The 57,671-nt window shown below is 62.5% G+C and carries 40 protein-coding genes and 2 pseudogenes (2 of these 42 running past the window's edge); 27 read left to right on the top strand and 15 right to left on the bottom strand.

What is annotated here, in order from left to right; translation table 11 throughout:
• Positions 1–318 carry the 5' end (the start) of a Na+/H+ antiporter NhaC family protein gene (locus R2B70_RS12245; protein WP_318161598.1) on the bottom strand. The gene continues 1,029 nt to the left of window position 1, outside the view, so only the first 318 of its 1,347 coding nucleotides appear in the window; its start codon is at positions 316–318; its stop codon lies beyond the left edge, outside the window.
• 320 nt (positions 319–638) lie between these two features.
• Here R2B70_RS12245 and dapB point away from each other — a divergent pair, with 320 nt between their 5' ends.
• The 4 genes from dapB (at position 639) to leuA (ending at position 8,626) form a co-directional block, all read left to right on the top strand.
• Positions 639–1,451, top strand: coding sequence for a 4-hydroxy-tetrahydrodipicolinate reductase (gene dapB, locus R2B70_RS12240; protein WP_216990533.1), 813 nt, complete (start codon positions 639–641; stop codon positions 1,449–1,451).
• Between the two features lie 657 nt (positions 1,452–2,108).
• Positions 2,109–3,245, top strand: a complete 1,137-nt coding sequence (gene carA, locus R2B70_RS12235; RefSeq protein WP_042078154.1) for a glutamine-hydrolyzing carbamoyl-phosphate synthase small subunit — start codon at positions 2,109–2,111, stop codon at positions 3,243–3,245.
• Between the two features lie 16 nt (positions 3,246–3,261).
• Positions 3,262–6,486, top strand: a complete 3,225-nt coding sequence (gene carB, locus R2B70_RS12230) for a carbamoyl-phosphate synthase large subunit (RefSeq protein ID WP_318161597.1) — start codon at positions 3,262–3,264, stop codon at positions 6,484–6,486.
• Positions 6,487–6,967: 481 nt separating this feature from the next.
• Positions 6,968–8,626: a 2-isopropylmalate synthase gene (gene leuA, locus R2B70_RS12225; protein WP_318161596.1), complete on the top strand. Its 1,659-nt coding sequence runs from the start codon at positions 6,968–6,970 to the stop codon at positions 8,624–8,626.
• A gap of 60 nt (positions 8,627–8,686) precedes the next feature.
• Here the strand turns inward: leuA and R2B70_RS12220 are convergent, their stop codons facing one another.
• Positions 8,687–9,709, bottom strand: coding sequence for a sterol desaturase family protein (locus R2B70_RS12220; RefSeq protein WP_318161595.1), 1,023 nt, complete (start codon positions 9,707–9,709; stop codon positions 8,687–8,689).
• A gap of 374 nt (positions 9,710–10,083) precedes the next feature.
• Here R2B70_RS12220 and R2B70_RS12215 point away from each other — a divergent pair, with 374 nt between their 5' ends.
• Positions 10,084–11,190 carry a DUF1615 domain-containing protein gene (locus R2B70_RS12215; RefSeq protein ID WP_318163349.1) on the top strand — a complete coding sequence of 369 codons (1,107 nt, stop codon included), beginning with the start codon at positions 10,084–10,086 and terminating at the stop codon, positions 11,188–11,190.
• A 41-nt stretch (positions 11,191–11,231) separates the two neighbouring features.
• On the opposite strand, the gene R2B70_RS12210 is transcribed toward R2B70_RS12215, so the two are convergent.
• The 3 genes from R2B70_RS12210 to R2B70_RS12200 form a co-directional block, all read right to left on the bottom strand.
• On the bottom strand, positions 11,232–12,134 hold the full coding sequence (locus R2B70_RS12210) for a nuclease-related domain-containing protein (protein ID WP_318161594.1): 903 nt from the start codon (positions 12,132–12,134) through the stop codon (positions 11,232–11,234).
• Positions 12,135–12,230: 96 nt separating this feature from the next.
• Positions 12,231–12,785 carry a DUF4256 domain-containing protein gene (locus tag R2B70_RS12205; protein ID WP_042078159.1) on the bottom strand — a complete coding sequence of 185 codons (555 nt, stop codon included), beginning with the start codon at positions 12,783–12,785 and terminating at the stop codon, positions 12,231–12,233.
• A 102-nt stretch (positions 12,786–12,887) separates the two neighbouring features.
• A complete protein-coding gene (locus tag R2B70_RS12200) occupies positions 12,888–13,808 on the bottom strand; it encodes a hypothetical protein (RefSeq protein WP_318163348.1) in 921 nt (306 codons plus the stop codon).
• Between the two features lie 364 nt (positions 13,809–14,172).
• On the opposite strand from R2B70_RS12200, the gene R2B70_RS12195 reads away from it, so the two are divergent.
• From R2B70_RS12195 to R2B70_RS12175, 5 genes are all read left to right on the top strand, one after another.
• Positions 14,173–14,823, top strand: a complete 651-nt coding sequence (locus R2B70_RS12195) for a DedA family protein (protein WP_042078161.1) — start codon at positions 14,173–14,175, stop codon at positions 14,821–14,823.
• Positions 14,824–15,066: 243 nt separating this feature from the next.
• A complete protein-coding gene (locus R2B70_RS12190) occupies positions 15,067–16,362 on the top strand; it encodes a DEAD/DEAH box helicase (RefSeq protein ID WP_209792868.1) in 1,296 nt (431 codons plus the stop codon).
• A gap of 77 nt (positions 16,363–16,439) precedes the next feature.
• Positions 16,440–17,078: a DUF2913 family protein gene (locus R2B70_RS12185; protein ID WP_318161593.1), complete on the top strand. Its 639-nt coding sequence runs from the start codon at positions 16,440–16,442 to the stop codon at positions 17,076–17,078.
• A 285-nt stretch (positions 17,079–17,363) separates the two neighbouring features.
• A complete protein-coding gene (locus tag R2B70_RS12180; RefSeq protein ID WP_042078582.1) occupies positions 17,364–18,401 on the top strand; it encodes a M35 family metallo-endopeptidase in 1,038 nt (345 codons plus the stop codon).
• A gap of 47 nt (positions 18,402–18,448) precedes the next feature.
• Complete coding sequence (locus R2B70_RS12175; protein ID WP_042078580.1) at positions 18,449–18,883, top strand: hypothetical protein; 435 nt, start codon at positions 18,449–18,451, stop codon at positions 18,881–18,883.
• Here R2B70_RS12175 and R2B70_RS12170 read toward each other — a convergent pair.
• A pseudogene (locus tag R2B70_RS12170) lies at positions 18,880–19,395 on the bottom strand (questin oxidase family protein); the annotation flags it as partial. The gene R2B70_RS12175 and the pseudogene R2B70_RS12170 overlap by 4 nt on opposite strands.
• Before the next feature lie 160 nt (positions 19,396–19,555).
• On the opposite strand from R2B70_RS12170, the gene R2B70_RS12165 reads away from it, so the two are divergent.
• The 4 genes from R2B70_RS12165 (at position 19,556) to R2B70_RS12150 (ending at position 22,796) form a co-directional block, all read left to right on the top strand.
• Positions 19,556–20,134, top strand: coding sequence for an O-methyltransferase (locus tag R2B70_RS12165; RefSeq protein WP_042078579.1), 579 nt, complete (start codon positions 19,556–19,558; stop codon positions 20,132–20,134).
• 415 nt (positions 20,135–20,549) lie between these two features.
• The gene (locus tag R2B70_RS12160) at positions 20,550–21,323 is read left to right on the top strand and encodes an amino acid ABC transporter substrate-binding protein (protein ID WP_042078577.1); all 774 of its coding nucleotides are present in this window, start codon (positions 20,550–20,552) and stop codon (positions 21,321–21,323) included.
• Between the two features lie 58 nt (positions 21,324–21,381).
• Complete coding sequence (locus R2B70_RS12155) at positions 21,382–22,038, top strand: amino acid ABC transporter permease (RefSeq protein WP_209428977.1); 657 nt, start codon at positions 21,382–21,384, stop codon at positions 22,036–22,038.
• The gene (locus R2B70_RS12150) at positions 22,035–22,796 is read left to right on the top strand and encodes an amino acid ABC transporter ATP-binding protein (protein ID WP_318161591.1); all 762 of its coding nucleotides are present in this window, start codon (positions 22,035–22,037) and stop codon (positions 22,794–22,796) included. The genes R2B70_RS12155 and R2B70_RS12150 overlap by 4 nt, the downstream gene beginning before the upstream one ends.
• 84 nt (positions 22,797–22,880) lie before the next feature.
• Here R2B70_RS12150 and R2B70_RS12145 read toward each other — a convergent pair whose 3' ends face one another.
• Both R2B70_RS12145 and gltB read right to left on the bottom strand, forming a co-directional pair.
• Complete coding sequence (locus tag R2B70_RS12145; RefSeq protein ID WP_318161590.1) at positions 22,881–24,296, bottom strand: FAD-dependent oxidoreductase; 1,416 nt, start codon at positions 24,294–24,296, stop codon at positions 22,881–22,883.
• 12 nt (positions 24,297–24,308) lie between these two features.
• A complete protein-coding gene (gltB, locus tag R2B70_RS12140; protein WP_318161589.1) occupies positions 24,309–28,766 on the bottom strand; it encodes a glutamate synthase large subunit in 4,458 nt (1,485 codons plus the stop codon).
• Between the two features lie 612 nt (positions 28,767–29,378).
• On the opposite strand from gltB, the gene R2B70_RS12135 reads away from it, so the two are divergent.
• The 9 genes from R2B70_RS12135 (at position 29,379) to R2B70_RS12095 (ending at position 48,245) form a co-directional block, all read left to right on the top strand.
• A complete protein-coding gene (locus R2B70_RS12135) occupies positions 29,379–30,323 on the top strand; it encodes a TIGR01212 family radical SAM protein (RefSeq protein ID WP_318161588.1) in 945 nt (314 codons plus the stop codon).
• Positions 30,324–30,689: 366 nt separating this feature from the next.
• The gene (locus R2B70_RS12130) at positions 30,690–32,834 is read left to right on the top strand and encodes a type I secretion system permease/ATPase (RefSeq protein WP_042078568.1); all 2,145 of its coding nucleotides are present in this window, start codon (positions 30,690–30,692) and stop codon (positions 32,832–32,834) included.
• Positions 32,827–34,242, top strand: a complete 1,416-nt coding sequence (locus tag R2B70_RS12125) for an HlyD family type I secretion periplasmic adaptor subunit (RefSeq protein WP_209792847.1) — start codon at positions 32,827–32,829, stop codon at positions 34,240–34,242. Before R2B70_RS12130 ends, R2B70_RS12125 begins: the two co-directional genes overlap by 8 nt.
• A 35-nt stretch (positions 34,243–34,277) precedes the next feature.
• Positions 34,278–35,609: a TolC family outer membrane protein gene (locus R2B70_RS12120; protein WP_279975587.1), complete on the top strand. Its 1,332-nt coding sequence runs from the start codon at positions 34,278–34,280 to the stop codon at positions 35,607–35,609.
• A gap of 126 nt (positions 35,610–35,735) precedes the next feature.
• The gene (locus R2B70_RS12115; RefSeq protein ID WP_408854803.1) at positions 35,736–36,476 is read left to right on the top strand and encodes a transglutaminase-like cysteine peptidase; all 741 of its coding nucleotides are present in this window, start codon (positions 35,736–35,738) and stop codon (positions 36,474–36,476) included.
• Between the two features lie 3 nt (positions 36,477–36,479).
• Positions 36,480–38,405 (top strand): EAL domain-containing protein, encoded by a 1,926-nt coding sequence (locus tag R2B70_RS12110; RefSeq protein ID WP_318161587.1) that lies wholly within the window; start codon positions 36,480–36,482, stop codon positions 38,403–38,405.
• Positions 38,406–38,672: 267 nt separating this feature from the next.
• Entirely contained in the window at positions 38,673–46,850 is an 8,178-nt protein-coding gene (locus R2B70_RS12105) for a retention module-containing protein (protein ID WP_318161586.1), read from the top strand.
• Positions 46,851–46,933: 83 nt separating this feature from the next.
• A complete protein-coding gene (locus R2B70_RS12100) occupies positions 46,934–47,491 on the top strand; it encodes a hypothetical protein (RefSeq protein ID WP_318161585.1) in 558 nt (185 codons plus the stop codon).
• A gap of 55 nt (positions 47,492–47,546) precedes the next feature.
• Positions 47,547–48,245 (top strand): SIMPL domain-containing protein, encoded by a 699-nt coding sequence (locus R2B70_RS12095; RefSeq protein ID WP_318161584.1) that lies wholly within the window; start codon positions 47,547–47,549, stop codon positions 48,243–48,245.
• Positions 48,246–48,456: 211 nt separating this feature from the next.
• Here R2B70_RS12095 and R2B70_RS12090 read toward each other — a convergent pair whose 3' ends face one another.
• On the bottom strand, positions 48,457–49,833 hold the full coding sequence (locus tag R2B70_RS12090; protein WP_318161583.1) for an amino acid permease: 1,377 nt from the start codon (positions 49,831–49,833) through the stop codon (positions 48,457–48,459).
• Positions 49,834–49,858: 25 nt separating this feature from the next.
• Positions 49,859–50,143, bottom strand: a complete 285-nt coding sequence (locus R2B70_RS12085; protein ID WP_318161582.1) for a hypothetical protein — start codon at positions 50,141–50,143, stop codon at positions 49,859–49,861.
• A gap of 47 nt (positions 50,144–50,190) precedes the next feature.
• Between R2B70_RS12085 and R2B70_RS12080 the strand changes: the two genes are divergently transcribed.
• Positions 50,191–50,484, top strand: coding sequence for a hypothetical protein (locus R2B70_RS12080; RefSeq protein ID WP_318161581.1), 294 nt, complete (start codon positions 50,191–50,193; stop codon positions 50,482–50,484).
• 120 nt (positions 50,485–50,604) lie between these two features.
• Here the strand turns inward: R2B70_RS12080 and R2B70_RS12075 are convergent, their stop codons facing one another.
• Positions 50,605–51,417 carry a pyruvate, water dikinase regulatory protein gene (locus tag R2B70_RS12075; protein WP_209792829.1) on the bottom strand — a complete coding sequence of 271 codons (813 nt, stop codon included), beginning with the start codon at positions 51,415–51,417 and terminating at the stop codon, positions 50,605–50,607.
• Between the two features lie 307 nt (positions 51,418–51,724).
• On the opposite strand from R2B70_RS12075, the gene ppsA reads away from it, so the two are divergent.
• Together ppsA and modF are read left to right on the top strand one after the other, a co-directional pair.
• On the top strand, positions 51,725–54,097 hold the full coding sequence (gene ppsA, locus R2B70_RS12070; RefSeq protein ID WP_219142162.1) for a phosphoenolpyruvate synthase: 2,373 nt from the start codon (positions 51,725–51,727) through the stop codon (positions 54,095–54,097).
• A 119-nt stretch (positions 54,098–54,216) separates the two neighbouring features.
• The gene (gene modF / locus R2B70_RS12065; protein WP_318161580.1) at positions 54,217–55,671 is read left to right on the top strand and encodes a molybdate ABC transporter ATP-binding protein ModF; all 1,455 of its coding nucleotides are present in this window, start codon (positions 54,217–54,219) and stop codon (positions 55,669–55,671) included.
• A gap of 18 nt (positions 55,672–55,689) precedes the next feature.
• On the opposite strand, the gene R2B70_RS12060 is transcribed toward modF, so the two are convergent.
• The 4 genes and pseudogenes from R2B70_RS12060 to R2B70_RS12045 all read right to left on the bottom strand — a co-directional run bounded on the left by R2B70_RS12060 (position 55,690) and on the right by R2B70_RS12045 (position 56,890).
• Positions 55,690–55,881: a hypothetical protein gene (locus R2B70_RS12060; RefSeq protein WP_245195882.1), complete on the bottom strand. Its 192-nt coding sequence runs from the start codon at positions 55,879–55,881 to the stop codon at positions 55,690–55,692.
• A 5-nt stretch (positions 55,882–55,886) separates the two neighbouring features.
• Complete coding sequence (locus tag R2B70_RS12055; protein WP_318161579.1) at positions 55,887–56,426, bottom strand: hydrolase; 540 nt, start codon at positions 56,424–56,426, stop codon at positions 55,887–55,889.
• A 77-nt stretch (positions 56,427–56,503) separates the two neighbouring features.
• Positions 56,504–56,698: pseudogene (locus R2B70_RS12050) on the bottom strand (hypothetical protein); the annotation flags it as partial.
• 21 nt (positions 56,699–56,719) lie between these two features.
• A complete protein-coding gene (locus R2B70_RS12045) occupies positions 56,720–56,890 on the bottom strand; it encodes a hypothetical protein (RefSeq protein ID WP_318161578.1) in 171 nt (56 codons plus the stop codon).
• Positions 56,891–57,243: 353 nt separating this feature from the next.
• Between R2B70_RS12045 and R2B70_RS12040 the strand changes: the two genes are divergently transcribed.
• Positions 57,244–57,671: the 5' portion of a MetQ/NlpA family ABC transporter substrate-binding protein gene (locus tag R2B70_RS12040; RefSeq protein ID WP_209792812.1), read on the top strand. It continues 394 nt past the right edge of the window; 428 of the gene's 822 nt are visible here — the first part of the coding sequence; its start codon is at positions 57,244–57,246; the stop codon falls past the right edge of the window.

Genomic DNA, 57,671 nt, shown 5'->3' with positions numbered 1-57,671 from the left:
GAGCGCGACCGTGGCATCCACCCCGCCGGTGGCCTTGGCCACGGTGGCGAAGGCCCCCGCCAGCAGATAGATGAGGCACATGGCCATGATGTTGCTCTCGCCGACCCCCTTGAAGAAGGTTTCCAGGTTCTTGTTGAACCCCTCGCGCCCCAGCACCAGGGCCAGCATGACGGCGGGCAGGGCGGCGACGGGGGCGGGCAGCTGGTAGAAGGCGAACTCGACCCCCTGCAGGGTCAGCCAGGTACCGGTACCGATGAAGAGAGCAAGAAAGACCAGAAGGGGCAGCAGGGCTCTGGCACTGGGGGGAGTCTGGATCATGTGTTCCTCGAAGCTTGAACAATGACCTCCTGTCGCGGCCTGTGTGGAACCGGGCGGGTTCGGGCACAGGGCGGGCATCCTGCCGTTATGGGGCGCCACAGTAGTGAGTCGGGGAGGTTCGGTCAAGATAGACGTCCGGATGGACAACTCTTTTTCTCTGATGATTCCGCCATATGGATTAAATCTGTCGAATATTCTGTTTTTAATGTGTTTGTCTGTTTATTTGTCGGAGCTTGATCGGCGGCCACGGCGGGCTTTTCAAAGGGGGCGCGGGCTGGTAAAACGGTCTCTTTCCATAATAAAGAGATGAGAGGGTGGAGATGGACAATCCGATCCGTGTGGCCGTGATGGGCTGTAATGGTCGTATGGGCAAGGTGCTGCTGGAGGCCATCGCCAACGCCGAGGGCGTGGTGGTGGGCGCGGCGCTGGAACGACCCGGCTCTGCCGTGATGGGTCTGGATGCGGGTGAACTCAACGGGCTGGGCCGGCTGGGGGTCGCCATCAGCGACAGCCTGGAGAAGGTGAAGGACGATTTCGATCTCATCATCGACTTCACCCGTCCCGAGGTGACCCTGGCGAACCTGGCCTTCGCCCTGGCCCATGGCAAGCGGATGGTGATCGGCACCACAGGTTTCGACGACGCGGGCAAGGCGGCCCTTCGCGAGGCGGGCAAGGAGATCGGCATCGTCTTCGCGTCCAACTACTCGGTGGGGGTCAACCTGGTGTTCAAGCTGCTGGAGCAGGCCGCCAGGGTGATGGGGGACTACACCGACATCGAGATCATCGAGGGGCACCACAGACACAAGGTGGATGCGCCCTCCGGCACCGCCCTCTCCATGGGGGAAGTGGTGGCCAGGACGCTTGGACGTGACTTGAAAGAGTGCGCCGTCTATGGCCGCGAGGGGATCACCGGCGAGCGGGACCGCAACACCATCGGCTTCGCCACCATCCGCGCCGGGGATCTGGTGGGGGAGCATACCGTCATGTTCGCCGACATCGGCGAGCGGGTGGAGATCAGCCACAAGGCCTCCAGCCGTCTGACCTTTGCCAACGGTGCGGTGCGGGCCGGCAAGTGGCTCGGCCAGCAGGGCGCCGGCCTCTACGACATGCAGGACGTGCTCGGCCTCAAATAGGCCATACCGGGCGGACGCGCCGCCCCGTCCTGGTTGCCAGACCCCGGTTCGCCGGGGTTTTTCTTCTCTTTTTTGTAGAAATAACCCTTAAGCATCACTTTTTAAGTGAACCAGCCTAAATTCCTCCATTCTTACAATCCGGCCAAACTCCCGCGACATAAATGTCATCAAAGGGTAACGGCAGTGGGTCTCAATGTTCCCCGTCAGCGCTCTCTTTTCCTCTTCCAGAAAGAGACTAAAAATTCAAATCAAGAAAAACGTTTTCCATTCGCCGACATCATTTTTCTATCGCCAAACGACACTTTTTTTATTGTGTTTTTTGTTTTTCAATTTCACATCCTTATGTTTTTTAAGGGTTAAAAATCAATTTTTGTGTTTTGTGTGGCGTGGGGTGGTGGTTTTGTTCGGGGTTTTTGCTTTTCTTTTGAGGGAGGGGGTTGCAAAGCCTTAAAGTGCATAGATAATGGGTAATGTTGCTTGTTTATTGAATTTAGATGCATTTCGAACGCGAAAAGACGTTGAAATGAGATCGTTTTTAAGTAGAATGCGCCCAATTTGCCAGAAATCTGCCGGGTTTGAACCCTGTTTCAAACAGCGTCCGGACCCGCAACACCCAGGTAAATTGCTGAATTTAAAGCTAAATAACTGGAGGTTGTCTTGAATCACACTGCATTGCTAGTGCTGGAAGATGGAACTGTGTTCAAAGGCGTGTCGATAGGCGCCGAGGGATGTTCCGTTGGTGAAGTGGTTTTCAATACGTCGATGACGGGCTATCAGGAAATCCTCACAGATCCCTCTTATTCCCGTCAGATCGTTACCCTCACTTACCCCCATATAGGCAACACCGGCACCAACAGCGAAGATGAAGAGTCCAGTCAGGTCCATGCTCAGGGCCTCATCATCCGGGACCTTCCGATACTGGCCTCCAACTTCCGCAATCAGCAATCCCTCTCCGATTACCTCAAGTCTCACAACATCGTTGGCATCGCCGACATCGATACCCGCAAGCTGACCCGCATCCTGCGCGAGAAAGGCGCCCAGGCCGGTTGCATCCTGGCCGGCAAGCAGCTCGATGAAGCCCATGCCCTCGAACAGGCCCGCGCCTTCCCCGGCCTCAAGGGGATGGACCTCGCGAAAGAAGTGACCGTGAGCGAATCCTACAGCTGGACCGAAGGTAGCTGGCAGCTCGGCAAGGGGCACGTCACCCCGGCAGAGGGCGACTTCAAGTACCACGTGGTGGCCTACGATTTCGGCGTCAAGCGCAACATACTGCGCATGCTGGTGGACCGCGGCTGCCGCCTGACCGTGGTGCCGGCCAAGACCCCGGCCGCCGAGGTGCTGGCGATGAACCCGGATGGCATCTTCCTCTCCAACGGCCCCGGTGACCCCGAGCCGTGCGACTACGCCATCGACGCCATCAAGGCTTTCCTGGCCACCAACACCCCGGTGTTCGGAATCTGCCTGGGCCACCAGTTGCTGGGCCTCGCCTCCGGCGCCAAGACCGTCAAGATGAAGTTCGGCCACCACGGTGCCAACCACCCGGTGAAGAGCCTGGACGACAACACCGTGATGATCACCGCCCAGAACCACGGCTTCGCGGTGGACGAGAACAGCCTGCCGGATTGCCTGCGCGCGACTCACGTCTCCCTGTTCGATGGCTCCCTGCAAGGCATCCATCGCACCGACCGTCCGGCCTTCAGCTTCCAGGGTCACCCGGAGGCGAGCCCGGGCCCGCACGACTGTGCCGGTCTGTTCGACCACTTTATTGAATTGATCAAGCAGTATCGCGCTTAAGAGGAAAAGAGAAGCCATGCCAAAACGTAACGACCTACAGAGCATCCTGATCCTCGGCGCCGGCCCCATCGTCATCGGTCAGGCCTGCGAATTCGACTACTCCGGCGCCCAGGCGTGCAAGGCCCTGAAAGAAGAGGGCTACCGCGTCATCCTGGTGAACTCCAACCCGGCCACCATCATGACCGACCCGGAGATGGCCGACGCCACCTACATCGAGCCCATCACCTGGGAAGTGGTGCGCGAGATCATCAAGAAAGAGCGCCCGGACGCCATCCTGCCCACCATGGGCGGCCAGACTGCCCTCAACTGCGCCCTGGCGCTGGAGCAGCACGGCGTGCTGGCGGAGTTCGGTGTGGAGATGATCGGCGCCACCGCCGACGCCATCGACAAGGCCGAAGACCGCTCCCGCTTTGACAAGGCCATGCGCAGCATCGGCCTGGAGTGCCCGCGCGCCGGCATCGCCCACAACATGGAAGAGGCCTGGAAGGTCCAGGCCGAAGTGGGCTTCCCCTGCATCATCCGCCCCTCCTTCACCATGGGCGGCTCTGGCGGCGGCATCGCTTACAACCCGGAAGAGTTCGTGGAGATCTGCGAGCGCGGTCTGGATCTGTCGCCGACCAAGGAGCTGCTCATCGACGAGTCGCTGATCGGCTGGAAAGAGTACGAGATGGAGGTGGTGCGGGATCGCAACGACAACTGCATCATCGTCTGCGCCATCGAGAACTTCGACCCCATGGGCATCCACACCGGTGACTCCATCACGGTCGCGCCGGCCCAGACGCTGACCGACAAGGAGTACCAGATCATGCGCAACGCCTCCATGGCGGTGCTGCGCGAGATCGGTGTCGAGACCGGCGGCTCCAACGTCCAGTTCGGCATCAACCCCAAAGACGGTCGCATGGTCATCATCGAGATGAACCCGCGGGTGTCCCGCTCCTCTGCGCTGGCTTCCAAGGCGACCGGTTTCCCCATCGCCAAGATCGCCGCCAAGCTCGCCATCGGTTACACCCTGGACGAGCTGATGAACGACATCACCGGCGGTCGCACCCCGGCCTCCTTCGAGCCGGCCATCGACTACGTGGTCACCAAGGTACCGCGCTTCAACTTCGAGAAGTTCGCCGGCGCCAACGACCGTCTGACCACCCAGATGAAGTCCGTGGGCGAAGTGATGGCCATCGGCCGCAACTTCCAGGAGTCCCTGCACAAGGCGCTGCGCGGCCTCGAGACCGGCAAGACCGGCTTCGACCCCATGGTGGACCTCAATGCCCCCGACTCCCTGACCCGCATTCGCCACGAGCTGCAGGATGCCGGTGCCGAGCGCATCTTCTACATCGCCGATGCGTTCCGTGCCGGTCTCTCCATGGACGGCGTGTTCAAGCTGACCAAGATTGACCCCTGGTTCCTGGTGCAGATTGAAGAGCTGGTGAAGCTGGAAGAGCAGGTGAAGGAGCGCGGCATGGCCGGCCTGGACGCCGACTTCCTGCGCAGCCTAAAGCGCAAGGGCTTTGCCGACGCGCGTCTGGCCAGGATCCTCGGCGTGGCCGAAGGGGAAGTGCGCAAGCTGCGCGCCCGTCACAACATCTTCCCGGTCTACAAGCGGGTCGATACCTGCGCCGCCGAGTTCGCCACCAACACCGCCTACATGTACTCCAGCTACGACGAGGAGTGCGAGGCCAACCCCACCAACCGCGACAAGATCATGGTCATCGGTGGCGGCCCGAACCGCATCGGTCAGGGCATCGAGTTTGACTACTGCTGCGTACACGCGGCGCTGGCCCTGCGCGAAGACGGTTACGAGACCATCATGGTCAACTGCAACCCGGAGACCGTCTCCACCGACTACGACACCTCGGACCGTCTCTACTTCGAGCCGGTCACCCTGGAAGACGTGCTGGAAATCGTGCGGGTCGAGCAGCCCAAGGGCGTCATCGTCCAGTACGGCGGCCAGACTCCGCTGAAGCTTGCGCGAGCATTGGAGGCCAACGGCGTGCCGGTCATCGGTACCAGCCCGGATGCCATCGACCGCGCCGAAGACCGCGAGCGCTTCCAGTCTGCCGTCGAGCGCCTCGGCCTCAAGCAGCCGGAGAACGGCACCGTCACCGCGCTGGAGCAGGCGGTGCTGACCGCCGAGCGCATCACCTACCCGCTGGTGGTCCGCCCCTCCTACGTGCTGGGTGGCCGCGCCATGGAGATCGTCTATGACGAGCAGGATCTGCGCCGCTACTTCGCCGAGGCGGTGAGCGTCTCCAACGAGTCGCCAGTGCTGCTGGACCGCTTCCTGGACGACGCCACCGAGGTGGACGTGGACGCCATCTGCGACGGCGTGGATGTGGTCATCGGCGGCATCATGGAGCACATCGAACAGGCCGGTATCCACTCCGGTGACTCCGCCTGCTCCCTGCCGCCCTACACCTTGTCCAAGGCCATCCAGGACGAGATGCGCGAGCAGGTGCGCAAACTGGCGCTGGAGCTTGGCGTGGTCGGTCTGATGAACGTGCAGTTCGCGGTGAAAGACAACGAAATTTACCTCATCGAGGTGAACCCCCGTGCCGCCCGTACCGTGCCGTTCGTCTCCAAGGCCACCGGTGCCCCGCTGGCCAAGATCGCCGCCCGCGTCATGGCCGGTCAGAGCCTGAAGGAGCAGGGCTTTACCCAGGAGATCATCCCGCCCTACTACTCGGTGAAAGAGGTGGTTCTCCCGTTCGCCAAGTTCCCGGGTGTCGACCCGCTGCTGGGGCCGGAGATGCGCTCCACTGGTGAAGTGATGGGCGTGGGCAGCAGCTTTGCCGAGGCCTATGCCAAGGCGCAGCTGGGTGCCGGTCACCAGGTGCCGCGCGAAGGGCGTGCCCTGCTCTCCGTTCGCCACGGCGACAAGGAGCGGGTGGTGAACCTGGCCGCCAAGCTGCTGGAGCTGGGCTATGACCTCGACGCCACCCACGGCACTGCGGTGACCCTGGGGGAGGCGAGCATCAACCCGCGCCTGGTCAACAAGGTGCACGAGGGCCGTCCGCACATTCTGGATCGCATCAAGAATGGCGAGTACACCTACATCGTCAACACCGCCGAGGGTCGTCAGGCCATCGAGGACTCCAAGCAGCTGCGTCGCGGCGCCCTGCAGCACAAGGTGGCCTACACCACCACGCTGCACGCGGCCTTCGCCACCTGCATGGCCATCAGCGTCGATGCCACCGCCAACGTGAGCTCGGTGCAGGAGCTGCACGAGAAGGTGAACAACCGCTAAGCGTACCGGCAGCACGCTGCCCGTCCGATGCACGCAAACCCCGCCAGCGATGGCGGGGTTTTTTATTTTCCGCATCCGGTTCAGGATGGAGAGTGAAGGCGGCGAAGCAGCCCAACATGAGTGAAATAATCTCATAATCACGGGGTTTGGTTGGTGATGATTGCCAAAAATATGGCGTTGGCAGCAATCTTCGCAATCTCTCGCCCCGCTCGCCTCTTTATACTGGATTCTCATCAAACAAGGTCGTCTGCGCCGACACACCGGAAGGTGGCGTGCGAGAGGATCAGCGCCCGCAGCCCGATCCGGCTGCCGTGGCCGGCCCCGGTGACCGACGGGGGCCGCAGGAAAACCGGTCGCGGGGTTACCGCCGCGCGACTCGTCAGGGCCGGCGTTACCGCGCCAGCCCGCTTCCCCTCCTTGCCCCACCCGCCTGTCGGCCCGGTCGTCCGGCGCCTCGCCCATCCGTCAAGGGAATCTGAATATGAGCTTCGATCATCGCAAATACCGCCGCTCCCCCGTCATCAGTCTGGCGGATCGCCAGTGGCCCAACCGGGTGCTGGAGCGGGCGCCGCTCTGGTGCGCCGTGGACCTGCGCGACGGCAACCAGGCGCTGGTCGAGCCGATGACGGTGGCCCAAAAGCTGCAGATGTGGGCGCTGATGGTGCACATCGGCTTCAAGCACATCGAGGTGGGCTTCCCGGCGGCCTCCCAGCCCGATTTCGACTTCGTGCGCGAACTCATCGATCGCAACCTCATTCCGGACGATGTCACCATCCAGGTGCTGGTGCAGGCGCGCGAAGATCTCATCGCCCGCACCTTCGAGGCGCTCAAGGGGGCGAGGCGGGCCATCGTCCACGTCTACAACTCGGTCAACCCGACCCAGCGCAACTATGTGTTCAACTCTGGGCGCGAAGGGGTCAAGGCCATCGCCGTGCAGGGGGCGCGCTGGGTACGGGAGTACGCGGCCCGCAATCCAGGCACCGAGTGGAGCTTCCAGTACTCGCCGGAGAGCTTCAGCAGCACCGAGGTGGAGTTTGCCGTCGAGGTGTGCGACGCCGTCATCGACGAGTGGCGCGCCGCTGCCCGACCCATGATCCTGAACCTGCCCGCCACCGTGGAGGTAAGCACCCCCAACGTGTTTGCGGATCAGGTGGAGTGGTTCTGCCGACACCTCAAGGCGCGACCCGAGGTGAGCATCTCCATCCACACCCACAACGACAGAGGCTGCGGGGTGGCCGCCGCCGAGCTGGCGGTGCTGGCGGGGGCGGATCGCATCGAGGGTACCCTGCTCGGCAACGGCGAGCGCACCGGCAACATGGACATCGTCACCATGGCCATGAACCTCTACAGCCAGGGGATCGACCCCGAGCTGGACCTGTCGGATATGGATGCCATCGTCGCCACCGTGGGGGCCTGCACCCAGATTGCCCTGCACCCGCGCCACCCCTATGCCGGCGAGCTGGTCTACACCGCGTTTTCCGGCAGCCACCAGGACGCCATCCGCAAGTCCCTGGCGGCGGAGAAGCCGGATCACTACTGGGATGTGGCCTATCTGCCCATCGACCCGGCCGATCTCGGGCGCAGCTACGAGGCGGTGATCCGCATCAACAGCCAGTCCGGCAAGGGAGGCGTCACCTACCTGCTGGAGCGCGACCTCGGCCTGCAACTGCCGCGCTGGCTGCAGATCGACTTCAGCCGCCGGGTTCAGGCCGAGGCCGAGGCTTGCAGCAGCGAAATCAGTCCGGAGCAGATCCGTACCCTGTTCGAGCGCCACTATCTCGAGCCTGCCCACGGCTATCGCATCGGTCGCTTCCAGCTCGGCCGCGACGGTCAGGAGAGCCTGCGCCTCGAGCTGCAGACCCCGGACGGGTCGCTGCAACTGTGCGGTGAGGGGGAGGGGGCCATCACGGCGCTGGTCAACGGCTGGCAGCGCCAGACCGGGATGCACATCGACGTGCTCGACTACTCCGAGCATGCCCTCACCGCCGGCACCGAGTCCCGCGCCGCCGCCTACGTGCTGCTGAGCGTGGATGGCGCCCGCCTGTGCGGGGTCGCCGTCGGCCGCGACGTGGTCAGTGCCTCCCTGCAGGCGGTGATCAACGGCGCCGCCCAGCAGCAGGCCCTGCGCCAGAGCGCCTGAGCCCCGGCTCATCTGTAAATAACAACGCCACCCTAGGGGTGGCGTTGTTGTTTATGGGGCTCACTGTGCCAGCGGCTTGCGGGGGCGGGGCAGGGCGCGCCAGATCTTGCGCGCCGTCACCCAGAAGGGGCGCAGGATGAGCACGCTCAGACGGCTGTAGCGCTCGTTGTCCTTCGGGCCCACCCCGAAGGAGAGTGGCTCGGGCTGGCTGCTGGTCACGTAGAGGGTGCCGAACCACCAGTCCCAGATCGAGAGGTTGGTGCCGAAGTTGTGGTTGAAGTGGCGGGGATCCCGGCTGTGGTGGATCTGGTGCTGGGCCGGGCTGTTGAGAAGGTGTTCGAGCCTCGGGCCGAAGGAGAGCCAGACATGGGTGTGGCGCAGGTTGGCGGCCAGGGAGTTGAAGATAAGCACCAGGTAGCTGATGCCGAACAGGGTGTAGGGGCGCACAGTGCCACCACAGAGCCAATGGAAGAGGCCGCCGTAGAGGGCGAGACAGCTCCCCTTGACCAGCATCTCGCACAGCTTCTCCACCAGGTGGATGCGGCTGGCGGTTGGCGGCACCATCACGGTCGCGCTGTGGTGCACCTTGTGAAACTCCCACAGCCAGCGGCTGTGGAAGGCGCGGTGCAGCCAGTAGTGGACGAAGTCGCTGATGAGGAAGACCCCCAGGCCATAGAGCATCATCAGCCAGCTTGCCTCGGCGAGCCTCGGGCGTTCCCCCCAGAGCCGGGTCAGCGCGGATTGCACATCCTCGGCCTGCAGCAGCCAGGGGTGGAGCCACGCCATTATTGGCAGGAGCACCGCCACATGCAGCAGGGCGCGCACCAGGTAGTACTGGTAATCGAGCAGGGCCGAGGGGTGCAACCAGACGGCCCGGCCCCCCAGGAAGCGGCGAAAGCTGCGGGCCCCGGGGTCCCCCCGGCGGCGACGGTGCAGGCAGAGCAGGTAGGCGACGGTGCCCGAGATCAGCAGGAAGACGACGCCCAGGCGTCCGTTGAGATCGAACAGCCCGGACAGACATTGCCAGAGCGGGGTGATCAGCAAGCGCTGCAGGGGGTCGAAGAGGGGGGTCAGCTTGTCCATGGGCTCCGTGCCGGGGCGTGTTATTCGGCGGCATTCTAAATAGAAATGACTCTCAATAAAAGCCATTGTTCGAGGATAGGGAGATGGTCGGTGCACTGTGGCGTGGGCGAGTGCGCTGGGCTGCGCCACCCGTCGTCACGGCGATGGGCGTTTTCCCCCTGGACGGCCCCAGGAGCGGGCCCGAGGCTTTAGCCAGGCGCGTCGATCCTCTACAATGGCCCTCTGTTTGCGTTCGGGGCCCCTTATCTGAGATGGAAGGGCCCCTCTGTCTACCGGAAGCCTTCATGATCTCTTCTTCCCCTGTCGTCCCTTCAGTTGCCTCTGCGCCCCGTGAGGCCTCTCCTGCCCGGCCCCTGCGCGCCCTGCCGCTGTTGATGGCCGCACTGCTGGCGGGGTGTGCCAGCGAGCCGCCTCCGCCCGTGGAGGAGGCCGCCGCCATCGCCAAGCAGCCCAAGGCCATGCAGCCGCGCAAGCCGGCGGACATGAAGAGCCGCATCGTGCGCTTCCTGCCGCGCCAGGTACCCGACAAGCCGGGCTGGGCCAACGACGTGGTGACGGCGCTCTCGAGCCAGGGGCTGACGGTGAGCGATCACAACGTCTGCACCGTGCTGGCGGTGGCGGAGCAGGAGGCCACCTACCAGGCCGATCCCGTGGTGCCCGGCCTTGGCAAGATTGCCTGGAAGGAGATCAACGCCCGGGCGGCCAAGCTGCTCATCCCCGAGTTCATGGTGCGCACGGCGCTCTCCATCAAGTCCCCCACCGGCAAGTCTTATGCCGCGCGCATCGATGCCCTTCGTACCGAGCGGGAGATGAGCGAGATCTTCGAGGACATGATAGGTTCGGTGCCCATGGGCAGGCAGCTCTTTGGCAACCTCAACCCGGTGCGCACCGGCGGCCCCATGCAGGTCAGCATCGCCTTCGCCGAGGCCAACGCCCGCGGCTACCCCTATCCCGTGAAGGAGTCCATCCGCCACGAAGTCTTCACCCGCCGCGGGGGCATCTGGTTCGGCACCAGACACATCTTCGGCTATCCGGCCGACTACCCGGATACCCTCTATCGCTTCGCCGACTTCAATGCGGGCTGGTACGCGAGCCGCAATGCGGCCTTCCAGGCGGCGGTCAGCCGGGTGAGCGGCAAGCCCCTGGCCCTGGACGGGGATCTGGTTCGCTACGACTCGGACCTGCCGGGCAAGACCGAGCTCGCGGTCCACAGCATCGCCAGCCGGGTCAACATGAGCAAGCAGGCCATCCACCAGAGCCTGCTCAAGGGAGATAGCGCCGACTTTGCCCAGACCGACCTCTATCACAGGGTCTTTACCCTGGCCGATCAGCAGGCGGGCAAGCGGCAACCCCGTGCCGTGTTGCCCGGCATCCAGCTGAAAAGCCCCAAGATCACCCGCAACCTCACCACCGCCTGGTTTGCCAAGCGGGTGGATGACAGGGAGCAGGCCTGCGTCAGGAAGATGGCAGCGATTCGCTGACAGCCAGAGACAATCAGGGCGGCCAAGTGGCCGCCCTGGTTTCATCTCGGACTATCGGGGTTGGCCTCATCCTTTGCCACTCCCTCATGGACATGCGCGAGCTGCACTATTTCCCTGCATCTCGGATATCCGCTGCATCCCCAAAACTGGTTGCCCCTGTTTTCTCCTCGGCTGGCGGTGCGCAGCACCATGGTATTGCCGCACCTGGGGCAGCTTGGGTGCTGTCGGTGGCACACCGGATGAGTGGCGGTGGACGATATCGGACGCTGAGGGGGCGGAGCGTCAGTCGGCAACGATCTGATGGGGGCGGCACCATGACGCGCCTTTAGCCGGGCCACATGCTGTCTGTGGGTCTGCCAGTTGGGGGCAAGTCGCTCTTGCTGGATGATCTCGATCGCTCCATGGACGTCGGCCAGGGTCAATACCTGGGTGGTTTTGCCCTTGATATGGCGGATCAGCCCGCGGTTCATCACGTTCTGTGGCATGGGCGTCTTGAAGGTGCAGTCGCCGATAAAGTAGATGACAGAGTGAAGCTGGTGGTCCGCCAGCCCCAGCAGGGATTTGAGGGGCATCATATGCAGGTGGTTCTGGCGCAAGGGGTTTTGAAAACTGTGCCTGCGGCGATAGATCTGCTGGGTCCAGCTTTTATGGGCCGGATTGCCGAATATCCACCCCCTCATGTTCTTGGTCTCGATCACGAAGACCCCGAAGCGGGAGACGATCACGTGATCGATCTGGGTCGTGCCCTGGGGAATGGGCAGGGTGACGTCCCTGAGCAGGTGATACTCCCGCTGGTCGAGAAACAGCCTGATGGAGAGATTGAGCAATCCCTCCCCAATCATGCCCTTGAACCAGGGGGTTTTGATCAGAGTGGCGATCAGCAGCAGCGGGAGCAGATAGCCGAGCTGCGACAGCAAAAGAGCGAAAACGGGGGGGAAGTCCATGTCACCGAGCCTCCATGGGATCTTGCTTCAGGGTCAAGCCTCGATTGGTAGCAGGCTGCGACTCTCGGGGTATCCGGGGCCGCTCGCGGCCTTTACCTAGACTCGCAGGCTGCCGCGAAAGCCCCTGGCGGCATAGTAGGACTGGGCGCCGTTGTGGTACAGGAAGACGCTGTCGTAGCGGCGATCGCAGAACAGGGCGCCGCCGAGCCCCCTGATCGCCGCTGGGGTCTCTATCCAGCTCGATGTCTTGGCATCGAAGCAGCCGAGCGTCTGCAGCGATCTATACTCGGCCTCCGTCAGCAGCGTGATGCCCATCTGCTGGGCCATCTCGGTCGCAGAGCCCGCCGGCCTGTTCTCCTTCCTGGATTCCAGCGCGGCCCTGTCATAGCAGAGGCTTCGGCGCCCGGTTGGGCTCTCGGCGCTGCAGTCACAGAAGATGAGCTGCCCGGTCTGCGGGTCCTGGCCGATGACATCGGGTTCACCGCCGCTGTGCTCCATCTCGTGGAGCGAGGGCAACGACTGCGGGTTGGCGTCCAGCCTGGCGCGCACCTGTGACCAGGGGATCCCCGCGTGACGCTGCGGGTGCCGCTCAAAGCGGGCCTGCAAGGTGGCGAGCAGGTCGTCAATCTGCTCCCGGGTCAGGTTCATCATGCTCTCTCCTTCGCGGGATCCTGCGCCATTAGAAACTCATCGCCAGCCCGATGGTACAACCGCCGGTGTGGTGCCGGGACCGGTAATGAGAGCCTCACGCCCTTAAAAACTCATCGCCAGCCCGATGGAGTAGCCGCTGGTGTTGTGGCTGAACATATAGCGGGCCACCAGCCGGGTGCGGGTGATAAAGATGTCGTACTTGCTGCTGTCGAGTTCGAGGCCAAGGCCCAGGGAGTTGAGGCTGTTGAAGCCGAGCAGCCCCCGCTGCTCTCCCAGGTACTCGGTTCTGGCGCCCTCCAGCACGTAGCGCAGGGGTCTGTCCAGCAGGGTCCAGTCCCACATGGGGGCGCGGCGGCGCAGGTAGAGGCCGAGGTTCTCCGCCTCGGCCTGGCCCGTGATGCTGTCGGCGGTGCCGGTGAAGCTCTGCAGGTGCTGATAGGAGTAGCGCAGCTCGACGTCGATGTCCTGGGGTTTGGAGAACAGCTCGTAGTCGAGCATGAGGGCGCCCCCCAGGCCGTAGACGTTGAGGTTGCCGCCATCCAGGAAGTCGAGGTTCTTGCCGGTCTTGTACTCGATCAGGGCGGCGCCGATGCGCAGATCGCTCGCCACCGTGCCCAGGGTGACGTTGGCGATGGGGCGCAGTACCAGGTTGCCGCCCCAGCGGTCGCGGTGCAGGCTGAAGTCCCAGCCGATGCCGCCGGTGGCGCTCAGGCTGTTCCACTTGGTGGGAATGGTGCGGGTCTCGTTGCCGTCGGTGAACACGAACTGGGGATCGTAGCGGCTGTAGCCCAGGGTGCCCTCCAGATAGATGGGAAAGCCCTCGCTCATGGTGGCGCCACCGCCAAGCTGGGTGATGGTCAGTGCCGAGCTCTCGTTGGTCCCTCCGCCGATATCCAGGTTGCTGGCGGTGATGTCGGGCACCACTGTGTAGCTCATCAGGGAGACCACCGCATTGGCGCGTTGCTGCACCAGGCTCTCGTCGCTGGCCTGGGCGCCATGGCAAAGCAGCCAGAGTCCGGCCATCAGAATCGGGGTCGCATGAGAAGAGGGGATCTGCGCCATACCTAGCTCCATGAGTCTCCCCGTCCACTGGGGAGTCCTTATACTGTAACGTTTTTCGCCTCCGTTGGCAGCTCTGCATGGTGCCATCTGGCCATAATCTCCGACCGGCGTCCGCTCCCCCGGGGACGTCTTTCTGGCCCGCCTGCCAAGGGTTTCCGGCGTCAGCCCGGCGGCATAAATGGCAAACATTAATTTATTGTTCAGTTCCCCGGGTGTATAAGGGGCATCCCATACGAACATTGGGGTGGTATCAGGGACGGATTACCAGACGGGGCCTTAGGGTCGTCATGACGGATGCGCATTACGTTGATGGGAGTCATACCAGATGCAGGACATGCTGCTTGCCATATGGCATCAGGATTTTGATCAGCTTATACACATGCAGGCAGTCGGCCTGCTCGTCACCTGTCTGGTGGTGATCCTCTTTCTCGAGTCGAGTTTCGTGTTTCTGCCGTTGCCGGGCGACAGCCTAGTGCTGCTGGCCGGGGGCCTGGTGGGCATGGGCGTGCTGGGGCCCGAGGTGACGCTGCTCTATCTGCCGCTCGCGGCCGGGCTTGGCAGCGTGATCGCCTACTGGCAGGGCCAGGCGCTGCACGGCACCCGTTTCATGGACCATGTGGAGCGGATGATCCCGGAGGGGAGCCTGCCCCGGGCCTCGAAACTGCTCGATCGCTACGGTTTCTGGGCCATGTTCGTCTCCCGCTTCATCCCCTTCGTCAGGGTGCTGACCCCCATGCTGATGGGGGTCTCCCGCCTCAACCTGGTGCGGGTGGCCATGGCCAGTTTCGCCAGCGCCTTCCTCTGGTCCCTGGTGCTCAGCATGGTCGGCAAAGTCATGATGGCGACCCCGGTCCTGGCCAATTACCACGAGTTGTTGACCAAGTGCCTGCTGATCACCTCCTTCGCCCTCTTCGTCATCGCCGTGGCCGCCATCGGCATGCGGCTGCTCAAGCGGCCGGCCAAGCGGGTGCGCTGAGCCGGCCGCTCCGGCGGCGCCTTCCCGGGTGGGGCAGGGCGCCTCCAGGCAAAAATTCAAGCCATTTGAGGCGGCATTCCCGCCGCCTATCTGTTACACTTCGCGCCCGCCATTTTCCGGCTCACTCTCTGACGTGATGTCAGACCCAGCCGTCCTTGGCCAAAAGCCGCGCCGACACCTGGCCACAAGCCGGTTCAGGCCACTCACGCCAACTACAGCCCAGCTGGAACACAGGAACCCAAGATGAGATTTGAATCGTTCGATTTTGCCCCCGAGATTTTGCGCGCCATCTCAGATTGCGGTTATCAGGAGATGACCCCTGTGCAGAGCCAGGCCATTCCGGCCATCCGCCGTGGCCGCGACGTGCTGGCCAGCGCCCAGACCGGTACCGGCAAGACCGCCGCCTTCGCGCTGCCCATACTGCAGCGGCTGGTGGACAACCCGGCGCCGGTACAGCCCTCCAATGCCCGGGTGCTGATCCTGACCCCGACCCGCGAGCTGGCGGCCCAGGTGGCGAGCAACATCAACGACTTCGCCAGGTATCTCGACATCACCACCCTGACCATCTATGGCGGTGGCAAGCAGGACGTGCAGGCCAAGAAGCTGAAAGCGGGGGCTCACATCATAGTGGCCACCCCGGGCCGGCTGCTGGAGCACCTCACCGCCTGCAACCTCAGCCTCTCCGGGGTCGAGACCCTGGTGCTGGACGAAGCGGATCGCATCCTCGACATGGGCTTCAGCGCCGACGTGCAGCAGATCCTGCAGGCGGTCAACAAGGCCCGCCAGAACCTGCTCTTCTCCGCCACCTTCTCCGAGTCGGTGAAAAAGCTCGCGAACCTGATGCTGGACAAGCCCCAGGTGGTGAGCGTCAACAAGCAGAACTCCACCGCCGACACCGTCAGCCACACCGTCTATCCGGTGGAGCAGAAGCGCAAGCGCGAGCTGCTCTCCGAGCTCATCGGCAAGCAGAACTGGCAGCAGGTGCTGGTGTTTGCCAGCACCCGCGAGAGCTGCGACGAGCTGGTGGAGGAGCTGAACCTCGACGGCATCAAGTCCGCCGTGGTGCACGGTGACAAGGCCCAGGGCAGCCGTCGCCGCGCCCTGCGCGAATTCACCGAAGGCAAGCTGCGGGTGCTGGTGGCCACCGAGGTAGCCGCCCGCGGCCTGGACATCCCGAGCCTGGAGTACGTGGTCAACTACGATCTGCCGTTCCTGGCGGAAGACTACGTGCACCGCATCGGCCGTACCGGCCGCGCCGGCAAGAGCGGCATGGCCATCTCCTTCGTCAGCCGCGAGGAGGAGCGCACCCTGCTGGAGATCGAGGCACTCATCGGCCAGAAGATCCGCCGCATCATGGTGCCCGGCTACGAGGTGAGCAGTCGCGACGACCTCATCAAGCAGTTGCAGGAGCGCCGCCGCTTCGGCAAGCGCCCGCAGCGGGAAGACAACGCCGCCGCCCAGGCCATGGCCGAGGCGAAGCTGCAGGGCCAGCGCCTCAAGCGCCTGGCGGCCGCCAGGAAGCCGCGCCAGCCGAAGTAAGCGGCGGGCCATCCCATTGAACTGCAAAGGCGCCACCGGCGCCTTTGCCATCTCAGCGCTCAATCCGAGGATCCACGATGACCCCTCCCACCTACAACCAGGCCCTCCTTGAGATGGCCAGCCAGAGCCTGGCCGAGCTGGCCCGCACCGGTGCGCAGAAGGCGGGCAAGCGCACCCCGGCCCAGGAGAGCCACTTTCTCTGCACCTGGATGGCGGACTCGCTCAAGGAGAAGCGCTTCTCCCGCCTGGTGATGGAGGATCTCAAGGCCTGGGTGCAACTGGGCCGCACCCTGGGGGCCGGCGCCGATCTCAAGGGTTTGCTTGAGCGGATCATCTGCCAGTACGAGCGCGCCATGGCAGAGCCGACCGGGCTGGGCGGCCGGCTTGCCGCCCTGCTGGCCGAGCTGGAGGCGGCGGGCTGGCTGGTGCTGACGAGTAGCGAAGTGAACGCCAAGCTGCGCCTGCAATCGGGCGGCCAGCCGAGCCTCATCATCAGCGCCAGCGAGTATCAGGGCCATATCGAAGCGGGTGAGCTGGCCAAGTCCCTTACCCTCTATGTGCGCGGGGACGAGGCCAGATTGGCACAGGCGGCTTTTTCCCACGGCCTGCTGCTGAGCCAGGGCAACAAGAAAACGACCCTGGTCAAGCACCACAAGGCCTACCGGCTGGTGCCCGGCAACGCACAACCGGCCCTGGCGCTGCTGATCGGCCCCTGATCCGGGCGCAAGCTGCGCATCCCCCCACCCGGCCCCGTGCCGGGTTTTTTGTGGATGCTTGCCGGTGGCGGGAGGGGAGGGGAGGGGAGGGGAGGGGAGGGGGCCTTGATGCGGCGCCAAGGGGGCAGCCTTTGTCGCAGCCGGCGAGGGCCCCCTCCGATGGGGGGCGTCCCCCATATGGAGGGATGGGGGCGCCGAGCTTCTGCTCTAGGGTGGATGAGCCCCAAAGAGGGCCACATGGAAGCAAACCGCCTGATGGCGCCACTCAATGAATGAGGAAACACGATGAAAGCGACTCCCATCGCCCTGCTGCTGGCAGGCTCCCTGATCTCTCCGCTCTGCGCCGCCGGGCTCGATGCCAGGCTCACCCTGGTGGAGGGCGGCACCGACGACGTGCGGGTCAACCTGACCCTGACCAACACGGGGGACAAGCCGGTGCGTCTGCTCAAGTGGCAGTTGCCTGGCAGCGAGGATGCCCCCCTGTTCCAGGTGGAGCGTGACGGTCAGCCGGTTGGCTACGAGGGGGCCCTGATCAAGCGGGCGGCCCCGACCGACAAGGACTTCCAGCTGCTCAAGGCCGGCCAGAGCCTGACGGTGCAGGCGGAGGTCTCAGGTCTCTACGACATGAGCGTCCAGGGGCAGTACAGCATCCGCTACCTGCTGCCAACCGTGGCGCAGGAGGGGAAAACCGCCAAGGCCAGGCAGGCCCGGGGGAGCGAATCCAATGCCGTGACCCTCTGGGTGGAAGGGGTAGCCGACGATAGGGTGCTGGCCAAGGCGGCCCTGGCCGAGCCCCAGGCGGTGACCGCCTCGGTCAGCTTCAGCGGCCGCTGCACCAACACCCAGAAGAGCGACATCCTGGCCGCGCTCGATGCCGCCAGCGGCATCACCAACAACTCCAGCAGCTATCTGGCGGTGGACAAGCCCGATGGCCAGCGCTATCGCAGCTGGTTCGGCGCCTATGACGCCGCCCGCTGGAACCAGGCCGAGGCGAACTTCAGCAAGATCAAGGATGCCATCGACAACAAGCCGCTCACCTTCGACTGTGGTTGCAAGCAGAGCTACTTCGCCTACGTCTATCCGGACCAACCCTACAAGGTCTATCTGTGCAAGAGCTTCTGGACGGCACCCGTCACCGGGACCGATTCCCGCGCCGGCACCATAGTCCACGAGCTGAGCCACTTCAACGTGGTGGCGGGCACCGACGATCTGGGATACGGTCAGGCCAATGCCCGCAATCTGGCGAGCACGGATCCCCAGAAGGCGCTGAACAACGCCGACAACCACGAGTACTTCGCCGAGAATACCCCGAGCGAAAATTAATCCGTGAAGGGGCCGCGAGGCCCCTTCCCGTTGTTGAAGGAGCACCCATGATGACTCTCTTGCTCACCACCCTGGCGCTGGCCCCCCTGCAGTGCGAACTGTCGGTCAACGCCGAGAGCGGGGTGAACGAGCCCCTGCCCCTGGTGATGACCCTGACCAACCGGGGGGAGACCCCCCTTGAGGTATTGACCTGGTTCACCCCCTTCGAGGGGTGGTTTGCCGATGCCATCGACCTCACCCGCGATGGCCGGCCGCTGGCCTACCGGGGACCGCTGGCCAAGCGTGGTGAACCCGGAGATGGCGACTTCCTCCTGCTGGCACCGGGGGAACATAGCCAGGCCGATGCGGATCTGGCGCAGGCCTACGATCTGTCGCAGCCGGGCAGCTACCGGCTCAGCTATCGTGCCCAGCCCCTGGCGCTGACCCGGGGCGTGGTGCCAAGCTGCCCCGCCATCGACTTTACCCGGGTGGCGGCGCCCTAGGAGGTCGGTGGCTTGCTCTTCGCATCCAGCAGCCCGACGGCGCGGGCGGCCACCACCAGATAGCGCTTCGCCAGGCGGGGTGACGCTTTCCCTTCCCGCCAGCAGCAGTGCACCAGCTTGATCACGTGGTCGTCCAGGCTGACGAGGGCTCGCGACAGCACCGGATCCCAATCCCATCCCGCCGCATCCGGCCAGTGTTGAGCATGCAGCGCGGGTGCCCCGACCGTGACATAGGCGGCGGCCACCGCCTGCCACATAAGGTTCTGCCAGGGGGCTTTCAGCTCATCCGGCAGGTGGCGGGCGACGATGGCGGCGGCCCGGCTGCCGGTCACCAGGTGCAGCACGGTGAAGTTGCGGGTCTGCCAATAGAGGGGCAGGGCGGCCTCGGCCAGCTGTGCCAGCACATCGTCTCCGCCAGCCAGGCTGCGCGGCAGCGAGATCGGCCAGTCGGGATCCGCCGCCACCCGCCGCAGGCGGGCGGTGATCCACTCTCCCTGCCAGCGTGAACCTTCCTCTACAACCCGGAGGACAGGGCTGCCGCCCGGGGAAGCGGCCCTCGCTATCTGCTGGGGGACGAGCCGCCGCAGGATGACAGGGTGAAGACATGATGAAGAGATGGGGACGGGCCACGCCGTGCGCCAGGCCGCCCCTTGATACCGCCAAGGAGGCAAGATGGTACTGGAATCATTGAAACGGGAGCTGGAGCGCTTTGGCGAGCAGCACGACGAGGCCCAGCCGTCCCGTGACGGCAAGATGCTCAATATCACCCGGGACACAGGTGAACTGCTGGCGCTGCTGGTACAGACGCGAGGGGCGGCGGATGTGCTGGAGATTGGTACCTCCAACGGCTATTCCACCCTCTGGCTGGCGGAGGCGGTGAAACGGCTGGGGGGCCGGGTCACCACCATAGAGCGGGATGCGGGCAAGCTGGCCATGGCCGCCGCCAACTTCCAGCGTGCCGGGCTCGGCCCCTGGATTGAACAGCTGGCGGGGGAGGCTGGCAGCTTGCTGCCTACCCTGCCGACGGCGGGTTATCAGCTGGTCTTCCTGGACTCCGATCGCCAGCAATATCAGCGCTGGTGGCCCGAGATCCGGCGCCTGCTCGCCCCTCGCGGCCTGCTGGTGGTGGACAACGCCATCTCTCACCGGGAGGAGATGAGCGACTGGATGGCGGAGGTGGTGCAGGATCCGGCCTTCATGACCGCCCTGGTGCCGGTGGGCAAGGGGGAATGGCTGGTGGCGCGCCTGTGAGCCCATGGCTCTTGCCGCATGGGACGAGCACCATCCCGTGGTGCTCGCTCACCTCATGGGAGCCCCAGAGCCACTAGCTTTCCCGGAGCCGCCGTGCTCTCTTTCCTCATCTTACGTCCCCTCGTTCTGCTCCCGCGGTCGGCTTGCTGCCATATCGGCAGCGCTGGCAGTGTCGCCCTCTTTTTGGCGTTATCCACTATTTCGCTAAATATCCCCGTATTTCATGGTTGGGAGAGGAAACGTCTCGCGATATGTTTTGTCCATGCCGATAGCCAGCCGAATTAATGTGTGGCACTGACGTGGAAATATTAATCGCTGTGCTGCGGCAGCAGGATTGGAAAATAACCATTGCATGGCGCCAACCGATTCTGGTTGGCAAGCGTTCCGGGTATTTATAAATATAACGAGGTGGTTCATGAAGAAAGTACGTTCGCTGTTGTTGCTGGCGGCATTGCCGCTGGCCCTGATGAACTCGGCCCAGGCCCAATCCAGCCTCGCCGCCATCCAGAGCGCCGGGGTGATCAAGATTGGCACCGAAGGGGCCTACCCCCCTTTTACCTACCACGACAAGAGCGGCAAGCTGGTGGGCTTTGACGTGGAGATTGGTGAGCTTATCGCAAGCGGCCTCGGGGTGAAGCCCGAGTTCGTCGAGGGCAAGTGGGACGGCCTCATCGCCGGGGTGGACGCCAAACGCTACGATCTGGTGCTCAACGAGGTGGCCATCACGCCGGAGAGGCTGAAAAAGTATGATTTTTCAGATCCCTACATCACCTCCAAGGCGGTGGTCGTGGTGCACAGCGACAATGACAGCATCAAGAGCTTTGCGGATCTGAAGGGCAAGAAATCCTCCCAGTCCCTGACCAGCAACTTCGCCCAGCTGGCGAAGGCGTCGGGGGCCGAGGTGGTGGCCACCGAGGGCTTCAACCAGTCCCTGGAGCTGGTGCTGACCGGACGGGTGGATGCCACCATCAACGACAGCCTCTCCTTCCTGGATTTCAAGAAGCAGAAGCCGGACGCCAAGTTGAAGGTGGCAGCCACCGAGGCCAAGGGGGATCAATCCGCCGTGCTGCTGGCCAAGGGGCAACCGGAATTGCTGGCCGCCATCAATCAGGCGCTGCGCACGGCCAAGCAAGACGGCAGTTACCAGAAAATATCGGTCAAGTATTTCGGCACCGACGTCTCGAATTAATATTCAGGCCGAATAATAACAATAAAGGAGAATTAACGTGCCTCCCTGGTTGCAGTTAATGATCGACTCTTTTTGGCCCCTGCTCAGTGCGGGGCTTATTTTTACCGTGCCACTCACCCTTATCACCTTCGTGCTGGGAATATTGCTCGGCTTGCTGGTGGCCCTGGCCAGGCTCTATGGCCCGTCTCCCCTGGTGGCCCTGGCTCGCTTCTATGTGTGGCTTGTTCGGGGCACGCCGCTGCTGGTGCAGCTCTTTCTCATCTTCTACGGCTTGCCGAGCGCCGGCATAGTGCTGGATGCCTTCACCGCCGCCGTCATCGGCTTCACCCTCAACATCGGCGCCTACAGCTCGGAGACCATCCGCGCCACCCTGGCGGCGATCCCGAAAGGGCAGTGGGAGGCGGCCCACGCCATCGGCATGAACTGGCCCCAGGCCATGGGACGGGTGATCCTGCCGCAGGCGGCGCGCATCGCTGTACCGCCCCTCTCCAACACCTTCATCTCCCTGGTCAAAGACACCTCGCTGGCGGCGGCGGTGACTGTGCCCGAGCTGTTCCAGGCGGCCCAGCGCCTCGCCTCCGTCACCTATGAGCCGCTCATCCTCTATATCGAGACGGCCCTCATCTACCTGATGTTCAGCTCCGTGCTCAGCCTGTTGCAAGATCGGCTGGAGCGCAGATTGACCCACAAAGAGACCCGGGAGGTCGCCCTATGATCCGGTTGAGCGGTATCGAGAAGCAGTTTGGTGGCAGGCCCGTGCTCAAGGGGGTGGGGCTGGCGATGGCCGCCGGCACGGTGACGGCGCTGATCGGCCCCTCCGGCAGCGGCAAGAGCACCTTGCTGCGCTGCGTGAATCTGCTGGAGCGACCCGATGCAGGCCAGCTGGTGCTGGGGGGAAGCGAGCTCGACTTCTCCCATCACCTGTCACGGCAGCAGGTGCTGACTCTGCGCCAGCAGACCGGCATGGTGTTCCAGAACTTTCAGCTGTTCCCGCACATGACGGTGCTGGAGAACGTGATGGAGGGGCTGGTGACCGTCTTGAAGTGGCCCAGGGAGAAGGCGAGGGCGAGGGGCCTGGCCCTGCTGGACAAGGTGGGGCTCAGGCACAAGGCCGAGGCGGTGCCCGCCACCCTCTCCGGCGGCCAGCAGCAGCGGGTCGCCGTTGCCCGGGCGCTGGCGCCATCCCCCAAGATGCTGCTCTGCGACGAGCCCACCTCGGCGCTGGATCCCGAGCTGGCGCTGGAGGTGCTGGCCGTGCTGCGCCAGCTGGCGCGCGAAGGTACCACCATGCTGATCGCCACCCACGACCTGCGCCTCGCGGCCCAGATAGCCCAGCAGGTGATCTTTCTGGAAGGGGGCGAGGTGGTGGAGACGGGCAGCGCGCGCCAGATGTTCACGACCCCCAGGCGAGCCCGTACCTTCGAGTACATCTCCACCCTGACCGAACGGCAGCCGGAGAACTGGAGCATCTAGCCGCGACTGCCCACGAAGGCGAGATAAAGAAACAGCCCCGCACGAGCGGGGCTGTTTGCATGGCAGCTTGGTTGCGACGGCAGATCACACGGCCAGGTAGTCCATGATCCCTTCGGCGGCCTTGCGGCCCTCGTAGATGGCGGTCACCACCAGATCCGAGCCGCGCACAGCATCGCCACCGGCGAACACCTTGGGGTTGCTGGTCTGGAAGGCGTACTCCGCCTTCTCGGGGGCCTTGATGCGATCCCGGCTGTCGAGCTCGACACCGTGTTCCGCCATCCAGGGCTGGGGGTTGGGCTGGAAGCCGAACGCCATCACCACCGCATCGGCGGGCAGCACCTGCTCGGAGCCTTTGATGACTACCGGATTGCGGCGGCCGTTGGCATCGGGTTCGCCGAGCTCGGTGCTCACCACCTTGATGCCGCAGGTGCGGCCCTGGGCGTCCAGCTCCACCCCGACCGGCTGCAGGTTGAACATGAATTCCACCCCTTCCTCCTGGGCGTTCTTCACCTCCCGCTTGGAACCCGGCATGTTCTCGGCGTCGCGGCGGTAGGCGCAGATCACCCGATCGGCCCCCTGGCGGATGGCGGTGCGCACGCAGTCCATGGCGGTATCGCCCCCGCCGAGCACCACCACCTGCTTGCCGGCGAAGTCGATGTAATCGGCCTGGGCCTGCTCGAAGCCCAGCAAGCGATTGGCGTTGGAGATGAGGTAGGGCAGGGCGTCGTAGACCCCAGGCGCGCTCTCGTTCTCGAAGCCGCCCTTCATGTACTTGTAGGTACCGACCCCGAGGAAGACCGCATCGAACTCGCCGAGCAGGTCTGCGAAGGTGACGTCACGGCCCACTTCGGTCTCGAGACGAAACTCCACCCCCATCCCCTCGAAGATCTCGCGGCGGCGCTGCATCACCTCTTTCTCCAGCTTGAAGGAGGGGATGCCGAAGGTCAGCAGGCCGCCGATCTCCGGGTACTTGTCGAACACCACAGGGGTCACGCCGTTGCGGGCCAGCACGTCGGCACAGGCAAGACCGGCAGGGCCCGCGCCGATGACGGCGACCCGCTTGCCGGTCTTGACCACCTTGGAGAGATCCGGGCGCCAGCCCATCTCGAACGCCTTGTCGGTGATGTACTTTTCGATGTTGCCTATGGTCACGGCGCCGAAGCGATCGTTGAGGGTGCAGGCCCCCTCACACAGTCTGTCTTGCGGGCAGACGCGGCCGCACACCTCCGGCAGGCTGTTGGTCTGGTGGGAGAGCTCCACCGCCTCCAGGATGCGCCCCTCGTTGGCCAGTTTCAGCCAGTTGGGGATGTAGTTGTGGACCGGGCACTTCCACTCGCAATAGGGGTTGCCGCAGTCGAGGCAGCGATCCGCCTGCATGCCGACCTGGGCCTGGTTGAAGGGCTCGTAGATCTCCACAAACTGGATCTTGCGGATCTTGAGCGGCTTCTTGGGCGGGTCGACCCGCTGGACATCGATAAACTGGAATACGTTCTGGCTCATAGGGTTCCCTCCTTATTGCGCCTGGATTCTGAGTTCTGCACTGGAACGGCTGGTGTGGCCAAGCAGCGATTTGACGTCGCTGGACTTGGGTTTGATCAGCCTGAACTTGGGCACATAGGAGTCGAAGTTGGCCAGGATCTCCTCGGCGCGCGAGCTGCCTGTCTCGTTGAGGTGCGCCGTGATGATGCCGCGCAGGTGCTCCTGGTGGATGGCGAGATCCGCCACCTCCAGCAGTTCGACCAGCTCGGGGTTGGTGCGCTTGGCAAAGTTGCCGCACTCGTCGAGCACGTAGGCGAAGCCGCCTGTCATGCCCGCCGCGAAGTTGACGCCGGTCTTGCCGAGCACGGTGACGATGCCGCCTGTCATGTATTCACAGCCGTTGTCACCGATCCCCTCGACCACCGCCAGGGCCCCTGAGTTGCGCACCGCGAAACGCTCGCCGGCAGTGCCTGCGGCATAGAGCTTGCCGCCGGTGGCGCCGTAGAGGCAGGTGTTGCCGATGATGGCCGCCTCGTGGGATTTGAACGCCACGCCGACGTGGGGCTTGATCACCAGCTTGCCGCCGGTCATCCCCTTGCCCACGTAGTCGTTGGCGTCCCCGGTGAGGATCATCTCGAGGCCACCCGCGTTCCAGACGCCGAAGCTCTGACCGGCTGTGCCGTTGAAGTGCACCTTGACCGGATCGGCCGCCATGCCCTGGTTGCCGTGGCGTTTCACTATCTCGCCGGAGAGGCGCGCCCCCACGGAGCGGTCGGTGTTGCGGATGTCGTAGCGGAACTCGCCACCACTCATGTTCTCGACGGCATCCAGCAGGTCCTCCACCATCTTGAGGTTCAGCGGCCCCTTGTCGAAGGTGGGGTTGTGCTGCTGGCTGAACAGGCTGGAGCCTGCCGGTGCCACCGGGGTCGCCAGCACGCCGGACAAGTCCAGCTTGGCCTGACGGGCGGTGAGGCCGGGCAGGGCTTCCAGCAAGTCGGTGCGGCCGATAAGGTCGGTGAGCTGGGTGACGCCGAGCTCGGCCATCAGCTCGCGGGTCTCCTCGGCGATGAACTTGAAGTAGTTCATCACCATCTCCGGCAGGCCGGTGAAGTGTTCGCGGCGCAGCTTCTCATCCTGAGTGGCGACGCCGGTGGCGCAGTTGTTCAGGTGGCAGATACGCAGGTATTTGCAGCCGAGCGCCACCATGGGGCCGGTGCCAAAGCCGAAGCTCTCGGCGCCGAGGATGGCCGCCTTGATGATGTCGAGACCGGTCTTGAGACCACCGTCCACCTGCAGCCGCACCTTGTGGCGCAGGCCGTTGGCGACCAGGGCCTGCTGGGTTTCGGCCAGCCCCAGCTCCCAGGGGGAACCGGCGTATTTGACCGAGGTGAGCGGGCTCGCGCCGGTGCCGCCGTCATAGCCGGAGACGGTGATGAAGTCCGCATAGGCCTTGGCCACGCCGCAGGCGATGGTGCCGACGCCGGGCTCGGAGACCAGTTTCACCGACACCAGGCAGTTCGGGTTGATCTGCTTGATGTCGAAGATGAGCTGGGCCAAGTCCTCGATGGAGTAGATGTCGTGGTGGGGCGGCGGCGAGATCAGGGTCACGCCGGGCACGGAGTAGCGCAGCTTGGCTATCTGGGCCGTCACCTTGTCACCGGGCAGCTGGCCACCCTCGCCGGGCTTGGCGCCCTGGGCCACCTTGATCTGCACCACGTCCGCGTTCATCAGGTAGTGGGGGGTGACCCCGAAGCGACCCGAGGCCACCTGCTTGATGCGCGAATTCTTCTCGGTGCCGAAGCGCTTGGGATCCTCGCCGCCTTCGCCGGAGTTGCTCTGACCGCCGAGGCGGTTCATGGCGATGGCCAGGGCCTCGTGGGCTTCAGGGCCGAGGGCGCCGATGGACATGGCGGCGGAGTCGAAGCGGGGGAACAGCTTGGCCGCAGGCTCGACCTGATCCAGCGCCACCGGGGTGGTCCCCTTCCTGAGCACCAGCAGGTCGCGCAGGGTCGCCACCGGGCGCTCGTTCACCAGGCGGGCGTACTCCTTGTAATCGGCGTAGTTGCCGGAGCGCACCGCCACTTGCAGGGTCTGCACCACGTCCGGGTTGTAGGTGTGGTACTCGCCGCCGTGGACGAATTTCAAGAGGCCACCCTGGGTCAGCGGCTTGCGTCCGAGCCAGGCCTGACGGGCCAGGTTCACCTGATCCTGCTGGATGTCGGCAAAGTCGGCCCCCTGGATGCGGCTCGACACGCCGCGGAAGCAGAGCTCCACCACGGAGCTGGACAGACCCACGGCCTCGAACAGCTGGGAGCAGCGGTAGCTCGCCACCGTGCTGATGCCCATCTTGGACATCACCTTGTAGAGGCCCTTGTTGATGCCGTTGCGGTAGTTCAGCATGGCCTGGCGCAGGCTCATCTTGAGCACGCCTTCTTCTACCTGTTTGGCGAGGGTCTCGTAGGCGAGATAGGGGTAGATGGCGGTGGCACCGAAGCCCAGCAGCACGGCGAAGTGATGCGGGTCGCGCACGCTCGCGGTCTCCACCAGGATGTTGGCGTCACAGCGCAGGTTGTTGTCCACCAGGGTACGCTGCACCGCCCCCACCGCCATGGCGGCCGGGATGGGCAGGGTGTCCGGACTGATGTCCCGATCCGACAGCACCAGCAGCACTGTACCGCTGCGGGCCGCGGTCTTGGCCTCTTCGCACAGGCGCTCCAGGGCGGATTGCAGCCCCTCTTCGGGTTGGTAGTTGAGGCTCAACACCGCATGGCGATAGTGCTCCCCTTCCAGGGCCAGCAGTTGGTGGAAGTCGGAGTAGAGCAGGATCGGCGACTGGAACAGCACCCGGTGGGCGTGACCGAAGGTCTCGTTGAACACGTTCTGTTCGCGGCCGATACAGGTGGCCAGGGACATGACGTGGTTTTCCCGCAGGGGATCGATGGGGGGGTTGGTCACCTGGGCGAACATCTGGCGGAAGTAGTCGTACAGGGTGCGCTGACTGGAGGAGAGCACCGCCATGGGAGTGTCGTCCCCCATGGAGCCCACCGCCTCCTGGCCATTCTCGCCGAGCACGCGGATCACCTGGTCCAGTTCCTCATAGGAGTAGCCGAACAGCTTCTGATAGGTCTTGAGGCGGTCGTCCGGGAACTCGCGGGCACCGGTGCTGGCGTCGTCCATCTGCTCGAACGGCACCAGGCGCTTGCAGTGCTTGTCCATCCACTGCTTGTAGGTGTGGCGGCTCTTGAGGTCGTCGTCGATCTCGAAGCTGGTCCAGATCTTGCCGTTGCTAGTATCGACCACGAATAGCTCGCCCGGGCCGACCCGGCCCTTCTCCAGCACCTCGTCCGGGGTGTAGTCCCAGGTACCCACTTCGGAGGCGAGGGTGATGAACTTGTCCTTGGTGATGACGTAGCGGGCCGGACGCAGGCCGTTGCGGTCGAGCGCGCAGGTGGCGTAGCGGCCGTCGGTCATGACAATGCCGGCCGGGCCGTCCCAGGGCTCCATGTGCATGGAGTTGAAGTCGTAGAAGGCGCGCAGGTCGTCATCCATGTTCGGGTGCTTCTGCCACGCAGGCGGGATCAAGAGGCGCATGGCGCGGAACAGGTCCATGCCGCCGGCCAGGAAGAGATCCAGCATGTTGTCGAGACTGGAGGAATCCGATCCCGTGGTGTTGACGAAGGGGGCCGCCTCCTGCAGATCCGGGATCAGCGGGGTCGCGAACTTGTAGCTGCGCGCCTTGGCCCACTGGCGGTTGCCGGCGATGGTGTTGATCTCGCCGTTGTGGGCGAGGTAGCGGAACGGTTGCGCCAGCGGCCAGCGCGGGCTGGTATTGGTGGAGAAACGCTGGTGGAACACGCAGATGGCCGCCTGCATGCGGATGTCGGCGAGATCCAGATAGAAGCGCGGCAAATCCACCGGCATGCACAGCCCTTTATAGACGGTGACCAGGTTGGAGAGGCTGACCACGTAGAAGTAGTCGTCGCTGATGCGCTTCTCGATGCGGCGGCGCACTATATAGAGGCGGCGCTCGAGATCCTTGTCGACCCAGCCCGGGGGGGCGTTGACAAAGACCTGTTCGATGCTGGGCAGGGAGGCCTTGGCGATGGTGCCGAGTACATTGGTATCGATGGGCACCTTGCGCCAACCGACCAGACTCAGGGTCTCTTTTTCCAGCTCCTCGTCGATGATGTCGCGAGTGGCCTGGGCCAGGACGGGGTCCGGGTTCAGGAACAGCATGCCGACCGCGTAGTTGCGGCCCAGGTGCCATCCCTTCTCTTCGGCGACGGCTCTGAAGAAGCTGTCGGGTTTTTGCAGCAACAGGCCGCAGCCGTCGCCGGTCTTGCCATCGGCGGAGATGCCGCCGCGGTGCTGCATGCGAGCCAAGGCTGACATCGCGAGACGGACAAGCTTGTGGCTGGCTTCCCCTTCCATGTGGGCCAACAGGCCGAAGCCACAGTTATCCCTCTCCAGCTTTGGATCATATAGTGACATTGCATTTCTCCCTTGCTCGGCCTTCCATCGCACTGTCATCAACAGATTGCATAAATTGCGATTGGCTCTTGTGGTTCCGTCCGCCTGAGGTGGCGAATCTCCAAACTAATGGGATTTTCGAGCAAGGTCAATTGGACATCCCGCCTGTTTGCAATGTTACATCGCCATAACAAAATGTGGGCTTTAGAGACTCAAACAGTATTTTTATGTATTTAATGCTGAGATTGTTTTGTTTATTAGTCATATATGCTGGCGATGGTGACTTTGGTGGTTGACTGCATCGTGGCGCAGAACTGTAGTAATTTTACAAATTCCTTCTGCCTGGGCTTGGCGGGGATCACATTTCGAGATCCTGCATCTTGCATTTGTCCATATGCGAGCTAATCAAGATTTTTTCAGTGCTAACAGCCGGTTAGGGGAGTCTGGTTTTCTCTTTTTTCCCGTTTTTCCTGGTAGGGGTGGTTTCCAAAAGTAGCCGCAAAAGCCCTTTGTTGGGTATTTATCGCACTCGGCGTGAATATTTATATGATTTTAGGGAAGGGCCTGGCTTGATCCAGCTCAGCCTGCCCGGCGGTGCGTACCGCTAAAATGGCGCCTCATCTCGGAGGTGTCATGCAGTTACACGAACTCGTCAATACATTCGGCCAGGACCTCAAGCAGCGTCACGGCCAGAAGATCCACAAACTCTCCATTCACGGCGCCTTCACCTGCCCGAACCGGGACGGCACCCTGGGGCGCGGCGGCTGCACCTTCTGCAATGTCTCCTCCTTCGCCGACGAGTCGGCCCAGCAGCTCTCCGTGGTGCAGCAACTGCTGGCCCGCCGGGACGAAGTGACCCGCGCCAAGCGCTATCTCGCCTATTTTCAGGCCTATACCAGCACCTATGCGGAAGTGGAATATCTGCGGCGCATGTATGAAGAGGCGCTGTCGGTGAGCGACATGGTGGGACTCTGCGTCGGCACCCGCCCTGACTGCGTGCCGGATGCGGTGCTGGATCTGCTGGCGGGCTACCAGGCCCGGGGTTACGAGGTATGGCTGGAGCTGGGGCTGCAGAGTGCCAACGACAAGACCCTGCAAAGGATCAACCGGGGACACGGTTACGCCGCCTATGCGGATGCGGTGCGGCGAGCCCATCTGCGCGGCATCAAGGTCTGCGCCCACCTTATAGTCGGTCTGCCGGGGGAGGCGGCCATGGAGAGCCTGGAGACCCTGCACCGCGTCGTGGAGACGGGGGTGGAGGGGATCAAGCTGCATCCGCTGCACGTGGTACAGGGCAGTACCCTCGGCAAGGCGTGGCAGGCGGGACGGCTGGATGTGCTCACTCTGGCGCAGTATGTGGCAGCGGCGGTCGCCATGATCCAGCACACGCCCCCCGAGGTGGTCTATCACCGCGTCTCGGCCTCGGCGCGCCGCCCGACCCTGTTGGCACCCGCCTGGTGCGAGAACCGCTGGACCGCCATGACCGAGATCGCCGCCGAACTGGCTCGCTCCGGTCCCCAGGGACAACGCCTGGGACGCCCCTTCTCTCTCCCGCTTTCAAATGAGCTGAGGCTCTAATTTCGTCAAAAAAACAGTGGGTTATTAGATGAAATTCAGTCTTTGCAGTATAGTTTCGTTCAAGTCACCTTGATAAGATGGTGGGCTTGAAAAAAGATATGTTTATCAATAACTCTTTGCGGTTTATGTACCGGGCGGGATCTCTTCGCACTGGGTGGCAGCTTCCCCGATGACACCGAGCGCCCTGCATGTCCATTCCTTCCCGGCATGACGATGTGGGAGTCTGGCAGTGGGCTTTGTGCCACTGCCCCGTGCGCTAATTGGGTTGTCGGTTTGTGGCGGAGTCGCTGCCTGCATTCATGAAACGCGCCAGATTCCGGGTGATGATGACCGACAACCTTCCGAATCATGTTTTGATGGGATGCTATGCAAGCAGAAACCAGCCATATAGATGAGCTATTGGAGTGCCTGGTCTTTTTGACCCGCTTTTATGGGGTGCCCAACAGCCAGGATGCCCTGACCACTGGCTTGCCGCTGGTCTCCGGTCGCCTGAGCACGGCACTCTTCAGCCGTGCCGCCGAGCGTGGCGGCCTCTCCGCCCGCGAGGTGATCCAGCCGCTCGATCAGATCTCCTCCCTGCTGTTGCCCTGCGTCCTGCAGACGCGTCATGGCGGCGCCTGCATCCTGCTGGAATGGAATGAAGACCGAAGCCAGGGCAAGGTGATCTTTCCCCAGGCCGGGGATGCAGCCCAGTGGGTCAGCACTGCCCAGCTGGGAGACGAGTACAGCGGTCGCCTGTTTTACGTCAAGCGGCAGTTCAAGTTCGACGAGCGCTCCCCCAAGGTGCTGGAAACCCGCGACGGTCACTGGTTCTGGAGCACGCTGTTCGAATCCCGGGGCATCTACCGAGACGTGCTGATAGCCTCTATCCTCATCAACCTGTTTGCGGTGGCCAGCCCCCTGTTCACCATGAACGTGTACGACAAGATAGTGCCGAATCTGGCATTCGACTCCCTCTGGGTATTGGCCGTCGGGGCCATGGTGGTATTTACCTTCGATTTCGTGATGCGCCAGCTGCGCAGCTACTTCATCGACATCGCCGGCAAGAAATCCGACGTGCTGCTGTCGGCCAAGATCTTCGCCAAGGTGATGGGGATGAAGATGGAATCCCGTCCTGCCTCGACCGGTGCCTTTGCCAAGCACCTCCAGGAGTTCGAGTCCGTGCGGGAGTTCTTCACGTCGGCCACCGTTTCCACCCTGATCGATCTGCCGTTCGCCATCTTCTTCCTGTTCATCATCTGGATCTTCGCCGGCGTCATGGTGGTGGTGCCCATCGTCGCCATCCTGATCCTGGTGGCGTACAGCTTCTATATCCAGGCACCGCTGAAGCAGTCCATCGAGGAGGGGTCACGCCTCGCCTCCCAGAAGAATGCCAACCTCATCGAGAGCATCTCTGGCCTCGAGACCGTGAAGATTTTCGGGGCCGAGAGCATGTTCCAGCATCGCTGGGAGCAGGCGGTATCCCATATTTCGACCTGGGGTGTGCAGACCCGGCGTATCACCAACTCCATGTCGTCGCTCGCGAGCTACATCCAGCAGGTGGTGACGGTGGGACTCGTCATCGTCGGCGTCTACCAGATCTCGGAAGGGCTGGTGACCATGGGGGGAATGATCGCGGCCGTGATGCTGTCGAGCCGCGCCATCGCCCCCATGGTACAGCTCTCCGTTCTCTCGACCCGCTATAACCAGGCCAAGTCTGCCCTGGAGATCCTGGAGAAGATCATGATGACGCCGGGCGAGCAGGAGGAGGGCAGGCAGTACATCCACCATCCTGTCATCCAGGGGCGCATCGAGTTCGAGAACGTCTCCTTCAAGTATCCGGGCATGGAGAGCAGCACCCTGCACAACATCAACCTGCGTATCGAGCCGGGCGAGAAGGTCGCCATCATAGGCCGGATAGGCGCGGGCAAGACCACCCTGGAGAAGTTGCTGATGGGGCTCTATCGCCCCACGGACGGGCTGGTGCGTCTCGACGGCTTCGAGCTGGATCAGCTGCCGCCGACCGCCATTCGCCGCAACATCGGCTGCGTACCGCAGGACGTGACCCTCTTCTTTGGCTCGGTGCGGGACAACATCATGCTGGGCAATCCCCTGGTGGACGACGCCCGTGTCCTGCGCGCGGCCAAGCGGGCCGGGGTGACCAACTTTACCAACCGGGATCCCAATGGCCTCGACAGGCAGATCGGCGAGGGGGGGCGTCAGCTCTCCGGCGGCCAGCGTCAGGCCATACTGCTGGCCCGGGCCCTGCTCAACGATCCCCCCATTCTGGTGATGGACGAACCGACGTCCAACATGGACAACCAGTCGGAGATGCACGTCAAGCAGGAGCTGGCGCGGCTGGGGCCCGAGACCACCCTGATCCTCATCACCCACAAGACCTCCATGCTGGACGTCGCCTCCCGGGTCATCGTCGTGGAGCAGGGCAAGATAGTGGCGGACGGCCCCAAAGAGGTGGTGCTGCAACAATTGAAGGAAGGTAAGGTGCGGGTGCAGGAGACGGCTCATGGCTAACAACTGGTTCAAGAAGTCGGCTCCCGATACCGTCTTGCCCGCCCCCGAGCACCTGGAATACGTGGACGATGGCGCCGCGGCCGTCTTGCTGACGACGCCGACCCGCGCCAGGGTGCTGCTCTGGGCCTGCTTCCTGTTTTTCATGAGCGCCATCGTCTGGGCCGCCTGGGCCGAGCTTGACGAGGTCACCGTCGGCCAGGGCAAGGTGATCCCGTCTCGCCAGCTGCAGGTGATCCAGAACCTGGAAGGGGGGATCGTCAAGGAGATCTTCGTCAAGGAGGGGGACATCGTCGAGAAGGGGCAGCCTCTGCTGCGCATCGACGACACCCGCTTCAAGTCCGATTTTCGCGAACGGGAGCAGGAGCTGGTGACCCTGAAGGGGGACATCGCCCGCCTGCGTGCCGAGATCCGCAGCGTGGTGGTCAAGAGCGAGCCCAATCTGGGCTGGCGTGAGCAGGTGGTCATCGACAAGCAGCCCATCGAATTTCCCGAAGGGTACGAGAACGTGTTCGCCGAATATGCCGCCCGTGAAAAATCGGTGCAGGAGGCGAGGCTCAACAACCTCAAGAACCAGCTTTACATTCTGGGGCAGCAGATCGAGCAGAAAGAGCAGGAAACCATAGAGCTCAACGCCAAGATCAGGACGGTGGGCCGCAGCGTGGATCTCGCTCGTCAGGAGCTCAACATCAGCCGTCCCCTCGCAAAAGAGGGTATAGTTCCTCAAGTGGAGCTAATAAAGCTCGAGCGGCAGGTCAACGAGATGCAGGGTGAGCTGGAGGCGAACCGCCTGCTCATCCCCAAGCTCAACTCGGTGCTGCGGGAGACCATCTCCAAGCGCAACGATATCGCCCTGAAATTCAGAGCCGACTCCCAGACCGAGCTCAATGAGCGGCAGGGCAAGCTCAGTCAGTTGTCCGAGGGCCAGGTCGGCCTGCGGGACAGAGTCGATCGAACCAGTGTGATCGCGCCCCTCAAGGGCACCATCAAGAAACTCAAGATCAATACCCTGGGAGGCGTCGTCCAGCCCGGCATGGATCTGATGGAGATAGTACCGCTGGAAGATACCCTGCTGGTCGAAGCCAAGGTGTCGCCCAAGGATATCGCGTTCCTGAGACCCGGATTGGAGGCCGTGGTCAAGATAACCGCTTATGATTTCACTGTTTATGGAGGTTTACATGGAAAGGTTGAACAGATAAGCGCCGACTCGATCCAGGATGAGGAGGGCAACTCCTTCTATCTGGTGCGAGTACGAACCGAGAAGAGTTATCTGGGCGATGAGCTAAACGCACTTCCCATCATCCCCGGTATGTTAGCCAGTGCAGATATCATTACTGGTAAAAAAAGTGTCCTAGACTACTTGCTGAAACCCATCTTGAGGGCTAAGCAGTCGGCACTGAGAGAACGATAAGCCAACAATCTAAAAACAACATGACTGGAGATACCATGAAGAAGACGATTGTTGCCATGCTGGTTAGTGGCACCATACTGTTCCCGGGCCTGAGCCAGGCACAGACGCTGGAACAGTCAGTGGCACAGTCACTGGCTACCCATCCGAAAATCAAGGAAGCTTTTGATCTCTATCAGGCACGACTGTACCAGCATGATGGGGCCAAGGGCGGTTACTATCCCACCATCGATCTGCGTGGTGGCGTCGGTTACGAGAAGACCGACAGCCCCTCCACCCGCGCGGCGGGGGCCAACTCGCAGACGATCGATGACTCCATGACCCGTAAAGAGGCCGGGATCAGCCTGCGCCAGATGCTGTTTGACGGCTTCGATGTCAGCAGCAACGTGGCCCGGACCGATGCCGCTGCCCAGGCCCAGCGTCTCGCCCTGATCTCGGAGGCGGAAAACACGGCGTTGCGCGTGGCAGAGGTATACCTCAACATGCTGCGTCAGCAGGAGATCCTGGAGCTTTCCAAGCAGAACCTGGAAACCCACGAGCAGATCCGCAGCGACATCCAGAAACGGACCGATTCCGGTCTGGGGTCGACGGCGGATCAGACTCAGATCGACGGCCGGGTGGCGCGCGCCTACTCCAACCAGGCGGCGGCCGAGAACAACTATCGGGATGCCGAGAGCGAGTTCATCCGCGTCGTGAATGAGGTGCCCAAGGATCTCGTGCAGCCGGTGCCGAACACCCAGCTTCTGCCAGCCACGCTGGAAGATGCGCTGAAGACGGCGACCGAGGTGCACCCGACCCTGCTTTCCTCCCTGCAAGACATCGAGGAGGCCAAGTACCAGCATGAGGGGTCCAAATCCGGGTTCTACCCGAACGTGGCCTTCGAGGTAGACCAGAACTGGAACGAGGACATCGATGCGGTCAAGGGGCGCAACGACGATCTCACCGCCATGGTCCGGATGCGTTACAACCTGTTCCGTGGCGGCTCCGATCTGGCCGAAAGCAAGGCCACCTCGGCACTCTATTCCCAGGCGAAAGACATTCACCTGAATGCCTTCCGTCAGGTGGAGGAGGGGACTCGTCTGGCCTGGAATGCCAAGGAGTCGCTGGCCAAGCAGAAAGTCTTCCTGAAAGAGCACGTGGACGCCAGCTATGACACCGTACAGGCGTACAAGAAACAGTTCGGTCTGGGCCAACGGACCTTGCTGGATGTGCTGAACACGGAAAACGAGCTGTTCGAGGCGCGTCGCAGCTACATCACGGCCGAGTATGACTCCCTGCTGGCGGATTATCGCATCCTCAATGCCACGGGTGGCCTGCTCAACGCCATGAATGTACAGCAGCCCGCCGAGTGGCAGGCCAACAACAACTGATGGCCATCGCGCTGATGCAATATCAGACAGGAGGAATGGCTGCAGCTTGCTGCAGTCATTCTTTTATGTGTTTGGCCCTGCGTTGAAGATTGCGATGGCATGCCACAGGGGAATCATGTGACATCGGTGGGCAAGAACGAGGGCCGTCTGTTGTGGCCTGCATGGCGCATTTGCTCGGCGCAGCGTTGGTTGCCTCGTCTGCTGTGGCTGGTGTTGCTCGCCATTCCCCTGCTGCTCAGCGCCAGTCAGCCCTTGTCATCGGAAGATCTCAAGCTGGTCAAGCGGGCGGAGGAGACTTATGGCCCTCGTGCAGGGAAACGGGTGACCAGCTGGCGTACCCTGGCGATGCAGAGCAGCGCCGCAGGTCTGACGGATCGACAGAAGCTGGAGAAGGTAAACCAGTTCTTCAACCAGATGCGTTTTATCGATGACATCAAGTTGTGGCACAAGAAGGATTATTGGGCGACGCCGCTGGAGTTTTTGGGGGCTGCGGGCGGAGACTGTGAAGACTTCAGCATTTCCAAGTATTTTACGCTGCTGGAGCTTGGCATTCCGGATGAAAAAATGCGAATGGTATATGTCAAGGCATTGGATTATAACCAGTTTCATATGGTCGTTGCCTATTATGAGACGCCTGCGTCAGTTCCTCTCATTCTGGACAATATTGTCGGAGCCATTCGTCCGGCCACGCAGCGTGCGGATCTGGTGCCAATTTACAGTTTTAACGGTAGTCACTTGTGGCTGATGAAAGCACGTGGTCAAGGGGAAATGGCCGGGCAGTCATCTCGCTTGGGATTATGGACGGATTTACGCAATCGCATGACGTCAGGGCGATTGGCTCGGCCTGCGGTGAATTTGGATGATTAACCTATGACGCTCTACAGACAACTATTGGCAACCATGCTGTTACTGTTCGGATTGCTGTTTGCCGCCACTTATTGGGTACAGTTCGATTCGACCCGCAGTTACCTGGCGCAGCAGCAGGAGACCACCGTCATCAATACCTCCACCGCGCTGGGTCTGGCATTGACGCCCTATCTGGAAAACGGTGACAAGGTGGGGGCCGAATCCGTCATCAAGGCGGTCTTTGACGGCGGCTACTACAAGCTGGTGCGCCTCGATCTGCTGGCATCCAAGAATGTCATCGAACTCGAGAACAGCAGCCAGATCGAGGGCGTTCCCCAGTGGTTCATCGGGCTGGACCTTTTTCCTGAGGTATCCAATGAATCCATCTTGACCTCGGGTTGGTTGCAACTGGGCAAGTTGAAGGTGGTGGGCCACCCGGGACAAGCCTACTACAAGCTTTGGCAGGGCATGAGCGAGCTGGCGACCTGGTTCCTGGTCGGATTCCTGATCACCACGCTCCTGTTGATGCGGGCGCTCAACTACCTGCTCAAGCCACTCAAGCTCATCTGCGAGCAGGCGGTCGAGATAGAGCTGCACCATTTCGGGCACGCCATTCCCGAACCCAGGACCCGTGAATTGAAGCAGGTGGTGCAGGCCATCAATACCCTCTCGAGCAAACTGGCGGTGCAATTCAAGGAGCAGGCGGACGAAGCCGAGAATCTGCGTGCCCGTGTCTATGTCGATGCCGTGTCCGGCCTCGGCAACCGCTCTTACTTCGTCGGGCAGGTCAATGCCTGGATTGCCGAGGCGGGCCAGGGTGGGGTCATGCTGGTGGCCGTCGACATGCTGGACGATCTCTATCGCGAAGAGGGCTTTGCCGCGCGAGACAACATGGTCAAGTCCATCGCCCAGGTGCTCAGGGAGCTGCTGGATGGTTGGAATGGGGCGGCCCTTGCCCGCATCTCGGCCACCGAATACGCCTTGCTCTGTCCGACCGACGAGCTGTCGCAGCTCAAGGATCTGGCGGAACTCATCAACAGCCGCATCGCCGATCTGGTGGTCAACCCCATGGGAGAACGAGGTGCACTTTCCGTGGTCGGTATCGCCGCTCGTGACGGGAGTGACGATCTCTCGGCCCTGTTGACCAAGGCGGACAATGCCCTTGGCAAGGCGCGCAACGAGCGGCGCGGTGCCGTCGTGATGGAAGGGGGAACAGAGCATGGCCTGATGGGACGTCTGGCCTGGCGTGATCTGGTGCAGGACGCCATGGCCAGAAACCTCTGGCGCTTCAAGGCGCAGCCCGCCTGTCGCTTCGATGATGGCACGCGTCTGCATGCCGAGTTGTTTGCCGCCATCTCGCGAGACGGGACCGATTACTTCGCGGGCCAGTTCTTGCCGGCCATAGAGCAATTCAAGATGGGGGCCGAGTTTGACAAGGCGATACTGGACGCCTGCCTCCCCTTGTTCCAACAGCACTCCGATCTGGTGCTGGCAGTCAATATCACGGCTGGTTCTCTCTGTTCGGATGAGTTCCTAACCTGGCTGAAGGGCTATCTGGCGCAAAATGGCGAGCTGAAAGAGCGGCTGCTGTTCGAGATCCCTGAGGCGGCCATCATGAAACACAAAGAACAAGTGACCAGCCTGGTCGAGGTGCTTAGGGCACATGGATTCCTGTGGGGAGTCGATCATTATGGCCGCCACTTCCAATCCCTCGGCTACCTGGAGGAGCTGGCCCCCGCTTACGTCAAGGTGGACCATGGCTATACCAGCCAGGTGATGGAGCCTGGTGCAGATACCTCCTTCCTGGCGGCGGTGTGTCGGGCTGCCCATAATGCGGGTGTGACGACGATTGCAACCCGGGTTGAAGATCAGCAACAGGTTGAGGTGTTGTCCAGCCTGCACATAGACGGTTATCAGGGCTTCGTTCATCCGGCCTTCCCACTGCCGTAAGTCACACAACGCGATAAAAACGGGCCCATTAAGGGCCCTTTTTTATATCTATTTAGAATATCTCAGTAGCCTTTGTGCGATGAAGAGACAAGAGAACGGAATGTGTGATTGTTACTTCATTGATTTATATGTGTAAAAAATATTCGTTCGATTTACTGCATCGGATGAAGCCAAAGAGATTCAATCCTGTACATTTTTGCAACGGAAGCCAGATGGGCGCGCATCTAAAGTGTAGGCATCAAGATCTGTCACCTTGGAGCAATGGATATGCGCACCCAAATCATCGACAAAACCGTCGTCGTCTCTTCCGTGGAAGGCAATGTTCAGATCCTGCTTGCCGATGGCAGCAGCCGTCCCCTCCAGCCTGGCGAAATATTGCAACCAGGCGCCAGGGTCAATATTGCCGATGATGCCAAGTTGATGCTGGCTCCCTACGATGACAGCCCGGCTCCGGCCGATGTCGCCCCTGCTGGTCCGGATGTTTCCGCCGATGGACAACCCTCCTCATCGGTTGCCACTCGTCAGCCGGGCTCGCCAGAGGTGTCGCCGGAAATTGCGGCACTGCAAGAATCCATCTTGCAAGGGGTCGACCCGACTCAGAACTTTGAAGCTGCGGCAGCTGGCGGAGCGCCCGCCGCAGGTGGTGGCGGTGGCATCGGCGGGGTGGCGGGAGCCAGTGGCAACGGTGGCTTTGTCGTCATCGATCGGACTGGTGATGCAACCATAGCGGCGGCCGGATTTGACACCAGCTATGCCACCCTGGCCCCACAAGATGTGCTGCAGGAAGATGACCTGTTGCCCGACAATGAGCTCGATGATCTGGATGAATCCTCCGTTACCCTGGAAGATCAGGCCGTCAGTGGCAACCTTCTGGACAACAGTACCAACCCGGACGGCCCCCTCGAGGCATCGATTGTCTCATATAGCTGGGGCAGCAACCTCGGCATCGAAGCGGGTGTCGAGAGCACACTGGATGGCATCGGCACGCTCATCATCAATGCCGACGGCTCCTATACCTTTACGCCGGCCCCGAATTACTCAGGCTCCGTGCCTCCGGTCAACTACGTTGTGACCGATGGTGCCGATACGGCTGTCTCCATATTGACGGTTACCATTACTCCCGTGGATGAGCCCGTTTCCCTGGAAGGGTTACAAGTAGACGGTGGTGAGCTTGTCCTGGATGAGGCGGCATTGGCAGATGGCAGTAATCCCAATAGCCCGGCCCTGACCAAGAGCGGCACCTTCACCTTCAATGCGGCGGATGGCGTGCAAAGCCTGACGCTGGGCGGTGTGGTACTCGTCAACAACGGCCAGGTCATCACCGGCTTCCCTCAGGCGATCCCCAGCCCGCTGGGCAACCAGCTGCTGGTCACCGGGATCAGCTACAACCCGGTCACCGGTATCGGCAGCGTGAGCTACAGCTATACCCTGAATGATAACGAAGTCCACAACCAGCCCGCCAATGACACGGCACTGACAGAAAGCTTCAATGTCGTGCTGACGGACAGCGATGGCGACACGACCAGTGCTGGACTGGATGTGGTGTTCCTCGACGACGTGCCGACGGCGGTGAGCGACGTGAACCCGACGGCGGCGACGGAGAACAACCTTGTCCTCAATGGCAACGTCATGACCAACGACGTGCAGGGGGCGGACGGTGCGGCGGTGACCGCGGCCAACCTGAGCGGCACCTACGGCAGCCTGGTGCTCAATGCCGACGGCACCTACAGCTACACCCTCAACCCGAACGATGCGGACTTCAAGGCGCTGACTGGGGGCGGGGTGGGCAGTGAAGTGTTCACCTACACCCTGACGGATGCGGACGGGGACGTGAGCACGGCGACCCTGACCCTGACCATCAAGAACGACGACGACGGGGTGACCATTACCAACCTGACGCCCAAGGGCGAGGGCGGGGATGCCATCGTGTACGAGGACGACCTGCTGGGCAATCGCGGGCCGAACGAATCGGCGGGGTCGGACAGCAGCAAGGAGTCGACCACGGTGACCGGCAGCTTCAACGTCAGTGCGCCGGACGGGGTGAAGAGCCTGAGCGTGGGTGGCATCAACCTGGTGGTGAACGGGGTGGTGGGGAGCTTCCCGCAGAGCGTGACGACGCCGGAGGGGAATACCCTGACCATCACGGGGTACAACGCAGGCAGCGGGCTGGTGAGCTACAGCTACACCTTGCTGGACAACGAGGCGCACCCGACGGCGGGTGGCAACAACAGCGTGTACGAAGACTTCGCGGTGAGCCTGGTGGACAGCGACGGCGACTCGGCGACGAACACCCTGAGCGTGCAGATTGTGGATGACGTGCCGACGGCGGTGAGCGACGTGAACCCGACGGCGGCGACGGAGAACAACCTGGTCCTCAATGGCAACGTCATGACCAACGACGTGCAGGGGGCGGACGGTGCGGCGGTGACCGCGGCCAACCTGAGCGGCACCTACGGCAGCCTGGTGCTCAATGCCGACGGCACCTACAGCTACACCCTCAACCCGAACGATGCGGACTTCAAGGCACTGACCGGGGGCGGGGTGGGCAGTGAAGTGTTCACCTACACCCTGACGGATGCGGACGGGGACGTGAGCACGGCGACCCTGACCCTGACCATCAGGAACGACGACGACGGGGTGACCATCACTAACCTGACGCCCAAGGGCGAGGGCGGGGATGCCATCGTGTACGAGGACGACCTGCTGGGCAATCGCGGGCCGAATGAATCGGCGGGGTCGGACAGCAGCAAGGAGTCGACCACGGTGACCGGCAGCTTCAACGTCAGTGCGCCGGACGGGGTGAAGAGCCTGAGCGTGGGTGGCATCAACCTGGTGGTGAACGGGGTGGTGGGGAGCTTCCCGCAGAGCGTGACGACGCCGGAGGGGAATACCCTGACCATCACGGGGTACAACGCAGGCAGCGGGCTGGTGAGCTACAGCTACACCTTGCTGGACAACGAGGCGCACCCGACGGCGGGTGGCAACAACAGCGTGTACGAAGACTTCGCGGTGAGCCTGGTGGACAGTGACGGCGACTCGGCGACGAACACCCTGAGCGTGCAGATTGTGGATGACGTGCCGACGGCGGTGAGCGACGTGAACCCGACGGCGGCGACGGAGAACAACCTTGCCCTCAATGGCAACGTCATGACCAACGACGTGCAGGGGGCGGACGGTGCGGCGGTGACCGCGGCCAACCTGAGCGGCACCTACGGCAGCCTGGTGCTCAATGCCGACGGCACCTACAGCTACACCCTCAACCCGAACGATGCGGACTTCAAGGCACTGACCGGGGGCGGGGTGGGCAGTGAAGTGTTCACCTACACCCTGACGGATGCGGACGGGGACGTGAGCACGGCGACCCTGACCCTGACCATCAGGAACGACGACGACGGGGTGACCATCACTAACCTGACGCCCAAGGGCGAGGGCGGGGATGCCATCGTGTACGAGGACGACCTGCTGGGCAATCGCGGGCCGAATGAATCGGCGGGGTCGGACAGCAGCAAGGAGTCGACCACGGTGACCGGCAGCTTCAACGTCAGTGCGCCGGACGGGGTGAAGAGCCTGAGCGTGGGTGGCATCAACCTGGTGGTGAACGGGGTGGTGGGGAGCTTCCCGCAGAGCGTGACGACGCCGGAGGGGAATACCCTGACCATCACGGGGTACAACGCAGGCAGCGGGCTGGTGAGCTACAGCTACACCTTGCTGGACAACGAGGCGCACCCGACGGCGGGTGGCAACAACAGCGTGTACGAAGACTTCGCGGTGAGCCTGGTGGACAGCGACGGCGACTCGGCGACGAACACCCTGAGCGTGCAGATTGTGGATGACGTGCCGACGGCGGTGAGCGACGTGAACCCGACGGCGGCGACGGAGAACAACCTTGCCCTCAATGGCAACGTCATGACCAACGACGTGCAGGGGGCGGACGGTGCGGCGGTGACCGCGGCCAACCTGAGCGGCACCTACGGCAGCCTGGTGCTCAATGCCGACGGCACCTACAGCTACACCCTCAACCCGAACGATGCGGACTTCAAGGCACTGACCGGGGGCGGGGTGGGCAGTGAAGTGTTCACCTACACCCTGACGGATGCGGACGGGGACGTGAGCACGGCGACCCTGACCCTGACCATCAGGAACGACGACGACGGGGTGACCATCACTAACCTGACGCCCAAGGGCGAGGGCGGGGATGCCATCGTGTACGAGGACGACCTGCTGGGCAATCGCGGGCCGAATGAATCGGCGGGGTCGGACAGCAGCAAGGAGTCGACCACGGTGACCGGCAGCTTCAACGTCAGTGCGCCGGACGGGGTGAAGAGCCTGAGCGTGGGTGGCATCAACCTGGTGGTGAACGGGGTGGTGGGGAGCTTCCCGCAGAGCGTGACGACGCCGGAGGGGAATACCCTGACCATCACGGGGTACAACGCAGGCAGCGGGCTGGTGAGCTACAGCTACACCTTGCTGGACAACGAGGCGCACCCGACGGCGGGTGGCAACAACAGCGTGTACGAAGACTTCGCGGTGAGCCTGGTGGACAGCGACGGCGACTCGGCGACGAACACCCTGAGCGTGCAGATTGTGGATGACGTGCCGACGGCGGTGAGCGACGTGAACCCGACGGCGGCGACGGAGAACAACCTTGCCCTCAATGGCAACGTCATGACCAACGACGTGCAGGGGGCGGACGGTGCGGCGGTGACCGCGGCCAACCTGAGCGGCACCTACGGCAGCCTGGTGCTCAATGCCGACGGCACCTACAGCTACACCCTCAACCCGAACGATGCGGACTTCAAGGCACTGACCGGGGGCGGGGTGGGCAGTGAAGTGTTCACCTACACCCTGACGGATGCGGACGGGGACGTGAGCACGGCGACCCTGACCCTGACCATCAGGAACGACGACGACGGGGTGACCATCACTAACCTGACGCCCAAGGGCGAGGGCGGGGATGCCATCGTGTACGAGGACGACCTGCTGGGCAATCGCGGGCCGAATGAATCGGCGGGGTCGGACAGCAGCAAGGAGTCGACCACGGTGACCGGCAGCTTCAACGTCAGTGCGCCGGACGGGGTGAAGAGCCTGAGCGTGGGTGGCATCAACCTGGTGGTGAACGGGGTGGTGGGGAGCTTCCCGCAGAGCGTGACGACGCCGGAGGGGAATACCCTGACCATCACGGGGTACAACGCAGGCAGCGGGCTGGTGAGCTACAGCTACACCTTGCTGGACAACGAGGCGCACCCGACGGCGGGTGGCAACAACAGCGTGTACGAAGACTTCGCGGTGAGCCTGGTGGACAGCGACGGCGACTCGGCGACGAACACCCTGAGCGTGCAGATTGTGGATGACGTGCCGACGGCGGTGAGCGACGTGAACCCGACGGCGGCGACGGAGAACAACCTTGCCCTCAATGGCAACGTCATGACCAACGACGTGCAGGGGGCGGACGGTGCGGCGGTGACCGCGGCCAACCTGAGCGGCACCTACGGCAGCCTGGTGCTCAATGCCGACGGCACCTACAGCTACACCCTCAACCCGAACGATGCGGACTTCAAGGCACTGACCGGGGGCGGGGTGGGCAGTGAAGTGTTCACCTACACCCTGACGGATGCGGACGGGGACGTGAGCACGGCGACCCTGACCCTGACCATCAGGAACGACGACGACGGGGTGACCATCACTAACCTGACGCCCAAGGGCGAGGGCGGGGATGCCATCGTGTACGAGGACGACCTGCTGGGCAATCGCGGGCCGAATGAATCGGCGGGGTCGGACAGCAGCAAGGAGTCGACCACGGTGACCGGCAGCTTCAACGTCAGTGCGCCGGACGGGGTGAAGAGCCTGAGCGTGGGTGGCATCAACCTGGTGGTGAACGGGGTGGTGGGGAGCTTCCCGCAGAGCGTGACGACGCCGGAGGGGAATACCCTGACCATCACGGGGTACAACGCAGGCAGCGGGCTGGTGAGCTACAGCTACACCTTGCTGGACAACGAGGCGCACCCGACGGCGGGTGGCAACAACAGCGTGTACGAAGACTTCGCGGTGAGCCTGGTGGACAGCGACGGCGACTCGGCGACGAACACCCTGAGCGTGCAGATTGTGGATGACGTGCCGACGGCGGTGAGCGACGTGAACCCGACGGCGGCGACGGAGAACAACCTGGTCCTCAATGGCAACGTCATGACCAACGACGTGCAGGGGGCGGACGGTGCGGCGGTGACCGCGGCCAACCTGAGCGGCACCTACGGCAGCCTGGTGCTCAATGCCGACGGCACCTACAGCTACACCCTCAACCCGAACGATGCGGACTTCAAGGCACTGACCGGGGGCGGGGTGGGCAGTGAAGTGTTCACCTACACCCTGACGGATGCGGACGGGGACGTGAGCACGGCGACCCTGACCCTGACCATCAGGAACGACGACGACGGGGTGACCATCACCAACCTGACGCCCAAGGGCGAGGGCGGGGATGCCATCGTGTACGAGGACGACCTGCTGGGCAATCGCGGGCCGAACGAATCGGCGGGGTCGGACAGCAGCAAGGAGTCGACCACGGTGACCGGCAGCTTCAACGTCAGTGCGCCGGACGGGGTGAAGAGCCTGAGCGTGGGTGGCATCAACCTGGTGGTGAACGGGGTGGTGGGGAGCTTCCCGCAGAGCGTGACGACACCGGAGGGGAATACCCTGACCATCACGGGGTACAACGCAGGCAGCGGGCTGGTGAGCTACAGCTACACCTTGCTGGACAACGAGGCGCACCCGACGGCGGGTGGCAACAACAGCGTGTACGAAGACTTCGCGGTGAGCCTGGTGGACAGCGATGGCGACTCTGCGACGAACACCCTGAGCGTGCAGATTGTGGATGACGTACCACGATTTAACTCGGTGATGGATGCCGTGCTGTCGAGCCACACCAAAGTGGCCTTCAATGGATTGTATGACGCCAGCTTTGGGGCCGATGGCGTGAATTATCTGTCAGTGGGGTTGGCTGGTAGTGGGGTATATAGCGGGAATGCTGTGAACTTTGTACAGACAGCTCCCAATCAGGATGGCGTGGTCAAGGTGGATGTCACCAATAGCCTCAATGTGGTGTTGTTCAGCTTCTACTACCAGACAACGACATCTGCCGTCACTGACGGCGGAGACGGTACTACGACGTTCAATGCTTTCACCAATGCGCAAGATCCCACTCATAGCGAGTTCTTCACGCTGACAGTGAATCCAGATGGTACCTATACATTCGATATGATCTCGAACACCGTGATCTCCTCCACCACGGCAGATGGGGAGGATTTCAGTGCCTTCGGGCCGACCAATAGCGTGTATACGGCGGATGGTGTGCCAGGAACATCGGATTTGCCATCCCTCATTATCTACGGAAGCAATGGTGATGGAGTAACCAATGCCGATGATAAGGTGAATGCCTCTGAGCATGGTATCGGGGTTAAAACGACGACTATCGATACGGGCGAGTCACTGCTGCTGGATTTCGAGAAGGATCAATCTTACGTCAAATTCAGCCTCCAGCAGTTTACGGGCGGTGGTTCGGCACAGATGATGATCAAGCTCGATGGTGTCGCGTTCGATTTTGACCTCAACACTGGCGGTACCCAGAATCTGACGTTTACCAAACCCAATTCGGGTCAGAGCTGGGTTGAAATCATAGTGACGGATGATGTGTCGCTGATTGGCACCTGGGTACAGACGGGAACGGCGGCAACTCCGGTCTACACCCTTTATGTTGGTCAGCAATTTGACGACCTGCAGGTCGTTCATACAGCAGGTTCGCTGAACTTCAACATCAACCACATCACCTATGACCAAACCATTTCGGTCGAGGACTTGTCCTTGAACTTCAATCTGGCGGTCACGGATATGGATGGTGACCAATCAGCGCTGGCCGATCCGTTGACCGTCACGATGCTGGACCCCACCGAAACCGTCTCTGCCGCTGCTGATGGTACCGATGCGAATGATGGTGTCGTACTGGTGGGCAATGGCGAGGCAGACACCCTGATCGGCGGTCTGGGTAACGATATTCTCATCGGTGAGAAGGACAGCGATTCGCTGACGGGAGACAGTGGCAGCGATACCTTCAAGTGGGTCAATGGCGATGCCGATGGCAGTACGGACAGCATCACCGACTTCACCCTGGGTACGACTGCCAACGGTGGCGACGTGCTGGATCTGTCGGATCTGCTGGTTGATGTCCCCAACAGCAATAGCAACACTGACCTGGCGACGGCGCTGGAAGACTATCTGCAGTTTGATAGTTCGGCCAACACCTTGACCATAGATACGAATGGTGCGACAGCAGGGGGAGGTCAGTTGACGATACAGTTCCAGGGCAGTCTCGATCTGGATCAGAATGGTAGCCTGACGACTAACCACGACATCATCAAGCAACTGCTGGATGATGGTAACCTCAAGGTGCAACCGTGATGGTACGGGGCCGGGCTTGCCCGGTCCCTATTATTTGATGGAGAGGACGGCTAAGATAGCGGCAGTATCAGGAGAGCGTCACCATGCAGTCATTCAATTGGGTCGACATCGATGGCATTCGCTATAGCTGGGATGGGCAGGACAGCATCGTCTGCACCGGCCGTTTCGGCTATCAGGCCACGATGACGGGTGACAAGCTCAATGGTCTGGAGCTGGAAAGCGAGGATGGCGATCTGGCGGGTCTGCTCAATGTGGACTTCGCCGCCTCCAGCATCAGTTTCACACCGACAGAAGATGCTCCCTTGCCTCACATGGTGGTCTTGGTTGGCCATGAGTGGGGGCAGCAGGAGTATTCATTGCAGAGTCTGAGCGATACCTCCTTGCAGGGACTGCTCAGCCATGGGGAAGAGCTCGATTGGAGTGCCCTTGCCGTGGTGCCGGCTTCAGAGCCGGGCATGCCATCACAAGGTCATGTTCTGTCGTGGGACTCATTTCATTTCGACGATGAGCCGCTGCTCGGGGCCGACGCTCCTGCGGCCGTGATCGCAAGTCATGACCACCTCTTTGGCGGCGAGATCAGCATCAACATCGATATGACCAATCAGGTACTGGATCAGATCCCCCCGCCGCACGATATATGAATCCCAATCGACGATGTGCATAATGACCTCCATCTAATCCTTGGAGGTTTTTTCTATGTGGCGTCCCCTTCTTACCCTGTCCGCACTGGTTGCCAGTGCCCCGCTGTTTGCCATCGAGGTGCCCCAGGCTCCCCACCTGGTGGTCAGCGGTTATGCCGAGCAGAAGGTCGAGCCCGACATGCTGACGCTCAATGTGGCGGTGACTGCACTGGAGAAACAGGGCATCAAGGCCAAGCAGAAGGTGGATACCAAGGTCGCCGCCTTCTTTGGCCAGCTGGAGGGACTCGGCATCAAGCGCAGCGATGTGGAGGCCGGCAACCTGGTGATCTCCCCCGAGTATCAGTATCCCCAGAACAAGCAGCCCGAGATGGTGGGTTATCGTGCCCAGCGCCAACTCTCCGTCAAACTCTATCAATTAGACAAGCTGAGTCAGCTGATGGATACCGCCCTCAAGGCGGGGCTGGAGTCCGTCTCCCAGATTGAATACGGTCTCAAGTCGCCGCAGACCATCAAGGATCAGGCCCGTCTCGGTGCCGTGACCGATGCCACCAGCAAGGCGGAGTCCCTGGCCAAGGCGTTTGGCATGAAGCTTGGCAAGGTCTACAGCGTCGAGTATCGCAACAGCTCGCCGGTGCCTGTCTACAGCCGGGCCATGAAGGCCGCTGCCCCTGCTGCCGACATGATGGAAAGCAGCTACCAGCAACAGCAGATCAGCATCACGGACAACGTGGAAGCCGTCTTCCTGCTGGAATAAGCCGCCGACCCCCATATCGTGTGCTTTCAAACCCGAGGCCAGGCCTCGGGTTTGTTGTTTTGGGGGAGAGGCATGGCTTTGCTCGGAGCAAGACAGCAACGGGGGGTTGATGATGCAAGCAGGAGCAGCACTGCGATGGAGGCCATATGGGGGCCGGTAAAAAGAAAAATGCCGGTCACAGACCGGCATTTGCATAGGAGGGGCGTGATGCTTAGCCCAGGGTGGTGGCTACCTTGCGCTGGCTCTTCTGCTTGAGCAGATAGCCGATGCCGAGCACCAGGACCCAGACCGGGATCAGCTCGACCGAGATGCGGGTGCCGTCGTTCATGTACATGATCACCAGGATGGCGGCCATGAAGGCGAGGCAGAGGTAGTTGCCAAACGGGCTCCACAGTGCCTTGAACTTGGTGGTGACGCCTTCTGCGGCCTTGACCTTGCGGAACTTCAGGTGTGCCAGGCTGATCATGGCCCAGTTGATGACCAGGGCGGAGACCACCAGGGACATCAGCAGACCGAAGGCCTTGCCCGGGATCAGGTAGTTGATCAGCACGCACAGCAGGGTGGCTGCGGCCGAGATGGTGATGGCAGTCAGCGGCACGCCGCTCTTGTTGGTCTTGAGCAGGGCCTTGGGACCGTTGCCCTGCTTGGCCAGGCCAAACAGCATGCGGCTGTTGCAGTAGACACAGCTGTTGTACACAGACAGCGCGGCGGTCAGCACCACCAGGTTCAGCACGTTGGCCACCAGGTTGCTGTCCAGGGCGTGGAAGATCATCACGAAGGGGCTGCCGCCTTCGACGACTTTACCCCAGGGGTAGAGGGAGAGCAGCACAGTCAGGGCGCCGATGTAGAAGATCAGGATGCGGTAGATCACCTGATTGGTGGCTTTTGGGATGCTCTTCTCGGGATTGTCCGCTTCCGCCGCCGTGATGCCGACCAGTTCCAGGCCGCCGAAGGAGAACATGATGAAGGCCATGGCCATCACCAGCCCACCCACGCCATTCGGGAAGAAACCGCCCTGTGCCCAGAGGTTGCTGACCGTGGCCTCGGGGCCACCGGTGCCGGAGAACAGCAGATAACCGCCGAAGCCTATCATGCCGAGGATGGCGACCACCTTGATGATGGCGAACCAGAACTCCATCTCGCCAAACGCCTTGACGTTGGAGAGGTTGATGGCGTTGATCAGCACGAAGAAGAAGGCCGCCGACATCCAGGTCGGGATCTCGGGCCACCAGTACTGGACATAGATGCCGACCGCCGTCAGCTCCGCCATGCTCACCAGTACATAGAGCACCCAGTAGTTCCAGCCGGAGGCGAAGCCAGCGAAGTCGCCCCAGTACTTGTAGGCAAAGTGGCTGAAGGAGCCGGCAACCGGCTCTTCCACCACCATCTCACCGAGCTGGCGCATGATGAGGAAGGCGATGAAGCCGCCGATGGCGTAACCCAGCAGGACGGAGGGACCCGCCATCTTGATGGTGTCGGCAATGCCGAGGAACAGGCCGGTGCCGATGGCACCGCCCAGTGCGATGAGCTGGATATGGCGGTTTTTCAGGCCGCGCTTGAGCTCTTCGCCGTTTTGTTGAAGATCCATTCTTCCTTCCTTAACGTCGCTGAAATCACTCGTCTTCCGCCTCGTCGGCCATGGCACTTCCTGTGCCAGGCGCAGCATCTTGTGCCGAAAACGTGACGAAATCCGTATTTATATCGTTACGGTTCGCCGCCTGCTGTTTTTTATGGCGGCTACCAACCCGAGCAGAATAGTGATAAACGCTCGCCCATGCACCTGTTTTCATCATCATCGGCTGGCTTTTTGTGCGCCATGCAGGTTTTTTATGATCTGGAAAGGGGTTCTGGAAGTGATTGGTTGTTTTGTGGTCAGTTGGATTTTTGGTATTTGACAAGTCGCTAGAAACATGGGTTGTTGCCGGTTTCTCCAGAAGGGACTCATATGAGTGAGCGTGTTGTCGGTGGTCTGTTGACTGCCGTGCTGTGGCTGGGTGTCTGGCTTTCCCCCATGTTGTTGACGATGGCGATGGTTTGCCTCGTGGTCTGGGGATGGCTGGGGGCGGAGTATCTGGTGAGCCATATCGTCATGGTGCTGGCCCTGGCTGCGGGCCTCGGCCTGTTCCCCGCCTGCTGGCTGAGCGAGCGGGTGCGCAGGCGCCACGGCTTGCCGGGTTTTTATGGCATGTTGATGAACAACAGGGAGCTCAACAAGCCGGTTTCCCCGCCAAATCCCTGAGCAGGATGACGCCAGCCACCCCGCTGGCGTCATCGGCTTCACATCTCTATCGTTTCAATCGTTCACTTATCTTGACAGTGGTGATTGTGCTGGTGTTTCTCGCTGCTGCGATTCGCATCGTCAGCAGAGTTGGCGGCGCAACCCGGTGGCTTCCAGGATCTTGGCGCTGATCTCCTCCACCGAGTGGGAGCTGGTATCGAGGAAGCGGATCGCCTCCTGGCGGAACAGCCGCTCGACGCTGGCCAGCTCCTGCTTGCACTGATCAAGCGAGGAGTAGCGGCTGTTGGCACGGCGCTGGTTGCGGATCTCGTGCAGCCGCTGTGGCGCTATGGTGAGGCCGAACAGCTTGTGGCGGTTGGCCTTGAGGGGGGCGGGTAGATCCAGGGAGCCCATGTCCTGCTCGATGAAGGGGTAGTTGGCGGCGCGGATGCCGAATTGCAACGCCAGGTAGAGGCTGGTCGGTGTCTTGCCGCAGCGGGAGACACCGATGAGGATGATGTCCGCCTCGTCATACTCCTTGGTGGTGATGCCGTCGTCGTTGGCCAGCGCGAAGTTGACCGCCTCGATGCGATCGTCGTAGAGCTTGCGGTTCTCCATGCCGTGGGTGCGGTGGAGTCTGGGCTCGGCCTTGATCCCGAGCTCCTGTTCGAGGGGGCTCACGAAGGTGTTGAGAAAGTCGTGGCTGCTGGCCTGGGCCTTGAGCACCTCTTCCCGTACTTGCGGGTCGACTATGGTGTGAAACAGGATGGGGCGAACCCCGGTCTGGCGGAACTGCTCGTCGATGCGGGCCCGCACCTGGCGCGCCTTCTCCAGGGTTTCCACGAAGGGAATGGTGACCTGCTCGAAGACCAGTGGAAACTGGCTCAGCACGGCGTGACCGAAGACTTCGGCGGTGATGGCGGTGCCGTCGGATACATAGAATACGGTGTGCACTGCGGACTCCTGTGGTGCGCTCCGGGGGATGACGAGAAACAAGTATCTCTCGAAACCATATCGTTTTTGTCAACAGATCTGCCGTGCCCAAGTTGTGAACTCGCTTGCAAACCTGAGTCGTTACCTTTTTGTGTCGCTATTGTAGAATGCCTGTGTCAAACGACCATCCCCAACTCTTGCTCGGGGATTTTTTTGACCATAAATAGAAAACGTTTTCACGGTCGTTGGCAACAGACACTAACAAAAACACATGACTTGGCACAGCAGGTGAGTTGTCACCCTGGCCCCCCAACCTGGAGACATGCAAATGCAACAGTACGTACTCTGGTACGAACAGCTCGGTATGCAGGACGTAGAGCGCGTCGGCGGCAAGAATGCATCCCTTGGCGAGATGATCAGCAACCTCTCCGGTGCCGGCGTGTCCGTGCCGGGTGGCTTTGCGACCACCGCCTTTGCGTTTAACGAGTTTCTGGAGTTAAGCGGCCTCAACGGCAAGATCCACGACCTGCTCGACAGCCTGGACGTGGACGACATCGCCGCCCTCAACCGGGCCGGCCAGCAGATCCGCGACTGGGTGGTGGAGGCGCCGTTCCAGCCCGCGCTGGAGCAGGCGGTGCGCGAGGCCTACACCAAGCTGAGCGCCGGGCTCGAGGCCTCCTTTGCGGTGCGCTCCTCCGCCACTGCCGAGGACATGCCGGACGCCTCCTTCGCCGGTCAGCAGGAGACCTTCCTCAACGTGCGCGGCATAGATTCTGTCATGACCGCCATCAAGCATGTGTTTGCATCCCTCTTCAACGATCGCGCCATCTCCTACCGGGTGCATCAGGGCTATGACCACAAGGGCGTCGCCCTCTCCGCCGGGGTGCAGCGCATGGTGCGCTCGGACTTGGCCGCCTCCGGCGTCATGTTCACCCTGGACACCGAATCCGGCTTCAACGATGTGGTCTTCATCACCGGCGCCCAGGGCCTGGGGGAGATGGTGGTACAGGGGGCCGTCAACCCGGACGAATTCTATGTGCACAAGCCGACCTTGAAGGGCGGTCGCCCCGCCGTGGTGCGCAAGACGCTGGGCTCCAAGCTCATCAAGATGACCTACTCCGACGACGCCGGCCACGGCCGTCAGGTGAAGATCGTCGACACCACCGATGCCGAGCGCAGCCGCTTCTGCATCACGGACGAGGAGGTGATGGCCCTGGCCAGGCAGGCCCTCATCATCGAGCAGCACTACGGTCGCCCGATGGACATCGAGTGGGCCAAGGATGGTCAGGATGGCAAGCTCTACATCGTTCAGGCCCGTCCGGAAACCGTGCGCAGCCGCCAGGAGGCGAACACCCTCGAGCGCTTCGCCCTCAAGCAATCCGGCAAGGTGCTGATCGAGGGGCGCGCCATCGGCCACAAGATTGGTGCGGGCCCGGCCCGGGTCATCTCTTCCATCAGCCAGATGGATGAAGTGCAGCCCGGCGACGTGCTGGTCACCGACATGACGGATCCGGATTGGGAGCCCATCATGAAGCGGGCCTCCGCCATCGTCACCAACCGCGGCGGCCGCACCTGCCACGCCGCCATCATCGCCCGGGAGCTCGGCATTCCGGCTGTGGTGGGTTGCGGTGACGCCACCGATCGCATCCAGGATGGTCAGCTCATCACCGTCTCCTGCGCGGAAGGGGACACCGGTTTCATCTATGACGGCGAACTCGACTTCGACGTGGCGGTGACCGAGGTGGGCAACATGCCGCGCCTGCCCATCAAGGTGATGATGAACGTCGGCAATCCGGACCGCGCCTTCGACTTCGCCCAGCTGCCGAATGCCGGCGTGGGCCTGGCCCGCCTCGAGTTCATCATCAACCGCATGATAGGGGTGCACCCCAAGGCGCTGCTGGAGTTCGACAAGCAGACGCCCGAGCTGCAAGCCACCATCAATAAGATGATCGCGGGTTACGAGAGCCCCCGCGAGTTCTACGTCGCCAAGCTGACGGAAGGGATCGCCACCCTGGCGGCCGCCTTCTGGCCTGAGCGTGTCATCGTGCGGATGTCGGACTTCAAGTCCAACGAGTACGCCAACCTGGTGGGGGGCCGTGGTTACGAGCCCCACGAGGAGAACCCCATGATCGGCTTCCGTGGCGCGTCGCGCTACATCGCCGACAGCTTCCGCCCCTGCTTCGCCCTGGAGTGCGAGGCGATGAAGCGGGTGCGGGATGTCATGGGGCTGACCAACGTCGAGGTGATGATCCCCTTCGTGCGCACCGTCGGCGAGGCTGAGCAGGTGGTGGAGATCCTGGCGGAGAACGGCCTGCGCCGCGGCGAGCGGGGCCTCAAGGTCATCATGATGTGCGAGCTGCCCTCCAACGCGCTGCTGGCGGACAAGTTCCTCGAGCACTTCGACGGCTTCTCCATCGGCTCCAACGACATGACCCAGCTCACGCTTGGACTTGATAGGGACTCCGGTCTCATCGCCCACCTGTTCGACGAGCGCAACGAGGCGGTCAAGGCGCTGCTGGCCATGGCCATCGCCGCCGCCCGCAAGGCGGGCAAGTATGTCGGGATCTGCGGCCAGGGGCCGTCCGATCACCCGGACTTCGCGGCCTGGCTGGTCGAGCAGGGCATAGACTCGGTGTCCCTCAATCCCGATACCGTGGTTGATACCTGGCTCTATCTGGCCGAGCAGCACAAGGCCGGCTAAGCTCGTCCCCCGCTCTTCAACGATACGGCGCCGCAATGGCGCCGTTTTTGTCTGCGCCCCCCTTTTCTGTTACAAGGGGAGGGAGCAAGGCTGCTTCCCGCGACTCACAGGACGACCCCATGACCTCATTGCAGTGGCAATCCGCCACCCTGGCCCTGCGTGGCCAACACTCCCTGATTATTCCCGAACTCTGTCTCACCCCTCAGGCGTGCTGGGCCTTTGTCGGCAGCAATGGCAGCGGCAAGACGGCGTTGGCGTCGGCCCTGTGCGGCGAGCTGGCGGTGCGTACCGGGGTGGTGACGGGTCGGGTCCGGGCCGAGCGACTCTCGTTCGAGTCGCAGCAGCAACTGGGCGAGCGCGATTTCCAGCGGCGCAACACCGACATGCTGGGGGAAGAGGAGGAGGCGGGCTACCAGGTGTCGACCCTGATGCTGGAGGAGGGGGGCAAGGAGGCGCAGGCCCGCTCGCTGCTGGCGCGCTTCGGCATCGAGTCCCTGTGGGATCGTCCCTACCGTTACCTCTCGAGCGGGGAGGGGCGCAAGCTGCTGCTGGCCCGGGCCCTGTTGGGACGGCCCGAGCTTCTGGTGCTGGACGAGCCCTTCGATGGGCTGGATCAGGGGGCCAGAGCCTCCCTGATGTCGCTGCTGGCCGACCTGGTGTCAGAGGGGCTGCGCCTGGTGGTGATAGTCAACCGCTTCGACGAGATCCCGCCCTTTGCCACCCACCTCGGCCTGCTCGGCGAGTGTCGCCTGCTGCTGGCGGGGGAGCGCGATGCCGTGCTCGGCAGCCGGGAGGTGGCCCAGCTGGCGCGCGCCGAAGCCGTCTCCCCCCGCTTGCCGCCTCCGCTCGCGACTCCCGTGCCCTTGCCTTCAGGCCCACGGGTGGTCATGAAAGCCATGCGTATCGCTTATGGGGACCAGGTGGTGATCGACGGGCTCGACTGGACCATAGCGCCGGGGGAACACTGGCAACTGGTGGGGCCCAATGGCGCCGGCAAGTCGACCCTGCTCTCCCTCATCACCGGGGATCACCCGCAAGGTTACAACAATGAGCTCCATCTGTTCGGACGGCGGCGGGGCAGCGGCGAGAGCATCTGGGAGATCAAGCGCCATATCGGGCTCGTGAGCCCGGCGCTGCATCTGGACTATCGCGTGAGCTGTTCGGTGCTGGCGGTGATCCTCTCCGGCTTCTACGACTCCATCGGGCTTTATACCCGCCCGGGGGATCGTCAGCTGGCGCTAGCCAACGAGTGGCTGGCCCTGCTGGGGTTAAAGGAGCAGGGGGGCCAGCCCTTTCACTCCCTCTCCTTCGGCCAGCAGCGGCTGGTGCTGATCGCCCGGGCCCTGGTCAAACATCCGCCGCTGCTCATCCTGGACGAACCTCTGCAGGGGCTGGATCCCCTCAACCGCCATCTGGTGCGGGCGTTGGTGGTGCGCCTCATCGGCGAGGGCACCCAGCTGCTGTTCGTTTCCCACCATCCGGAGGATGCGCCCCCCGGCCTCACCCACCGACTGAGTTTCGTGCCAAGGGAAGAGGGGGGCTATGACTATCTGCAGGAGCGCCTGGGGGGCTGAGCCGCCCGGGCGGCATGATCAGAGAGGGGTCGGTTCGGCGAGGAGCGCAGGCAGGCCCAGCAGCGCCCACCACAGCCCGAAGAAGAGCATGATCCCCAGCCAGAGCCAGGCCAGATAGTGGCGGGTGGCCGCCATGCCCGTCATGGTCACCGTGAGCGCCACCCCGAAGGCGATGAGGGCAAACATCAGGGGCGCCATGTTGTCCATCATGGCGGTCACTTCACCAGGGAGAGGATCTGGCGAAACGCCGGGTGGCGGCAATCCCCCATCAGATCAAAGAGGCACATCTCCACGGAGGTGAGGGCCGCCCCCCTGGCCGCCAGCTGACCGATGGCGAGATCCCGGTTGGCGGCACTGCGGGACGACACCGCATCCACCACCAGGGAGACCCGGGCGCCGCCCGCCAGCAGTCCCAGCACGCTCTGGTAGACGCAGATATGGGTCTCGATGCCGCACACCAGCCAGTGGCTGACTCCCGTCCTCGCGAGGGTGTCGGCCACGGCCGGCTCCCCCAGTGCACCGAAGCTGAACTTGGTCAGCACGGGATCCCCCGCCTGCAGCGGCCGCAACTCGGGCACGGTGGCGCCGAGTTTCTCGGGATTTTGCTCCAGCCAGACCACCGGCAGGCCCAGCGCCTTCGCGCCCTGCACCAGCCTGGCCGTGTTGGCGATGAGCGAGTCGCTCCCTTCCACCAGGCGGGCGAGTTTGCCCTGGATATCCACGACCAGCAGGCCGGCGTCGCGGCGTTCAAGCATGATTTTCTCCTCGTTTGTGGCGGGTTTCCTGGCCCCTAGGTCAAAGATACCGGCTTCTGCTGGCAAGCTGCGCCTCTTCACGCGCTCGCCATGCCAGGGGGCGCAAGGTAGGTCAATGCCTCTATGTTGTTGCCGTCCGGATCGCGCAGGAAGGCGGCGTAGTAATCGGGGGCATAGTGGGGGCGCAGCCCCGGCTGCCCGTTGCAGGCAAAGCCGGCCATGACGCCAGCCCGATGGAACGCATCCACCTGCGCCGCGGTGCTGGCCGCGAAGGCGAGATGGCAGGGGGCGCCCTAGTCGCCCCGCTCAATCAGGAAGCCTACCTTGTCGTGACCAAGTCGGCCGAAACCTGCGGCGTCTTTGTCTGCCCATTTGAGTTCTATCAGGAGGGGCGCCAGCACGGTTGCGTAGAAGCGTTGGCAGTCGTCGAAACGCACCACCTTGATTTCAACATGCTCGAACATTGCCACTCCTTGTGTTGTCTGGATGAAGGGGGTGAGGGCAATGTCGCCCTTCGGAGCCACCTGCCGTATTCCCCGAATGATGGGTGCCGACTGACCACAGTAGGCCATATGCCGCCTTCTGCGGGATGGGAGAAAGCCGCAACTGTGTGTTCTGTCAAAGATTTTCTATCCAGGCACCAACCTGGCTCAGCCAGCATTCGGCCAAGCTTGCCCGGTTTTGTTGCTTGGCGACGAGGAAAAGCTCTGTTATGGTGTCCCGAGTTGGCCGTTTAGACGGCTAGATGGCTGTGGTGTTTCTTCTTCCACGACACCCACGACCACCATTTTGATCATCATGTAGACAGGGAGTTTCTATGCAGCGTCGTACCTTCTTCACCCTCTCCGCCCTGGCCCTGCTGGCCGGCAGCTTGCCGCTTTCCGTTCTGGCCGCCGATCCGGCCAAGAAGGAGATCGTCATCGGCACCACGGTCGGGGACTTTGCCGACATGGTGACCGACTCCATCAAGCCGCAGCTCGAGGCCAAGGGCTACCAGGTCAAACTGGTGGAGTTCACCGACTACGTGACCCCCAATATCGCCCTGGCCGATGGCTCGCTGGACGTGAACTGCTTCCAGCACAAGCCCTATCTGGATAGCTTCTCCAAAGACAGGGGCCTGTCGCTGGCGCCCATCACCCAGGTACCGACCGGCCCCATGGGGCTCTATGCCGGCAAACTGGGGGAGCTGAAGGCGGTGAAAGAGGGGAGCACGGTCGCCATCCCGAACGATCCCACCAACCAGGC

It is taken from the genome of Aeromonas sp. XH (assembly GCF_033348475.1).
In the GTDB taxonomy this organism is placed as follows: Bacteria; Pseudomonadota; Gammaproteobacteria; order Enterobacterales; family Aeromonadaceae; genus Aeromonas; species Aeromonas sanarellii.
This window is presented reverse-complemented; position numbering and strand designations above follow the sequence as displayed.

Bases quoted from the DNA above. Each gene is read 5' to 3' on its own strand.
- dapB (WP_216990533.1), top strand. From the start codon at position 639: ATGGACAATCCGATCCGTGTGGCCGTGATGGGCTGTAATGGTCGTATG.
- carB (WP_318161597.1), top strand. From the start codon at position 3,262: ATGCCAAAACGTAACGACCTACAGAGCATCCTGATCCTCGGCGCCGGC.
- leuA (WP_318161596.1), top strand. From the start codon at position 6,968: ATGAGCTTCGATCATCGCAAATACCGCCGCTCCCCCGTCATCAGTCTG.
- R2B70_RS12220 (WP_318161595.1), bottom strand. From the start codon at position 9,709: ATGGACAAGCTGACCCCCCTCTTCGACCCCCTGCAGCGCTTGCTGATC.
- R2B70_RS12215 (WP_318163349.1), top strand. From the start codon at position 10,084: ATGGCCGCACTGCTGGCGGGGTGTGCCAGCGAGCCGCCTCCGCCCGTG.
- R2B70_RS12210 (WP_318161594.1), bottom strand. From the start codon at position 12,134: ATGGACTTCCCCCCCGTTTTCGCTCTTTTGCTGTCGCAGCTCGGCTAT.
- R2B70_RS12205 (WP_042078159.1), bottom strand. From the start codon at position 12,785: ATGATGAACCTGACCCGGGAGCAGATTGACGACCTGCTCGCCACCTTG.
- R2B70_RS12200 (WP_318163348.1), bottom strand. From the start codon at position 13,808: ATGGCCGGACTCTGGCTGCTTTGCCATGGCGCCCAGGCCAGCGACGAG.
- R2B70_RS12195 (WP_042078161.1), top strand. From the start codon at position 14,173: ATGCAGGACATGCTGCTTGCCATATGGCATCAGGATTTTGATCAGCTT.
- R2B70_RS12190 (WP_209792868.1), top strand. From the start codon at position 15,067: ATGAGATTTGAATCGTTCGATTTTGCCCCCGAGATTTTGCGCGCCATC.
- R2B70_RS12185 (WP_318161593.1), top strand. From the start codon at position 16,440: ATGACCCCTCCCACCTACAACCAGGCCCTCCTTGAGATGGCCAGCCAG.
- R2B70_RS12180 (WP_042078582.1), top strand. From the start codon at position 17,364: ATGAAAGCGACTCCCATCGCCCTGCTGCTGGCAGGCTCCCTGATCTCT.
- R2B70_RS12175 (WP_042078580.1), top strand. From the start codon at position 18,449: ATGATGACTCTCTTGCTCACCACCCTGGCGCTGGCCCCCCTGCAGTGC.
- R2B70_RS12165 (WP_042078579.1), top strand. From the start codon at position 19,556: ATGGTACTGGAATCATTGAAACGGGAGCTGGAGCGCTTTGGCGAGCAG.
- R2B70_RS12160 (WP_042078577.1), top strand. From the start codon at position 20,550: ATGAAGAAAGTACGTTCGCTGTTGTTGCTGGCGGCATTGCCGCTGGCC.
- R2B70_RS12155 (WP_209428977.1), top strand. From the start codon at position 21,382: ATGATCGACTCTTTTTGGCCCCTGCTCAGTGCGGGGCTTATTTTTACC.
- R2B70_RS12150 (WP_318161591.1), top strand. From the start codon at position 22,035: ATGATCCGGTTGAGCGGTATCGAGAAGCAGTTTGGTGGCAGGCCCGTG.
- R2B70_RS12145 (WP_318161590.1), bottom strand. From the start codon at position 24,296: ATGAGCCAGAACGTATTCCAGTTTATCGATGTCCAGCGGGTCGACCCG.
- gltB (WP_318161589.1), bottom strand. From the start codon at position 28,766: ATGTCACTATATGATCCAAAGCTGGAGAGGGATAACTGTGGCTTCGGC.
- R2B70_RS12135 (WP_318161588.1), top strand. From the start codon at position 29,379: ATGCAGTTACACGAACTCGTCAATACATTCGGCCAGGACCTCAAGCAG.
- R2B70_RS12130 (WP_042078568.1), top strand. From the start codon at position 30,690: ATGCAAGCAGAAACCAGCCATATAGATGAGCTATTGGAGTGCCTGGTC.
- R2B70_RS12125 (WP_209792847.1), top strand. From the start codon at position 32,827: ATGGCTAACAACTGGTTCAAGAAGTCGGCTCCCGATACCGTCTTGCCC.
- R2B70_RS12120 (WP_279975587.1), top strand. From the start codon at position 34,278: ATGAAGAAGACGATTGTTGCCATGCTGGTTAGTGGCACCATACTGTTC.
- R2B70_RS12110 (WP_318161587.1), top strand. From the start codon at position 36,480: ATGACGCTCTACAGACAACTATTGGCAACCATGCTGTTACTGTTCGGA.
- R2B70_RS12105 (WP_318161586.1), top strand. From the start codon at position 38,673: ATGCGCACCCAAATCATCGACAAAACCGTCGTCGTCTCTTCCGTGGAA.
- R2B70_RS12100 (WP_318161585.1), top strand. From the start codon at position 46,934: ATGCAGTCATTCAATTGGGTCGACATCGATGGCATTCGCTATAGCTGG.
- R2B70_RS12095 (WP_318161584.1), top strand. From the start codon at position 47,547: ATGTGGCGTCCCCTTCTTACCCTGTCCGCACTGGTTGCCAGTGCCCCG.
- R2B70_RS12090 (WP_318161583.1), bottom strand. From the start codon at position 49,833: ATGGATCTTCAACAAAACGGCGAAGAGCTCAAGCGCGGCCTGAAAAAC.
- R2B70_RS12080 (WP_318161581.1), top strand. From the start codon at position 50,191: ATGAGTGAGCGTGTTGTCGGTGGTCTGTTGACTGCCGTGCTGTGGCTG.
- ppsA (WP_219142162.1), top strand. From the start codon at position 51,725: ATGCAACAGTACGTACTCTGGTACGAACAGCTCGGTATGCAGGACGTA.
- modF (WP_318161580.1), top strand. From the start codon at position 54,217: ATGACCTCATTGCAGTGGCAATCCGCCACCCTGGCCCTGCGTGGCCAA.
- R2B70_RS12060 (WP_245195882.1), bottom strand. From the start codon at position 55,881: ATGATGGACAACATGGCGCCCCTGATGTTTGCCCTCATCGCCTTCGGG.
- R2B70_RS12055 (WP_318161579.1), bottom strand. From the start codon at position 56,426: ATGCTTGAACGCCGCGACGCCGGCCTGCTGGTCGTGGATATCCAGGGC.
- R2B70_RS12045 (WP_318161578.1), bottom strand. From the start codon at position 56,890: ATGTTCGAGCATGTTGAAATCAAGGTGGTGCGTTTCGACGACTGCCAA.